General features: G+C 72.0%; 58 protein-coding genes and 1 pseudogene. 31 read left to right on the top strand and 28 right to left on the bottom strand.

Annotated features, from left to right (window positions below; translation table 11 throughout):
- Positions 1-283 precede the first annotated feature (283 nt).
- Positions 284-1,414 carry a cystathionine gamma-lyase gene (locus ACYVPE_RS25065; protein WP_461035964.1) on the top strand — a complete coding sequence of 377 codons (1,131 nt, stop codon included), beginning with the start codon at positions 284-286 and terminating at the stop codon, positions 1,412-1,414.
- 5 nt (positions 1,415-1,419) lie between these two features.
- Complete coding sequence (locus ACYVPE_RS25060) at positions 1,420-1,950, top strand: NUDIX domain-containing protein (RefSeq protein WP_461035963.1); 531 nt, start codon at positions 1,420-1,422, stop codon at positions 1,948-1,950.
- Positions 1,951-2,026: 76 nt separating this feature from the next.
- Here the strand turns inward: ACYVPE_RS25060 and ACYVPE_RS25055 are convergent, their stop codons facing one another.
- Both ACYVPE_RS25055 and ACYVPE_RS25050 read right to left on the bottom strand, forming a co-directional pair.
- The gene (locus ACYVPE_RS25055) at positions 2,027-2,860 is read right to left on the bottom strand and encodes a pyridoxamine 5'-phosphate oxidase family protein (protein ID WP_461035962.1); all 834 of its coding nucleotides are present in this window, start codon (positions 2,858-2,860) and stop codon (positions 2,027-2,029) included.
- 186 nt (positions 2,861-3,046) lie between these two features.
- Positions 3,047-4,411 (bottom strand): globin domain-containing protein, encoded by a 1,365-nt coding sequence (locus ACYVPE_RS25050; protein WP_461035961.1) that lies wholly within the window; start codon positions 4,409-4,411, stop codon positions 3,047-3,049.
- Between the two features lie 227 nt (positions 4,412-4,638).
- Here ACYVPE_RS25050 and ACYVPE_RS25045 point away from each other — a divergent pair, with 227 nt between their 5' ends.
- Positions 4,639-5,100, top strand: a complete 462-nt coding sequence (locus ACYVPE_RS25045; RefSeq protein WP_461035960.1) for a GNAT family N-acetyltransferase — start codon at positions 4,639-4,641, stop codon at positions 5,098-5,100.
- Positions 5,101-5,160: 60 nt separating this feature from the next.
- Here ACYVPE_RS25045 and ACYVPE_RS25040 read toward each other — a convergent pair whose 3' ends face one another.
- Entirely contained in the window at positions 5,161-6,531 is a 1,371-nt protein-coding gene (locus tag ACYVPE_RS25040; RefSeq protein ID WP_461035959.1) for a serine hydrolase domain-containing protein, read from the bottom strand.
- A 76-nt stretch (positions 6,532-6,607) separates the two neighbouring features.
- On the opposite strand from ACYVPE_RS25040, the gene ACYVPE_RS25035 reads away from it, so the two are divergent.
- Entirely contained in the window at positions 6,608-7,210 is a 603-nt protein-coding gene (locus ACYVPE_RS25035; RefSeq protein WP_461035958.1) for a CGNR zinc finger domain-containing protein, read from the top strand.
- On the opposite strand, the gene ACYVPE_RS25030 is transcribed toward ACYVPE_RS25035, so the two are convergent.
- On the bottom strand, positions 7,207-8,160 hold the full coding sequence (locus ACYVPE_RS25030) for a glycoside hydrolase family 26 protein (RefSeq protein ID WP_461035957.1): 954 nt from the start codon (positions 8,158-8,160) through the stop codon (positions 7,207-7,209). The two genes, ACYVPE_RS25035 and ACYVPE_RS25030, sit on opposite strands and share 4 nt — an antisense overlap.
- A 162-nt stretch (positions 8,161-8,322) precedes the next feature.
- Here ACYVPE_RS25030 and ACYVPE_RS25025 point away from each other — a divergent pair, with 162 nt between their 5' ends.
- Together ACYVPE_RS25025 and ACYVPE_RS25020 are read left to right on the top strand one after the other, a co-directional pair.
- On the top strand, positions 8,323-10,287 hold the full coding sequence (locus ACYVPE_RS25025) for a carboxylate--amine ligase (RefSeq protein WP_461035956.1): 1,965 nt from the start codon (positions 8,323-8,325) through the stop codon (positions 10,285-10,287).
- A pseudogene (locus ACYVPE_RS25020) lies at positions 10,272-11,501 on the top strand (NAD(P)-binding domain-containing protein); the annotation flags it as partial. The gene ACYVPE_RS25025 and the pseudogene ACYVPE_RS25020, both read left to right, overlap by 16 nt.
- Positions 11,502-11,571: 70 nt before the next feature.
- Here ACYVPE_RS25020 and ACYVPE_RS25015 read toward each other — a convergent pair.
- Positions 11,572-12,219 carry an FMN-dependent NADH-azoreductase gene (locus tag ACYVPE_RS25015; protein WP_461035955.1) on the bottom strand — a complete coding sequence of 216 codons (648 nt, stop codon included), beginning with the start codon at positions 12,217-12,219 and terminating at the stop codon, positions 11,572-11,574.
- Between the two features lie 133 nt (positions 12,220-12,352).
- On the opposite strand from ACYVPE_RS25015, the gene ACYVPE_RS25010 reads away from it, so the two are divergent.
- The 5 genes from ACYVPE_RS25010 to ACYVPE_RS24990 all read left to right on the top strand — a co-directional run bounded on the left by ACYVPE_RS25010 (position 12,353) and on the right by ACYVPE_RS24990 (position 16,070).
- Positions 12,353-12,784 (top strand): winged helix-turn-helix transcriptional regulator, encoded by a 432-nt coding sequence (locus tag ACYVPE_RS25010; protein WP_461035954.1) that lies wholly within the window; start codon positions 12,353-12,355, stop codon positions 12,782-12,784.
- A 9-nt stretch (positions 12,785-12,793) separates the two neighbouring features.
- On the top strand, positions 12,794-13,615 hold the full coding sequence (locus ACYVPE_RS25005) for a J domain-containing protein (protein ID WP_461035953.1): 822 nt from the start codon (positions 12,794-12,796) through the stop codon (positions 13,613-13,615).
- Between the two features lie 44 nt (positions 13,616-13,659).
- Positions 13,660-14,004 carry a rhodanese-like domain-containing protein gene (locus ACYVPE_RS25000; protein ID WP_461035952.1) on the top strand — a complete coding sequence of 115 codons (345 nt, stop codon included), beginning with the start codon at positions 13,660-13,662 and terminating at the stop codon, positions 14,002-14,004.
- A gap of 118 nt (positions 14,005-14,122) precedes the next feature.
- On the top strand, positions 14,123-15,499 hold the full coding sequence (locus ACYVPE_RS24995; protein WP_461035951.1) for an AAA family ATPase: 1,377 nt from the start codon (positions 14,123-14,125) through the stop codon (positions 15,497-15,499).
- Positions 15,435-16,070 (top strand): RloB family protein, encoded by a 636-nt coding sequence (locus ACYVPE_RS24990; RefSeq protein ID WP_461035950.1) that lies wholly within the window; start codon positions 15,435-15,437, stop codon positions 16,068-16,070. Before ACYVPE_RS24995 ends, ACYVPE_RS24990 begins: the two co-directional genes overlap by 65 nt.
- 8 nt (positions 16,071-16,078) lie before the next feature.
- Here ACYVPE_RS24990 and ACYVPE_RS24985 read toward each other — a convergent pair whose 3' ends face one another.
- Positions 16,079-17,047: a helix-turn-helix transcriptional regulator gene (locus tag ACYVPE_RS24985; RefSeq protein ID WP_461035949.1), complete on the bottom strand. Its 969-nt coding sequence runs from the start codon at positions 17,045-17,047 to the stop codon at positions 16,079-16,081.
- 61 nt (positions 17,048-17,108) lie between these two features.
- On the opposite strand from ACYVPE_RS24985, the gene ACYVPE_RS24980 reads away from it, so the two are divergent.
- Positions 17,109-17,705, top strand: coding sequence for a DinB family protein (locus ACYVPE_RS24980; protein WP_461035948.1), 597 nt, complete (start codon positions 17,109-17,111; stop codon positions 17,703-17,705).
- A gap of 5 nt (positions 17,706-17,710) precedes the next feature.
- Positions 17,711-18,148 (top strand): VOC family protein, encoded by a 438-nt coding sequence (locus ACYVPE_RS24975; RefSeq protein WP_461035947.1) that lies wholly within the window; start codon positions 17,711-17,713, stop codon positions 18,146-18,148.
- Positions 18,149-18,209: 61 nt separating this feature from the next.
- Here the strand turns inward: ACYVPE_RS24975 and ACYVPE_RS24970 are convergent, their stop codons facing one another.
- Complete coding sequence (locus ACYVPE_RS24970) at positions 18,210-19,346, bottom strand: serine hydrolase domain-containing protein (RefSeq protein ID WP_461035946.1); 1,137 nt, start codon at positions 19,344-19,346, stop codon at positions 18,210-18,212.
- Positions 19,347-19,463: 117 nt separating this feature from the next.
- Entirely contained in the window at positions 19,464-19,862 is a 399-nt protein-coding gene (locus ACYVPE_RS24965; protein ID WP_461035945.1) for a YunG family protein, read from the bottom strand.
- 189 nt (positions 19,863-20,051) lie between these two features.
- Here ACYVPE_RS24965 and ACYVPE_RS24960 point away from each other — a divergent pair, with 189 nt between their 5' ends.
- Complete coding sequence (locus ACYVPE_RS24960) at positions 20,052-20,987, top strand: alpha/beta fold hydrolase (RefSeq protein ID WP_461035944.1); 936 nt, start codon at positions 20,052-20,054, stop codon at positions 20,985-20,987.
- 73 nt (positions 20,988-21,060) lie between these two features.
- Here the strand turns inward: ACYVPE_RS24960 and ACYVPE_RS24955 are convergent, their stop codons facing one another.
- Positions 21,061-21,444 (bottom strand): hypothetical protein, encoded by a 384-nt coding sequence (locus ACYVPE_RS24955; protein WP_461035943.1) that lies wholly within the window; start codon positions 21,442-21,444, stop codon positions 21,061-21,063.
- A 97-nt stretch (positions 21,445-21,541) separates the two neighbouring features.
- On the opposite strand from ACYVPE_RS24955, the gene ACYVPE_RS24950 reads away from it, so the two are divergent.
- Positions 21,542-22,033 carry a MarR family transcriptional regulator gene (locus tag ACYVPE_RS24950; RefSeq protein WP_461035942.1) on the top strand — a complete coding sequence of 164 codons (492 nt, stop codon included), beginning with the start codon at positions 21,542-21,544 and terminating at the stop codon, positions 22,031-22,033.
- On the opposite strand, the gene ACYVPE_RS24945 is transcribed toward ACYVPE_RS24950, so the two are convergent.
- Positions 22,030-22,803, bottom strand: a complete 774-nt coding sequence (locus ACYVPE_RS24945; protein WP_461035941.1) for a DJ-1/PfpI family protein — start codon at positions 22,801-22,803, stop codon at positions 22,030-22,032. The genes ACYVPE_RS24950 and ACYVPE_RS24945 overlap by 4 nt on opposite strands.
- Positions 22,800-23,804 carry a GlxA family transcriptional regulator gene (locus ACYVPE_RS24940; protein WP_461035940.1) on the bottom strand — a complete coding sequence of 335 codons (1,005 nt, stop codon included), beginning with the start codon at positions 23,802-23,804 and terminating at the stop codon, positions 22,800-22,802. Before ACYVPE_RS24940 ends, ACYVPE_RS24945 begins: the two co-directional genes overlap by 4 nt.
- Positions 23,805-23,932: 128 nt before the next feature.
- On the opposite strand from ACYVPE_RS24940, the gene ACYVPE_RS24935 reads away from it, so the two are divergent.
- A complete protein-coding gene (locus ACYVPE_RS24935) occupies positions 23,933-24,373 on the top strand; it encodes a VOC family protein (RefSeq protein WP_461035939.1) in 441 nt (146 codons plus the stop codon).
- 19 nt (positions 24,374-24,392) lie between these two features.
- Here the strand turns inward: ACYVPE_RS24935 and ACYVPE_RS24930 are convergent, their stop codons facing one another.
- The 11 genes from ACYVPE_RS24930 to ACYVPE_RS24880 form a co-directional block, all read right to left on the bottom strand.
- Positions 24,393-24,959, bottom strand: coding sequence for an alpha/beta hydrolase (locus ACYVPE_RS24930; protein WP_461035938.1), 567 nt, complete (start codon positions 24,957-24,959; stop codon positions 24,393-24,395).
- Positions 24,960-24,969: 10 nt separating this feature from the next.
- On the bottom strand, positions 24,970-26,130 hold the full coding sequence (locus ACYVPE_RS24925; protein WP_461035937.1) for a methyltransferase domain-containing protein: 1,161 nt from the start codon (positions 26,128-26,130) through the stop codon (positions 24,970-24,972).
- The gene (locus ACYVPE_RS24920; RefSeq protein WP_461035936.1) at positions 26,123-26,272 is read right to left on the bottom strand and encodes a hypothetical protein; all 150 of its coding nucleotides are present in this window, start codon (positions 26,270-26,272) and stop codon (positions 26,123-26,125) included. Before ACYVPE_RS24920 ends, ACYVPE_RS24925 begins: the two co-directional genes overlap by 8 nt.
- A 150-nt stretch (positions 26,273-26,422) precedes the next feature.
- Positions 26,423-26,674 (bottom strand): hypothetical protein, encoded by a 252-nt coding sequence (locus ACYVPE_RS24915; RefSeq protein WP_461035935.1) that lies wholly within the window; start codon positions 26,672-26,674, stop codon positions 26,423-26,425.
- Positions 26,671-26,988 (bottom strand): hypothetical protein, encoded by a 318-nt coding sequence (locus tag ACYVPE_RS24910; protein WP_461035934.1) that lies wholly within the window; start codon positions 26,986-26,988, stop codon positions 26,671-26,673. Before ACYVPE_RS24910 ends, ACYVPE_RS24915 begins: the two co-directional genes overlap by 4 nt.
- A gap of 129 nt (positions 26,989-27,117) precedes the next feature.
- Complete coding sequence (locus tag ACYVPE_RS24905) at positions 27,118-27,537, bottom strand: PIN domain-containing protein (protein WP_461035933.1); 420 nt, start codon at positions 27,535-27,537, stop codon at positions 27,118-27,120.
- Positions 27,534-27,728, bottom strand: a complete 195-nt coding sequence (locus ACYVPE_RS24900; RefSeq protein ID WP_461035932.1) for a type II toxin-antitoxin system VapB family antitoxin — start codon at positions 27,726-27,728, stop codon at positions 27,534-27,536. The genes ACYVPE_RS24905 and ACYVPE_RS24900 overlap by 4 nt, the downstream gene beginning before the upstream one ends.
- 203 nt (positions 27,729-27,931) lie before the next feature.
- Positions 27,932-28,174 (bottom strand): type II toxin-antitoxin system RelE family toxin, encoded by a 243-nt coding sequence (locus ACYVPE_RS24895; protein ID WP_461035931.1) that lies wholly within the window; start codon positions 28,172-28,174, stop codon positions 27,932-27,934.
- Entirely contained in the window at positions 28,171-28,419 is a 249-nt protein-coding gene (locus ACYVPE_RS24890; protein ID WP_461035930.1) for a hypothetical protein, read from the bottom strand. Before ACYVPE_RS24890 ends, ACYVPE_RS24895 begins: the two co-directional genes overlap by 4 nt.
- A 169-nt stretch (positions 28,420-28,588) precedes the next feature.
- Positions 28,589-28,843 (bottom strand): DUF397 domain-containing protein, encoded by a 255-nt coding sequence (locus tag ACYVPE_RS24885; RefSeq protein ID WP_461035929.1) that lies wholly within the window; start codon positions 28,841-28,843, stop codon positions 28,589-28,591.
- Positions 28,840-29,703, bottom strand: coding sequence for a helix-turn-helix domain-containing protein (locus tag ACYVPE_RS24880; protein ID WP_461035928.1), 864 nt, complete (start codon positions 29,701-29,703; stop codon positions 28,840-28,842). The genes ACYVPE_RS24885 and ACYVPE_RS24880 overlap by 4 nt, the downstream gene beginning before the upstream one ends.
- A 124-nt stretch (positions 29,704-29,827) precedes the next feature.
- Here ACYVPE_RS24880 and ACYVPE_RS24875 point away from each other — a divergent pair, with 124 nt between their 5' ends.
- The 4 genes from ACYVPE_RS24875 to ACYVPE_RS24860 all read left to right on the top strand — a co-directional run bounded on the left by ACYVPE_RS24875 (position 29,828) and on the right by ACYVPE_RS24860 (position 32,422).
- On the top strand, positions 29,828-30,238 hold the full coding sequence (locus ACYVPE_RS24875) for an ATP-binding protein (RefSeq protein WP_461035927.1): 411 nt from the start codon (positions 29,828-29,830) through the stop codon (positions 30,236-30,238).
- 2 nt (positions 30,239-30,240) lie between these two features.
- Entirely contained in the window at positions 30,241-30,417 is a 177-nt protein-coding gene (locus tag ACYVPE_RS24870) for a hypothetical protein (protein WP_461035926.1), read from the top strand.
- Positions 30,418-30,606: 189 nt separating this feature from the next.
- Entirely contained in the window at positions 30,607-31,413 is an 807-nt protein-coding gene (locus tag ACYVPE_RS24865; protein ID WP_461035925.1) for a hypothetical protein, read from the top strand.
- Between the two features lie 82 nt (positions 31,414-31,495).
- Entirely contained in the window at positions 31,496-32,422 is a 927-nt protein-coding gene (locus tag ACYVPE_RS24860; protein WP_461035924.1) for a BRO-N domain-containing protein, read from the top strand.
- A gap of 46 nt (positions 32,423-32,468) precedes the next feature.
- On the opposite strand, the gene ACYVPE_RS24855 is transcribed toward ACYVPE_RS24860, so the two are convergent.
- Positions 32,469-33,125: a hypothetical protein gene (locus ACYVPE_RS24855; RefSeq protein ID WP_461035923.1), complete on the bottom strand. Its 657-nt coding sequence runs from the start codon at positions 33,123-33,125 to the stop codon at positions 32,469-32,471.
- A gap of 301 nt (positions 33,126-33,426) precedes the next feature.
- On the opposite strand from ACYVPE_RS24855, the gene ACYVPE_RS24850 reads away from it, so the two are divergent.
- A complete protein-coding gene (locus ACYVPE_RS24850) occupies positions 33,427-35,742 on the top strand; it encodes an AbfB domain-containing protein (protein WP_461035922.1) in 2,316 nt (771 codons plus the stop codon).
- Between the two features lie 46 nt (positions 35,743-35,788).
- On the opposite strand, the gene ACYVPE_RS24845 is transcribed toward ACYVPE_RS24850, so the two are convergent.
- Complete coding sequence (locus ACYVPE_RS24845) at positions 35,789-36,322, bottom strand: DinB family protein (RefSeq protein ID WP_461035921.1); 534 nt, start codon at positions 36,320-36,322, stop codon at positions 35,789-35,791.
- A gap of 186 nt (positions 36,323-36,508) precedes the next feature.
- Between ACYVPE_RS24845 and ACYVPE_RS24840 the strand changes: the two genes are divergently transcribed.
- Together ACYVPE_RS24840 and ACYVPE_RS24835 are read left to right on the top strand one after the other, a co-directional pair.
- Complete coding sequence (locus ACYVPE_RS24840; protein ID WP_461035920.1) at positions 36,509-36,886, top strand: DUF6247 family protein; 378 nt, start codon at positions 36,509-36,511, stop codon at positions 36,884-36,886.
- The gene (locus tag ACYVPE_RS24835) at positions 36,883-37,173 is read left to right on the top strand and encodes a hypothetical protein (protein ID WP_461035919.1); all 291 of its coding nucleotides are present in this window, start codon (positions 36,883-36,885) and stop codon (positions 37,171-37,173) included. Before ACYVPE_RS24840 ends, ACYVPE_RS24835 begins: the two co-directional genes overlap by 4 nt.
- A gap of 14 nt (positions 37,174-37,187) precedes the next feature.
- Here ACYVPE_RS24835 and ACYVPE_RS24830 read toward each other — a convergent pair whose 3' ends face one another.
- Positions 37,188-37,529 (bottom strand): DUF5713 family protein, encoded by a 342-nt coding sequence (locus tag ACYVPE_RS24830; RefSeq protein ID WP_461035918.1) that lies wholly within the window; start codon positions 37,527-37,529, stop codon positions 37,188-37,190.
- Between the two features lie 55 nt (positions 37,530-37,584).
- On the bottom strand, positions 37,585-38,175 hold the full coding sequence (locus tag ACYVPE_RS24825) for a TetR/AcrR family transcriptional regulator (protein ID WP_461035965.1): 591 nt from the start codon (positions 38,173-38,175) through the stop codon (positions 37,585-37,587).
- Between the two features lie 89 nt (positions 38,176-38,264).
- Here ACYVPE_RS24825 and ACYVPE_RS24820 point away from each other — a divergent pair, with 89 nt between their 5' ends.
- The 4 genes from ACYVPE_RS24820 to ACYVPE_RS24805 are packed head-to-tail and all read left to right on the top strand — an operon-like array spanning position 38,265 to position 41,123.
- Complete coding sequence (locus tag ACYVPE_RS24820) at positions 38,265-38,714, top strand: VOC family protein (protein WP_461035917.1); 450 nt, start codon at positions 38,265-38,267, stop codon at positions 38,712-38,714.
- 30 nt (positions 38,715-38,744) lie between these two features.
- Positions 38,745-39,845 carry an acyltransferase family protein gene (locus ACYVPE_RS24815; RefSeq protein WP_461035916.1) on the top strand — a complete coding sequence of 367 codons (1,101 nt, stop codon included), beginning with the start codon at positions 38,745-38,747 and terminating at the stop codon, positions 39,843-39,845.
- Positions 39,846-39,850: 5 nt separating this feature from the next.
- Positions 39,851-40,372 carry an RNA polymerase sigma factor gene (locus ACYVPE_RS24810; protein WP_461035915.1) on the top strand — a complete coding sequence of 174 codons (522 nt, stop codon included), beginning with the start codon at positions 39,851-39,853 and terminating at the stop codon, positions 40,370-40,372.
- Positions 40,359-41,123 (top strand): hypothetical protein, encoded by a 765-nt coding sequence (locus tag ACYVPE_RS24805; RefSeq protein WP_461035914.1) that lies wholly within the window; start codon positions 40,359-40,361, stop codon positions 41,121-41,123. Before ACYVPE_RS24810 ends, ACYVPE_RS24805 begins: the two co-directional genes overlap by 14 nt.
- A 40-nt stretch (positions 41,124-41,163) precedes the next feature.
- Here ACYVPE_RS24805 and ACYVPE_RS24800 read toward each other — a convergent pair whose 3' ends face one another.
- The gene (locus tag ACYVPE_RS24800; RefSeq protein ID WP_461035913.1) at positions 41,164-41,640 is read right to left on the bottom strand and encodes an SRPBCC domain-containing protein; all 477 of its coding nucleotides are present in this window, start codon (positions 41,638-41,640) and stop codon (positions 41,164-41,166) included.
- A 79-nt stretch (positions 41,641-41,719) separates the two neighbouring features.
- Between ACYVPE_RS24800 and ACYVPE_RS24795 the strand changes: the two genes are divergently transcribed.
- The gene (locus ACYVPE_RS24795; RefSeq protein WP_461035912.1) at positions 41,720-42,013 is read left to right on the top strand and encodes an ArsR/SmtB family transcription factor; all 294 of its coding nucleotides are present in this window, start codon (positions 41,720-41,722) and stop codon (positions 42,011-42,013) included.
- A 24-nt stretch (positions 42,014-42,037) separates the two neighbouring features.
- On the opposite strand, the gene ACYVPE_RS24790 is transcribed toward ACYVPE_RS24795, so the two are convergent.
- Positions 42,038-43,210, bottom strand: coding sequence for a pyridoxal phosphate-dependent aminotransferase (locus tag ACYVPE_RS24790; protein WP_461035911.1), 1,173 nt, complete (start codon positions 43,208-43,210; stop codon positions 42,038-42,040).
- Between the two features lie 139 nt (positions 43,211-43,349).
- Between ACYVPE_RS24790 and ACYVPE_RS24785 the strand changes: the two genes are divergently transcribed.
- From ACYVPE_RS24785 to ACYVPE_RS24775, 3 genes are read left to right on the top strand one after another with little or no spacing between them, the layout of a single operon-like run.
- On the top strand, positions 43,350-44,018 hold the full coding sequence (locus ACYVPE_RS24785; RefSeq protein ID WP_461035910.1) for a DUF5819 family protein: 669 nt from the start codon (positions 43,350-43,352) through the stop codon (positions 44,016-44,018).
- A 58-nt stretch (positions 44,019-44,076) separates the two neighbouring features.
- Positions 44,077-45,393 (top strand): HTTM domain-containing protein, encoded by a 1,317-nt coding sequence (locus ACYVPE_RS24780; RefSeq protein WP_461035909.1) that lies wholly within the window; start codon positions 44,077-44,079, stop codon positions 45,391-45,393.
- Positions 45,390-46,115 (top strand): TrmH family RNA methyltransferase, encoded by a 726-nt coding sequence (locus ACYVPE_RS24775; protein WP_461035908.1) that lies wholly within the window; start codon positions 45,390-45,392, stop codon positions 46,113-46,115. Before ACYVPE_RS24780 ends, ACYVPE_RS24775 begins: the two co-directional genes overlap by 4 nt.
- Positions 46,116-46,324: the final 209 nt, after the last annotated feature.

Here is a 46,324-nt window from a genome sequence, read left to right as displayed (position 1 = left end):
GGGGGGCCGCGGGGCCTGGGCGCTCCGCGCCGGGCCCCGGGCCCTGCCAGGCGCGCCGCGCGGAGCGCTGGCGCGCTCCCGGCGCGAAGCGCCGAAAGGGGTGGGCGGGTGGGGAAACTCCCGCCGCTCGGCGGCTTGGGGGGGCACCTCCCCCAGCGTTAGCTGGGGGAGGGTGGGGGAAACACGCGCAGCGCCCGCCGGCCCCCGCGGAGTGTGCCGGTGGGGGAGGGCCCGCCCGCGCGGCCGAGGTGGATTTACAGTCGTCCGCGGAGGTGGTCGAGAAATGACCGGAGACGGAACACGCGCCGTGCGCGCCGGCGTGCCGGAGGGTGAGGCTTATACCGCGCCCCTGCCAGGGCCCACGTTCGCGTCGCATTTTCATCTGCCGGGGGACCCGGCCGTCGCGACCTACGCCTACGGCCGGCAGGGCAATCCCAGCTGGACGGCGCTCGAGGCGGGGATCGCCGAGCTGGAGGAGGCCGTCGGGGCGGTCGTGTTCCCGTCGGGGATGGCGGCCACGACCGCCGTGCTGTTCGGCCTGCTGCGGCCCGGCGACACGGCCGTGCTGCCGTCGGACGGCTACCAGCTGCTGCCGCGGGTCCGCGAGCGGCTGCAACGGTTCGGGATCGCCGTGCGGACCGCCCCCACCGGGGACGACGCGCAGCTCGCGGCGATCGACGACGACACCCGCCTGGTGTGGGTGGAGACGCCGTCCAACCCGGGGCTCGACGTCTGTGACATCCGGCGTCTCGCCGAGGCCGCGCACGCCCGTGGCGCGCTGCTCGTCGTGGACAACACCCTGGCGACCCCGCTCGGCCAGCGGCCGCTCGCGCTCGGCGCCGATCTGTCGATCGCCAGCGGCACCAAGGCGCTGAACGGGCACGGCGACGTGCTGCTCGGCTATGTCGCGGCCCGCGATCCCGAGCTGCTGGACGCCGTCCGCGCCTGGCGTACCGAGAGCGGGGCGATCCTCGGGCCGATGGAGGCGTGGCTGGCGCACCGCGGGATCGCCACGCTCCAGCTGCGGGTCGAGCGGCAGGACGCCAACGCGCTGGCCGTGGCCCGCGCGCTGCGCGAGCGGCCCGAGGTGAGCGCGGTGCGGTACCCGGGGCTGCCCGACGATCCGGGGCACGCGGTCGCGGCCCGGCAGATGCGTTACTTCGGCTGTGTGGTCTCCTTCACGCTGCCCGACCGGGAGTTCGCCGACCGTTTCCTCGGCGCGCTGCGGCTGGTCTCCGACGCCACCAGCTTCGGTGGGGTCAGGTCGACGGCGGAGCGTCGCGCCAGGTGGGGCGGGGACGACGTGCCCGAGGGGTTCGTCCGGCTGTCCGTCGGCGTCGAGGACGCGGCCGATCTGGTCGCGGATCTGAACGCGGCGTTGGACGTTTCGTCCGCCGGCTCGCGGGCCACATGACTTTCATGACCCCAGCACGACCCGTGGTCAAACGCACCGCCCGCGCCATCCTGTTCGATGATCCCCCAGCTAACGCTGGGCGGTGCCCCCAGGTCGCCGCCCCCTCGCTGGTCGTGATCAAGCGCGTCAGACCGGGGCAGGAGCCCTACTGGATCACGCCGGGGGGCGGCGTGGAGCCCGAGGACGCGACGGTCGTCTCGGCCCTGCACCGCGAGGTGCTCGAGGAGTTGGGCGCCAAGGTCACCGACGTGGTGCCGGCGTTCGTCGACACCGTGCGGCACGTGCCCGAGCCCGGCGAGGACACCCCGCGGGGGCTCAAGGTGCAGCACTTCTTCGTCTGCCGGCTGGCGTCGATGGATCCGGCGCTGCGGCACGGCCCCGAGGTGGAGGAGCCGCGCGGCACCTACGAGATCGTGCGGCTGCCTTTCACCCCCGAGGGCCTGGCCTCGGTGAACCTGGTGCCGGCTTCGCTCAGGGCCTTCCTGCTCGGGAACATCGAGGGCGTCCGCGCGCTGCTCGCCCCCGATCTCGTCTGACCCGGTCTCGTCTGAGCAGATCCCGGCCGACCCGACCCCGACCGACCCGACCTCGACCGACCCGATCCCTGTCGGTTCAGCCTCGGTTGCCGAACCAGTTGCCGCCGACGAAGCCGCCCGCCTGCTCGGCCCGCTCCAGGGCGCGCCTGGCCTCCTCGCGCCAGGCCTCCGCGTCCGGCGGGGGCGGCGGCGCGGGGGGCAGGGCGAGCTGCCCCGAGGGCAGCGCCGGCGGGGTCGCCCGGCCGCTGAGCTCCTGGGCGCGGCGCACCTGGGCGTCCCTGGCGGCGCCGAAGAAGTCGCCGCCCTTGCGCTTGTGGTCGTCGGTGCCCCAGGCCCGCTCGGCGTCCTTGGGCGGCTTGACCAGCCGGGGGATGTGCTTGGCGCAGTGGATGTACGCCTCCTCGACGTCGATCCGCACCCACAGTTCGGTGCGGCGGCCAGGGGCGGTGTCGGTCGGCAGATCGGGGTGGCGGAGGCGGAGCTCGGCGTCCGGGACGATCCGGGCGCGGCCGTTGATGTGCAGGCCGATCCTGGCCTGCTCGAAGTCGAGGAGCAGCAGCCCGGCGTGGGGGTTCTCGGAGATGTTGCCGAGCGAGGCGTGCACCCCGTTCCCCCGGTACTCGGGGTAGACCAGGGACTTGGCGTCGAGCACCCGCAGGAAGCCGGGCGGGCCGGCGCGGAAGCTGTTGTCGCACTCGCCGTGGCGGTCCGCCGTGGCGAGGAAGAACATCTCCTGGCGGCCGACGAACTCCCGCATCCGGTCGTTGAGGTGGTCGAGCACCTGGTCCTCGTAGAACCGGTCGGCCCGTTCCTCGCTGCCGAGGCTGCGTTGCAGCGCGTGTTCGCCGTCGCTGCCGGGGCGCCCGGCGCGTGGCGGCAGGGCCGGGACGGTGGCCGCGGGGGCGGGCACCGGCACCGGGAGGGGGCGCCGCGCGGGGTACGCCGGTGCGGTCCCGCTGCCCAGTTCCCGTCGTGCGCGTCGTCCCTGTGCTTCCCCTGGCCCCCGGGTGCCCCGTGGTTCTTCCGGTCCCGCTGGTCCTGTCTGGTCTGACATGCCTGAATCCCGCTACGTCATTTTTGCGCGCTACTCAATCACTTACTTCCCGGAGGCGGCCAGAGTTCCCAGGAAGTCGTGTCTGATCCGTTCTGCCGGGATGCCGGAGGAGACCAGCGCGTCCATGCTCTTCCTGATCATCTGCGGCGGCCCCGAGAGATAGCCGTCGAAGTCGCCCCATGGGCCGAACTCCCGCACGGCTTCGGGGAGTTGCCCGGGAAAGCCGCGGGTCGCGTACTGGGCGACGACCGGTCGCACGGACAGCCAGGGCAGCCGGCGCTCCAACTCCAGGAAGGAGTCGAGGTCGTAGAGGTCCGAGTCGCGGTTGGCGCCGAAGAACACCTCGACCTGACGGCGCACCCCGTGCTGGGCGACGTCCTGGACGAGCGCCTTGATGGGCGCTATGCCGGTGCTGCCGCCGACGCACACCAGGCCGCGGCTGGAGTTGTGGTCCACCGTCATCGAGCCGGCGGGCGGCCCGAGCTTGATGACGTCGCCGCGCCTGGCGCGGTGCACGAGCGAGCGCGAGACCCAGCCGGCCGGCACCGCCTTGACGTGGAACGACAGCAGCCCGTCGGAGCGGGGCGAGGAGGCGAAGGAGTAGTAGCGCCAGACGCGCGGCCACCACGGCGTCTCGATGCTGGCGTACTGGCCGGCGCGGAACGGGTAGGGCTGGTCGGTCCTGACGGTGACGACCGCCACCTCGCTGGTGCGCCGCTCGTGGCTGACGATCTCGGCGAACCACCAGGGCGGCGCGCGCAGTTCGTCCTCCGCCGCGGCGTCTATCATGATCTGCGAGATCGCCGTGTAGGCCCGCACCCAGGCGGCCTCGGCCTCCGGGCCCCAGGTGGTCGTCGCATAGCGCTCCAGCGACGACATCAGGCATTCGCCGACGAGTGGGTAGTGGTCGGATCTGGTGCCGTATTTCCGGTGCCCGCGCCCCAGGTTGCACAGGTAGTCCGTCAAAGTGACGGTGTCGTCGATGTGTTCCGCGGCGATCAGCAACGCGCCGAAGAGCCGGTCGCGTTGGGCGTCCATCGCGGCGGGGAACATGTCGCGCAACTGCGGATTGTGCAGGAAGAGCAGGGCGTAGAAGTAGGCGGTGGCCTGGTCGGCCACCGGCTCGATCTCCGCGAGTGTGCGGCGAATCACAGCCGCGTCGGGTGAGGGTTGGCCATTTCCCGGCCGGAAGCGCTTCAGATCGGCCGCCGCCCCTATCTGCCCGGCGAACTGTTCCTCGGTCGGATGGCCCGCCGGATGTCCGCCTGATTGTCCGGGCCGATAGCCGCTCTGGTACGCACCCTGGCCGTGGCGCGCCGAAGCCGCCTGCCCGGCGGCGTGGCCCGGTCCGGGCTCACTGCCGTATCCGGCGGTGGTAGCGCCATCGTCGGCCGATATCGCGGTCATGACCTGCCTCGCCTCGATCAACTCCCGGTCGCACAGCGTGTCAGCCTGCTCACCCGGAGCGGGTGGTTAACCGGAAACCCGGCCATCGCGCCCCTGCATCTCATAAACTGGGCGGCTTCTGGCCGCCCCCTGATGCGGGACTGACCCTACCATTATACGGACGAGACACAACCCCCCGGCGGAAACGCGATGTTCGTGCCATTCCTCCGTTTCTTAGACTGGGGGTCATGAATATCACCATGCGGCAGGCCGCTTCCGCCGATGTGCCCGAGATCGTGGCGATGCTGGCGGACGACCCGCTTGGCGCGCGGCGTGAGAATCCCGCCGATCAGGCCCCCTATCTGGCGGCTTTCGAGCGGATAGCCGCCGACCCGAACCAGTTGCTTTTCGTCGCGGAGGACGTCGATGATCCGGCCGCCGGCATCGTGGGAACGCTCACCATCGCCGTCCTGCACACCCTCTCCCGGCAGGGCGCGTCGCGGGCGCTGATCGAGGCGGTCCGGGTCAGGTCGGACGCGCGCGGCGGCGGCCTCGGCACCGAGCTGATGAAGCTGGCGATCGAGGAGGCCCGGTCGCGCGGCTGCGCGCTGGTGCAGCTGACGTCCGACGTGACCCGGCTCGAGGCCCACCGCTTCTACGAGCGGCTCGGCTTCCAGGCGACCCACCTCGGGTTCAAGATGGAGCTCTGAGAGGCCGGGACCGGGGCCGGGGTCCTGGCGCTACCGCCGGCCTCCCCCGGCCCCCCGGACTCACTCCCAGGGGCGGGTGCCGCCCGGCACCGGCGCCGCCGGGTCGTAGGGCGTCCTGGTGAACACGAAGCTGCCGACGTCGAGGTGGTCGACCCGGCCGTCCGCCGTGTGCCCCACCCGCAGCGTCTCGCCCGCGTAGTAGCCGGCGAGGCCGGTCCAGGTGCCGTCCGCCTCGGGCCGGAACGCCGAGCCGCGCCCCGGGCCGCCGCCGGCGGGCGTCAGGGAGAGCACCCGCCCCGGCCGCAGCCGCAGTTCGAAGGGGGAGGTTCCCCAGTACCAGGGGCCGGTGAGCGCGACGAGCGCCGGGTCCGGCTCCGGGTCGGGCCGCCACGGCTCCGGCAGGGTGGGCTCGCGTTCCAGCACCTCGGCGATCAGCCCGGTGCAGAGGAGGCCGGTCGGCGCCCCGCTGGTGACGTTGGCGAACACCACCGCGGCGAGGCGCTCCTCGGGGCTGGCCCAGACGCTCGCCACGAAGCCGGGCATCGAGCCGCCGTGCCCGATCAGCAGCCGTCCTTCGTGCCGCAGCAACTGCACGCCGAGGCCGTAGCCGCCGTCGGGGGCCTCGGGCTCCGGGGGCGCGGCGGGCCGCCGCATCTCGGCCAGCGTCGCCTCGGCCAGCACGTCGTCCCGGCCGCCGAGTGACAGGAAGCTGGCGAACCGCGCCAGGTCGGCCGTGGTCGACCAGAGCTGCCCGGCCGGCGACATCCGCCCGATGTCCTCGGTCGGTTCCGGCTGCCGGACGTCGGCGTAGGGGTGCACGGCCCAGCCGCGCGCGTGCGGCTCCTCAGGGTCGGTTCCGGTGCGGGTCATGCCGAGCGGCCGCAGCACCTCGTCGCGCAGCGCCTCGGCCCACGGCCGGCCGCGCAGCCGCTCGACGAGGGCGCCGAGCAGCGCGTAGCCGGGGTTGGAGTAGTGGTGGCGGCGGCCCACCGGGTGCCTCTGCGGGCGTTCCCCGAAGACGTCGGCCAGCTCGGGGCGCAGTTCGCCGGGCGTGCGCTCCCACCAGGGGCCGCGCGCCTCGGCGGCGAGGCCGCCGGTGTGGGCGAGGAGCTGGGCGATCGTGGCGTCGCCGCCGTGCGGGGTGTCCACGTGGGCGCGGAGCAGGTCGCCCAGGTCGAGCAGTCCCTCGTCGCGGAGCCTGAGCACGAGGACGGCGGTCAGGGTCTTGGTGATCGAGCCGATCCGGTACTGGACGTCCTCCGGCGGTACTCCCGGGGGCAGTTCGCCGCGCGCGCCGCGCCACACCACCCGGTTCTCCCGCACCACGGCGGCCACCATGGAGGGGGCGCGCCCCGTGGCCTGCGCCGTGGCGAGCCGCCGGTCGAGCGCCCGTGCCGTCTGTGCCGACAATCCGTCTTCGTGTCCGGTCATGCGACCCACGGATACCCGTCGCACGCCCCGGGCGCCACCGCGTTTCCGGCGTGGCCGGCCGGTCTACCCTGGCCGGATGGAGCAGCGGTATCTCGCGCTCGAGCTCGCCTCCACCATCCGGCACGACGGCCGCGGCGGGGTCGCGGACGACCTGGCGGCGCCGGCCGGCCTCGCCGGCTGGCTGCGGGCGCAGGCCGAGCCGCTGGCCGGGTGGGGGGTGGCCGACGCGCCAGGTCTGGTCGCCGACGAGCGGCTGCGGGTCGAGGTGGTGGCGGTGCGCCGGGCCGTCCGCGCGCTGTTCGCGCGCGCCGTGCGCCCCGGGCCGGCGAGTCCGGACGTCGCCGGCCGGCTGCTGGCCGCCGGGGACGCCGTCGCGCTGCTCAACGACCGCGCGGCCCGCGCCCCAGGGGTGCCGTGGCTCGACTGGCCCGAGGGGGACGAGGCGCCGCGCGCCCGGTTCACGGCCGCCGAGCCCGAGCTCTGCGCCGCGCTGGCCCGCGCCGCCGTCGACTTCCTCGCCGGCCCGCAGCGCGCCAGGCTGCGGGCCTGCACCGCGCCGCGCTGCGTCCGGTACTTCGTCAAGGGCCATGGCCGCCAGGAGTGGTGCAAGCCGTCCTGCGGCAACCGGGCCAGGGCCGCCAGGCACTACCTGCGGCAGCGCGCCGCCACGACCGGCTAGCCGAACCACCAGTCGGCGCCGGCGCCGGTCAGCGCCGCCCTGAACACCTCGGCCGACCGCGGGTTGGTGCCGCACCGCCAGACGCCGTGCGGGCAGTAGTCGCTGATGGTGTGGTACATCGGCCGCTGTTCCGCGATCCACGCCAGCATGCGGCGCATGTATTCCGGATTGTCGCCGTTCCTGAAGAGGCCCCATTCCGGGAACGAGATCGGCTTTCCGTGCTCCTTCGCGAAATCGACGTGCGCCTGGAGCCCGTACGGCTGGCTGATCTGTTCGTCGAAATCCTCGCCCGGCGGCTGGTCGTAGGAGTCCATCCCGATGATGTCGACGACGTCGTCCCCCGGATAGCAGCGGTCCCAGCCGATGGCGTCCCGGCCGCGGCTCGGCGCGAAGTCGAAGCGGAATTCCTGACCCGGCACCTCCCGCATGACGGTGACGATCCGCCGCCAGTACGCGCGCCACGCCTCGGGATTCGGGGCGCACCGGTGGCGGTAGGTGCTGCCGTTCATCTCCCAGCCGAGCACCAGCACCGTGTCCCGCACCCCGAACTCCACCAGGCGCTCGGCCAGGGTGCGGAAGTGGTCGTCGAACCGGCCGCGCGCGCCGTCCCGCAGCAGCCGACTGACCTCGCGGTCCGACAGCCCCGCCTCGTCGCGCTCCACCATCGGCACGTTGAGCACGAACAGCCGGTCGTCGGCCGCGCGCCGCCATTCCGCCCACGGGCGGAGGAATTCCGGGCGGCCCTCGATATTCACCCATTCGTCGCCGGGGAGGTAGGTGTGGCCGACCCGTGCCTCGGTGCCGCCGAGCCAGTCCTGGAGATCGACGAGTCGTTGGATTCCCTCGGTGCCGGATCCGACGAAGGCGCCGAAGGAATCCTCGGGAACGGGTTGCGTCGGCCCGGCGGCCATCAGCAGTCCGGTGGCGGCGGCCGCCAGTCCGAGAAGCATCGCGCGGAATTCCTTTCGGCGGAACCGGTGAGGTGACCAGGGATCAGATTAAGCACACGATCTCTCGAATGGGCCGGGAGAAGGCTTTCGCCTAGGCCGATCGAGAGATGTTCACTGCCCGTCCGGGGTATTCGCGCGTGGGTGCGTGAAAGAACGGTTCCCATGTCTCCGCCCGTCGCGCTCGACACCCGGGTGCCCGCGCTGCTGCTGCGGCTCGACCGCAATCCGTTCCACCACGGTTCGCTGGGCGCGGTCAGGTCGCTTGGCCGGGCGGGTGTCGAGGCGCACGCCTTCGTCGAGTCGCCCACCGTGCCGTTGGCGCGGTCCCGCTACCTGGCCGCGGCGCACCGCTTCCGCGGCGACCCGCGCTCCGCCGAAGACGTCGCGGACGCGCTGCTGGCGGCGGCCGCCAGGATCGGCCGGCCCGCGGTGCTGATCCCGATGGACGACGCGGGCGCGCTGGCCATCGCCGGTCTCGCCGACCGGCTCGACGGACACTTCCTCTTTCCCCGGCTCCCGGCCGGCCTCGCCGAGCGGGCCGCCGACAAGGCCCGACTTGCCGAGCTCTGCGCCGCGTCGGACATCCCGCACCCGCCGACCATCGTCCCCGGCACCGGGGCGGAGGCCGCCGCCGCGGCCCGCGAACTCGGGCTGCCGGTCGTCGCCAAGTGGAGCCGCCCGTGGCTGCTGCCGCCGGGCGCCGGGCTGCGGAGCGTCACCGTGGTGACGAGCGCGGCGGAGGCCGCGCGGCTCCACCAGCTGAGCGGGTCGGCGGGCAGCGAACTGCTCCTGCAACGGCTGCTGCCGGCCGGCGGGGCCGGCACCGACTGGTTCTTCCACGGCTGCTTCGCCGCCGGCGGCCGCCCGCTGCTCACCGGCACCGGCCACAAGGAACTGTCCTGGCCGCCGAGGGCCGGCCTGACGGCGGTCGGCAGCTGGCTGCCGAACCCGGCGGTCGCCGAACCGTCCTGCCGACTGGCCGCGGCCGTCGGCTACCACGGCGTCCTCGACCTCGACTTCCGGCGGGACCCGCACACCGGCGCGCACCACCTGCTCGACTTCAACCCGCGCCCCGGCGCGCAGTTCCGGCTCTTCACCGACCGCGCCACGGGCCTGGACGTGATCCGCGCCCTGCACCTCGACCTCACCGGCCGCTCCCCCACCGCGCTCTCCCGGCCGCGGGCGGGGCGGATGTTCGTGGTCGAGCAGTACGGCCTGCTGGCCTCCCTCGCCACCCGCCGCGCCCACTGGCCGGGCTCCGGCGGCCGCGAAACCGAATGGGCCTGGTCCGCCCCCGACGACCCGGCCCCACTCCTGGCCCTCCCCCGCCAGTGGCTGCGGCGCGACGTGCTGCGTCGCGGCATGACCCGCCTTGCCGGGGCATCCCGGCACGGAAGCCGTGCCGCCGCCGGCGCGGCCGGCGTTTCCGCCGATACGGGTCCCGCCTCCGGGGGCGTCCGCACCGGCTCGCCAGCCGGAGCCGACGCCGTGCCGGTCGGCGCGGAGTCCCGCGTGTGCGGTTTCTTCGGCGCAGCCGACTCGGCTGTTCGGGCCGGCGCCGCCGGCCCGACACGGCCGGCCGGCAAGGCCGGACCGGCTGGTCCGGCGGACGGCGCGGCAGGTGCCGGTGCGGCTCCGGCTTCCGGCGGTGCCGGGACCGGCCCGCCGGCCAGCGACGGCGTCGTGCCGGCTGACCGGGAGTCGGTCGGGGGTGGCGCCGACCCGTCGTTGCGGGCCGTCGCCGGGGGCCCGGCACGGCCGGTTGGCCCTGCCGGCCCGAGGGGCCGCGCGACAAGCGCCGCCGAGGCCGGCGGTTGCGCCGGTTCGACGTTGCCCGTCGAGGTGTGTGCCGACGATGTCGGCAGGGGCGGTGGCGGGGCGGCTCCCGCGACGAGCACCGCCTGCGGCACCGGAGTCCTCGACGGTTCGGCTGGCGCCGGCTCCGCCGGCTCCGCCGGATCGGCTGGCCTCGGGGGCCGGAGGCCCCTTGCCACCAAGCCCGCCGGCGCAGCCGGCATCGCGCCGGCCGGGGGCGCGAGCCACGGCCCGATGGGCCGGGATGGCGATCAGACGACATGTACCGAACTGCCCGTGGAGAAGGAGAACGCACGATGCACGACCTGGTAGTGGTGGGTGCCGGTCCTTACGGGCTGTCGGTGGCGGCGCATGCCGCGGCGGCCGGGCTTGATCTGCGGGTGCTCGGGCGCCCGATGGCGTCCTGGCGGGACCACATGCCCGACGGCATGTACCTGAAGTCCGAGCCGTGGGCCTCCGACCTCTCGGAGCCGGTCGGCAGCGACACGCTCGCCGCCTACTGCGCCGACCGCGGGCTCCGGGCCGAGCACGGCGATCCGCTGCCGATCGGCACGTTCACCCGCTACGGCCTCTGGTTCGCCGACCGGCTGCCGGTGCCCGTCGAGGACCGCACCGTGACGTCCGTCGCGGGCGGCCCCGACGGGTTCCGCGTCGAGACGGCGGACGGCGCGGCGCTGCTGGCCAGGACCGTGGTGCTGGCGGTCGGCGTGATGCCGTTCGCCCATCTCCCCGAGCCGCTGCGCGAGTTGCCCGTCGGGCTGGCCTCGCACAGCAGCGACCACCGCGATCTGACGCGGTTCAAGGACACCGACGTGACCGTCGTCGGCGCCGGCCAAGCCGCGTTGGAGACGGCGGCGCTGCTGGCCGAGCAGGGCGCCAGGCCCACCGTCGTGGCCCGGGCGGGCGGCGTCCGCTGGAACACCCTGCCGCAGCCGCTGCGCCGCGGCCCGTTGGCCCGGTTGCGCGCCCCGCACAGCGGGCTCGGCACCGGCTGGTCGACGTGGGTGTGGTCGGAACTGCCCGGCGCGGTGCGCCGGTTGCCGGCCGGTGCCCGGGCGCACATCGCGGCCACCGCGCTCGGCCCGGCCGGCGCCTGGTGGCTGCGGGACCGGCTGGAGGGCGCGGTGTCGGTGCGGCTCGGCCGCGAACTGCTGCGGGCCGAGGCCACGGACGCCGGCACCGTCCGGGTCGAGCTCAGCGCCGAGGGGGCCGGGACCGAGGTGCTGGAGTCCGGGCACGTCATCGCCGCCACCGGCTTCGTCCCCGATCTCCGGAGGCTCGGCATCCTCGACCCGGCGCTGCGCGAGGGGCTGCGCACCGTACGCGGCACGGGGGCGCCCGAGTTGAGCGGCGGCTTCGAGTCCTCGCGTCCTGGACTGTTCTTCGCCGGCCTGCTGTCGGCGCCGTCGTTCGGTCCCTCGATGCGGTTCGTGCACGGCGCGTCGTTCACCGCGCCCCGCCTGGTGCGCGGCGTCCAGCAGCGGCTCGGCGGCCGGCGCCGCCCGGTCCGCGTGCCGCGTCCGGCGGCGCGGGCGGCCGCCGGCACTGAGCCGGTCGCCGCCCTCGCCGCCCGCGCCGCGCCGGCAGACGGGTCGCTCAGGCCGCCAGCTGGGTGGCGAGGTCCTTGGCCTTGGCGCGCGCGTCGCCGTGCGCCTTGGCCACCGACTCCTCGTACAGCTCGACCAGCGACGCCATCGCCGGCACCACGGGCGCCAGGGTCAGCTCGGGCACGATGAAGGTCGCCTCCAGCTTGAGCGCGCCGGTCAACAGCCACTCCAGGTAGGACTGGGCGAAGTCGTTGCCCTCCATCGGCGTGCCGGGGCGGTAGGAGCCGCCGCGGCTGGTGACCACGGTGACGGGCCGGCCGGCGATGCTGGTGTTCTCGCCGGCGGTGCGCTCCATGATGATCACGTGGTCGATCCACGCCTTGAGGGTGGACGGGATCGTGTAGTTGTACAGCGGCGCGCCGAGCAGTACGGCGTCCGCGGACTCCAGCTCGGTGGCGAGCTCGTCGCGCAGCGCGAACGCGGCGACCTGCTCGGGGGTGCGCTCGGGGATCGGCACGTACTGGGTGTGGTAGGCGAGGCCGTCCAGGTGGGGCAGCGGGTTGGCCGCGAGATCCCGGTAGATCACGGAGCCCTCTGGGTGCTGTTCCTCCCACGCCTCGCGGAAGGACTTGGTGACGGCTCGCGAGACCGAGTTGTCGCCGTTGATCGACGAGTCGATGTGCAGGAGCGTGGCCATGGGATTCCTCCGGTGATGAGTGGGGACGAGCGGGGACGAGCTTGGTTAGGAACTGCGAGGCAGTACGTAACTACTCATACCACAGTCACTTACTTTTCCGCAGTAGCTACCGATGTTCGGGTAGGCTGGACACATGCTGGAGTCGCGGGGCGAAGTGGACGAACGGACCGGGCTGGACGGCGGCGAATCGATCTGCACCGAGCCGGATTCGGCGGTGCAGCGGGTCTTCAACCTGTTGGGCAAGCGCTGGACGGGGGTGCTGATCGCCTCACTGATGAGTGGCCCAGGTCACTTCGCCGAACTCAGGCGCGCCGTCCCCGGCATCAGCGAGCGGATGCTCTCCGACCGCCTCAGCGAGCTCGTCGGCATGGGCCTGCTGAACCGCGAGGTCAAGGAGGGTCCGCCGCTGCGGGTCACCTACCGGCTCACCAGGGCCGGCCGGGAGCTGCGGCCGGCGCTGCTCGAACTGACCACGTGGGCCGAGACGTACCTGGGCCCCGAGGAGTCGAGGAACTGCCCCACCGAGGAGCAACTCGATCCCGGGGCAGCGCGCGGTAGGGCCTAGGCTGTCCGTGTGGCGGATGACACGACGACCGAAGCGGAAGAAGAGGCGGCGGCGACCGCACGACTCGAGGTGGCCGTCCGGGCCGCCGAGACCGCGCTCATCGAGTTCGAGATCGCGGTGGAGACCTTCCGGATCGAGGTGGAGAACTTCTCCCGCCTGCACGAGCAGCGCCTCGGCCCCTACTACGCCCGGCTCGAGGAGCTGGACGCGCTGATCGCCGAGGCCGTCGCGGCCCGTACCGGCGATCCGGAGGACGAGCGCCGCGCCCGCGAGGCGCGCGCCGCCGTCGCGCCGATGCCGGGCATCGCGGAGCTCTTCCACGGCTGGCTCGACAGCGACGGCTTCAGCCCCGAGGCGTACGCGATGCTCACCCAGCAGTCGGTCCAACAGCCGCCCCGGGTCCGCCCGTCGGACGAGGCCCGCAAGCTCTACCGCGAGCTGGTCCGCAAGTGCCACCCCGACCTGGCCGTCGACCAGAACGAGCGCGACCGGCGCGACGTCTTCGTCTCCCGCGTCAACCAGGCGTACGCCAGGGGTGACGAGGACGCGCTGCGTTCCCTCGCCGACGAGTGGGACCGCGGCCCGCGCGGCGAGGAGCCGGCGTGGGAGCGGCAGGACGAGCTGTACGCCCGCCTGGAGTGGCTGGCCGAGCGCAAGGACCTGCTGGCCGACGCGGCGGCGGCGCTGGAGGACAGCGCGGTCGGCTCCATGCTGCGGATGGCGGGCGACGACCCGGACGGCATGCTGGAGGAGATCGCCGAGGGCCTGCGGCGGCGGGTCGCCGAGCGCGAGGCCGAGCTGGCCGGGCTGGGCGCCGAGGACGCCGGCTAGGACAGGGCCGAGGGCCTGTCGGGCCGGCGAGTAACCTCGGGGCCATGAGCTTTCCAGCCGTGCCGAACGTGTCCCCCGACGCCGTGCCCCAGGGTGCGCCGCTGCTCGACGTCCGGGAGCCCGAGGAGTGGCTCGCCGGCCACGCCCCGGGGGCCGTGCACATCCCGATCGGCCAGGTGATCGAGCGCCTTCCCGAGATCAGGGACGCCGCCGCCGAGGAGACCCTCTACGTGGTCTGCAAGGTCGGCGGCCGCTCCGCCCAGGTCGCCGCCTACCTCGCCCAGCAGGGCCTGGCCGTGGCCAACGTCGACGGTGGCCTGCACGCCTGGCAGCACGCCGGCCGCCCGCTCGTCGCCGAGCGCGACGACGCGGAGCCGTTCGTCCTCTGACGAACGAAGCACCCCTGAGAGTGAACGACGGTGGTCGATGCGTCACAGGGCTTGTATCGTCAAAGTCTGACGGGAACGCTATGCAAACAGCATGATCGCGTGCAGGAGAGGGGCTGCCATGCTGCTGCGGTTCCACGTGACCAACCACGCGTCACTGCGCGACGAACAGGAACTGTCCCTTGTCGCTGAGGACCGGCACCCCGAGCGAGCCGAGCACGGGGTTTCGGGCGGAGACCATCGGGCCGTACCGGTGGCCGCCATCTACGGAACGAACGCCTCGGGCAAGTCGAACGTGATCGACGCGATGGTGTGGATGCGTATGGCCGTTCTCTCCTCCTTCCGCCGCTGGGACCCGACGGGCGGCGTGCCCCGACGTCCGTTCGCGCTGCGCCGTGACGCGTCGACGTTTCCCAGCGAGTTCTCCATCGAGTTCGTGATGGACGGGGTTCGGTTCGAGTTCGGCTTCACCGTCGATGACCGGCGGGTGCTCGACGAATGGCTGTACTACTACCCCGAGGGGAAGCCTCGCCGCCTCTATGAGCGTAGTGCGGGTGAGCCGGAGATCAAGTTCAGCCGATGGCTCACTGGCCGCAAGAAGATGATTTCCGAGTTGGTGCGGCCGAACTGTCTTTACCTCTCCGTCGCGGCGGCGCAGGGGCACCCTCAACTGGGCGAGGTCTTCCGCTGGTTCCAGTGGGGGCTACGGGTCGCGACCGACGGAGACTTCACCGGGCGCCTCAACCACACCATTCATCTCTACACGGAGCATTCAGACGATCCGAAGGCAGAACTCATCACGCGTCTACTCCGCTTCGCGGATCTGGGGGTCTCAGATCTGAAGGTCCCAGAGCCTGACGAATCCGTCGAGGAAGAACACCGGCGGGTCACGCAGGCCGTGCACCAGGCGTTGGGGTACGAGGTTGTGGTGGAGCGCGGTTCTCCACCTGACCTCCAGGTCGAGCATCGAACAGGCGAGGGGCTCTTCACGCTCGATCTCGCGGAGGAGTCCAGCGGGACGAGCACCTGGATCGGGCTGGCCGGCCCGATCGTGACCACGCTGGCCAGTGGGGCTGTGCTCGTCGTCGACGAGCTCGACGCACGGCTCCACCCCTACCTGACGGACGCGCTGGTCGGTTTGTTCCAGTCGCCCAAGGTCAACACGAACGGCGCCCAGTTGATCTTCAGTACCCATGAGGCGGGTCTGTTGGGCAGGAACGCGCGAACCGAGCTCTTCCGAGACCAGGTCTGGTTCACGGAGAAGGATCCGGAAAGCCTTTCGACTCGGCTGTTTCCGCTGACCGAGTTCCATGTTCGTGATTCCGTCGAGAATCTGGAGAAGCGCTACCTGGCCGGGCGTTACGGGGCGGTTCCCTTCCTGGACGACGACGTGCTCAGCGATATCGCGGCGTACAGCCCAAGTGGGAGTGGGGATGGGGCGGGGCAAGAGGGGCAGAAGCCTGGATCGGCGGAGGAGTTCTCGCCCGGAGCAGCGTAGGTTCCTGCTCTACTGCGAGGGTGAGTGCACGGAGACCCAGTACTTCAAGGGGCTGAGGCGTCAACTCAGGGCATTGCCGGTCGCCGTGGAGATCGGGCCGGAACACGGGGAGCCCAAGTCCCTGGTGCGCGCGGCGATCGACCACAAGGAGCGGGCCCACCGATCCGCGGCCGATCGGTACACCGCCTACGACGAGGTCTGGTGCGTCATGGACGTGGAGGCTCCGGTTCCCCATCCGACGCTTGGGCCGGCCATCAGCCTCGCTCGTGCGAACGACGTCGGCGTTGTCCTCTCCAATCCCTGCTTCGAACTGTGGCTGGCGCTTCACTTCACCGCCGTGGGCCGCAATCACACCTCCGGCGCGATGCAGCAGGCGTTGGAGAAGCTGGCCGTGTGCGGTTACTCGGCCGGCCGCAAGCATCTCGACTACGACGCCCTGCGCGGCCGGTACGAGCAGGCGCGGGAACGTGCCCAGGAGTCGCGGCGTGGGGCGGCGAGCGTTTGGGACGTCAATCCGGCGACGGATGTGGACCGGCTGGTGGATCTACTGCTGTCCTCCCGGTACGGATGACCCGTTCGTCAGCCTGAGGAGTCCGGCGTCGCCATCGCCGTGAGGCGGGCGGCGAGGCGGCGGGCGGCGGTGCGGAGTTCCGGGGGGTCCACCAGCTCGGCTTCCAGGCCCAGCATGGCCACCCGCCCGACGACCCACTCCAGGTCGTCGCCGCCGGCGGTCAGCAGGCACCATCCGTCGCCTTCGTCCTCGACCCGCCCCACGCCTGGCGGCACCATGTCCCGCACCCGCTCGGCGGGGGCGTGGAGCCGCACCCTGACCACGTGGCGGTAGGGCGCCTCCGTCACGGCGCGCCGCACGTAGGCGACCGGGTCGGGGTGTTCCCGGGGCCTGAAGCGCCAGGTCGTCGCCGTCACCTCGCCCATCCGGTCGAGCCGGAAGGTGCGCCAGTCGGCGCGGTCGACGTCCCACGCCATCAGGTACCAGCGGCGGCCCGTGGTGACCATCCGCACCGGTTCGACCGTGCGTTCCCGCTGTCCGCCGCGCCGGTCGGCGTAGCCGAACCGCACCCGGACGGCGTCGCGGCAGGCCCTGGCGAGCGTGACCAGCACCTCGGCGTCGATCTCGATGCCGGCGCCGACCATGGTGTCGGTGGCGGCGTGCACCGCCCGCACCTCGGCGCGCAGCCGGGGCGGCATCACCTGGTCGAGCTTGGCCAGCGCCCGCAGCGCCGCCTCGGCCGCGCCGGCGACCGTGCCGCCCGACGCGAGCCGCAGCGAAACGGCCGTCGCGATCGCCTCCTCGTCGTCGAGGAGCAGCGGCGGCAGCCGGGTGCCGGCGCCGAGCTGGTAGCCGCCGCCGACGCCGGGCGCCGCGCGCACCGGGTAGCCGAGCGCCCGCAGCCGTTCCACGTCGCGGCGCACCGAGCGGTCGGTGACCCCCAGTTCGGCGGCGAGCTCGGTGGCGGTCCAGGACGCCCGGCGTTGCAGCAGCGCCAGCAGCCTGAGCACTCGTTCGGTCGTCGTCTCGACGGTCATGCGGTCATCGTTCCACGAATAGCGGAACGATCCTGTCCGGGATATGGGAGAGGCTGGCGCCATGACCGAACAGACCCTGGACCGGACGGCGCAGCTGACCTGGAATCCGCTGCTCCGCGATCAGCTCGACTGGCACTGGACGCACCAGCTGCGCGCGCGCCTCGACGGGCTCACCGACGACGAGTACTTCTGGGAGCCGGTGCCCGACTGCTGGAACGTGCGCCCGCGCGGCACCGGAACCGCTCCCGTACAGGCCGGATCCGGCGCGATGACCATCGACTTCGCGATGCCCGAGCCGAGCCCGCCGCCCTTCACCACCATCTCATGGCGGCTCGCCCACGTGATCGTCGGCGTTCTCGCGATGCGCAACGCCTCCCACTTCGGCCGGCCGCCGACCGACTACCAGTCGTTCGCCTACGCCCCGACGGCCGCCGAGGCGCTGGCCCAGCTGGACGCCGAGTTCGCCGCGTGGCAGGCCGGCGTCGAGGCCCTCGGCGAGGCGGGACTGGCCCGCCCGTGCGGCGCGGCGGAGGGCCCCTTCGCCGAACGACCGCTGGCGGAGCTGGTGTTGCACATCAACCGGGAGGTCGTCCACCACCTCTCCGAGGTGTGCCTGCTCCGCGACCTCTCCCTGCACACCCCACGGAAGGCGAGCTGAGCACGATGGCTCACGACGTTCAGATCACGTTCGACTGCGCCGACCCGGCCGCGCTCGCCGCCTTCTGGGCCGAGGTACTCGGCTACCGGCTACAGGATCCGCCCCCCGGCTTCGCCTCCTGGGACGCGGCCCTGGACGCGCTCGGCGTGCCGCCCGAGCGCCGCAACGACCGCTCGGCGGTGGTCGATCCGGAGGGGGCGGGGCCGCGGCTGTTCTTCCAGCGGGTGCCGGAGGGCAAGGCGGCCAAGAACCGGGTGCACCTCGACGTGCGCGCCGCCCCCGGGCTCGCCGGCGAGGAGCGGATGGCGGCCCTGGAGGCGGAGGCCGAACGGCTGGTGGCCCGCGGCGCCACCCGACTCGAACGGCACGAGCCGGCGCCGCCGCTCGGGAGCGGGCACCTCGTGCTGGCCGATCCCGAGGGCAACGAGTTCTGCCTCGACTGACGGCCGCCGGCCGGGCGGAGCGGCCGACGCCCCCGGTGGTCACCGGGGGCGGTCTTGACGGTCAGCGGCCGTCGGCGCAGAGGGCGGTGTCGACGGTCTCCTGGAGGTGGGTGCGGGTGTCGCCCGGCATGGCCATGGTGGTCGTGTAGGCCGTCACCGTCCGGGAGTCGCGTCCCGGCACGTGGCCGCCGAGCACCGTGTCGCCCGGCAGGTCGCCGCCGTGGCCGTAGTAGCGGCCGCCGCAGCTGAGCGGGAAGCTCGCGATGCCGTACCCGTAGCGGGTCGCCTCCGGGTACACCCCGTCGCCGCCGACGGTGGACGCGTCGTGCGTCATCAGCCAGACCGCCCAGCGCGGCAGCAGCTCGCCGTCGAACAGCGCCTCCCAGAAGGCGTTCAGGTCCTCGGGGGTCGACACCAGGCCGCCGGCGGCGCCGAAGAGGTGCGCCGGCAGCTCCGTCAGGTCGGTGGGGCCGGCCGCCGGGTCGAGGGGGCTCACGCCGTAGTTGTTGGCGTGCGGACCGCGCAGGCCCGTCTCGCCTGGCGCCGGCCAGTAGGTGGCGTCGAGCCCCAGCGGCTCGATGATGGTGTCCTCGACGTAGGTGCGGAAGTCGCCGCCCGTCACGCTCTCGATGATCATGCCGAGGACCAGGTAGTTGGTGTTGGAGTAGGCCCAGTCGGCGCCGGGCTCGAACAGCGGCTCCTGGGACAGCGCCAGCGCCAGGTGGTCCTCGGGCGTGGCGTCGAGGGCCGTCCAGTCCATCAGGCCGACGTACTCCGGCAGGCCGCTGCGCTGCGCCAGCAACTCCCGCACGGTGACCTCGCTTTCGGCGAGCTGCGGCACATACGCGCCGGCCCGGTCGCCGAGGCCCACCCGGCCGTCGAGGATCAGCCGCATGACCGCCACCGACGTGAACGACTTGCTGTTGCTGGCGATCCGCACCCGGCCGTCGGCGCCGACCATCGGCCGGTCGGTGCCGGTCTGGGCGGTGCCCGCGGTGTACGTCGCGTCGCCGGTGAACGCGAGCGCGCCCGGCACGCCGTCCTGCTCCACCAGCCGATCCACCTGCTCCTGCACCTGCTCCCGCACCCGCTCCCGCGCCGGGTCGGTGTCCCGACCGCCAGCTGCGGCGACCGGGGCCGTGACCCCCACCAGGGTGGCGGCGAACAGGGCGGCGGCGGTGAGACGACGGCGAATCATCGTGAGCTCCTTGGGCGTTGGGCCGGTGTCCGATCGACTGCCTCAAGCCTCTCGGCCGACCGGCCGCCGGGCACTGGCCGCAGACACCCGAAGCGACGGTGTACCCAGCACCACCCGTCAGCTGGGCTCGGGTAGACCATCGAGCCGCGCGCCGACCCGCTCGCGCAACAGCAGGTACTCGGCCCAGCGCCGCGGCAGCGGACCAGGCGGACGCACCACGACGCGCGCCGCGGTGACGTCCTGCCCGCGCTGGAACTGCTCGCGCGTCAGGTCGAGTTCGACCCCGCTGGGCAGCCGGTTCCACCAGTGGTAGCCGTGTTGGACCCCGTCGAGATACACCTCGCCCACCACGAGGTCGCCCCCGAACACGTCGTTGACGACCAGCGCCGTGACATCGCAGTGCCCCCAGGCCGGGTTGTCAGGACCCCACTCGGCCTGGTTGTCGGGCGAACACGTGTCGTGGGCCCAACTCGCGCGCAACGCCCGGTCGAGATCCACCAGATTCCAAGGAGCCATGCCCCCAGCATCACAGCCACCACTGACACCGCCGCCGCCGCCGGCCGGCGAAGGCGGATGGTGTCGCTAGCCCCCCTGTGAACACGGGTCGCAGGGCCATGGGACGCCGCGTTGATCGTTTCTAACGTTTACCTCGTCGTCGGGAACACGGCGACCGAAGTCGAAAGCAACTCGCTGGAGGAAAGTCCCATGGCCCGCAAGAAGTTCGGAACGGCCGCCGCGATCGCGCTCTGCACCGCCCTGGCCGGTGTGACGCTCGTCGGCTGCTCCGACTCGGAGACGGACTCGGAGACGGACGCGGAGTCGGCCCCGGAGACGGAAGCGACCACCGAGGCCCCCGCCGGGGACACCGACGAGGAGCAGGCCACCGGCCCCCGGACGATCACCGTCGGCGACTACTCGGTCAACGTCTCCTGCTCGGGCGACCTGGTCGACGGCCGGCCGGTCGTCGTGCTGCTGCACGGCGGTGGCGACGACCTGACGACGATGGCCGACTTCCAGGAGGCGCTGAGCGCGGAGGGCCGGGTCTGCTCCTACGACCGTCTTGGCGCGGGCGGCAGTGACCAGCCGGCCGGCCCGCAGGACTACGACGACACCAGCGAGGTGCTGGACGGCGTGCTCGCCGAGGTCGCGGGGGAGGAGGGCGCGGTGCTCGCCGGCCACTCGATGGGTGGGCTGATCGCCGCCCGCTACGCCCCTGAGCACCAGGAGCGGGTGGCCGGCGTGGTGCTGCTCGACGCCACCCCGCCCAACCAGGTCGACAGCCTCAGCAACCGGATCCCGGAGTCCGCCACCGGCCCGGCCGCCGACCTGCGCGCCCAGACCCTCGCCGTCTTCGAGGGCCAGAACCCGGAACAACTCGTCATGGCCGATGCCGAGGTCGGCTCCGCCGGCGACATCCCGGTCCAGGTCGTCCGGCGGGGCCAGCCGCAGTTCGCCGAGGTCCCGGAGTACGGCGCGGGGCTTGACGAGGACTGGGCCGCCGGCCAGGAGCGGTGGCTGGAGCTGTCCAGCGCCAGCGAGCTCGTCACGGCCGAGAACAGCGGCCACTACGTCTACGTCGACGAGCCCGACGTCGCCGCCGAGGCCGTCAACGAGGTCGCGAGCCTGGCCACCGCCGGCTGAGAACCGATCGACCGAGCGCGCCGCCGGCCCGGCAGCCCCCCGGCTGCCGGGCCGGCGGCGTTCACGCCGCGCCTCAGGCCAGCGCGCCGGCGACGCCGGTGCGGCCGGCGGGGACGCCGGCGATCGTCACGATGACCTGTTCGCGGACGGCCTCGCCGAGCACGCCGACCACCGCCTCGGTGATGGTCGCGACCAGGCGGGCGGGGGCGTCCGGGATCTCCGGCAGGTGGTAGGCGGCCTCGCGCATGCTGAGCGTGACGAGCGGCGCGGCGTCGTCGGTCGGCTTGCCGCCGACGCCCCGGCGGCGCCCGGGGACGCCGATCAGGTCCACGCCGACGAGGCGGCGGAACTCCTCGCCGTAGACGGCGCCCACCGCGTCGGTCAGGGCGCTGATCAGCTTCGGTTCTACCGTTCCGTCGAGGGTCTCCTCGCGGATGTGCACGCTGAAGTGCGGCATGGTGGGACTCCGTTCAGGCCGGTACGTAGGATGGAGAGCAGCTTGCTTTGCCAGCAAAGCATCTTTGATGTCAAAGATAAATGCGGGAGGGGGCGCGATGTCAAGGCCCGAGGCGCGCGACGCCGCTGACGGTGGCGGGAACGGGGTCGACGACGCCGTCCGCGACCTGCTGTTGCTCATGCCCCGGATGGTGGGCCGGGTCAAGAAGATCCCGGTGCCCGAGGCACTGCGCTCCCTCGCGCTGGCCCCGCGGCACCTCTCGCTGCTCTCCTATCTGCTCTTCGACGGGCCGATGACCGTCAACGAACTGGCGGCCCGGCTGCGGATCGCGCCGACGACGGTGAGCCTGCTCGTCGGCGACCTGCACCGGAAGGGGATCCTGGAGCGCCGCGAGGACGAGGCGGACCGGCGTCGGCGGATCATCGCCATCGCGCCCGACCAGCAACCCGCGATCGCCGCCTGGCTCGCGCCCGGCGCGGCCGCGTGGCGCACGGCGTTGGCGCCCCTGACGCCGGAGCAACGGCGGCTGTTCGTCGACACGTTGCTCGCCTACGAGGCCGCGGTCGGCGGCCAGGAGCAGGGCACCTAGATCTGCGACTCCTCCAGCAACCGCAGGGCCAGCGCCTTGAGTTCGGGGGTCGCCCGGGAGGCGTCGCCGGCGTCGAACGGGGGCCGCGGGTCGTACTCGACGGCCAGCTGGATGCCCTGCGCGATGGTGTCGTCGGCGAGCTGGGACGCCAGGTAGAGGGCCATGTCGAGGCCGGCCGAGACGCCGGCCGCGGTGACCAACTTGCCGGACCGCACCCAGCGTTCCGGCACGTAGACCACGCCGAACTCGGACTCCAGATAGCCGGCGGACGCCCAGTAGGTGGTGGCCCGCTGGCCCGCCGTGAGCAGGCCGGCGGCGGCCAGGACCAGTGAGCCGGTGCAGACGGACGTCGTCCACCTGGTGTGGCGGTCGACGCGGCGCACGAAGTCGAGCAGGGCCCGGTTCCCCATCGCGCCGATCGTGCCCCGGTTGCCGGCGCCGGGCACCAACAGCACGTCGAGCCGGTCGACTTCGGCGTAGGAGCGGTCGGCGAGCACCGCCACGTCGCCGGTGTCCGTGCGGACCGGGCCGCGGTGTTCGGCGATCATCGTGACGGTGGCGTCCGGCAGCCGGGACAGGATCTCGGCGGGCCCGGTCGGGTCGAGCAGGCTGTAGCCGTCGTAGAGCAGGATCCCGATCCGCGGGCCGCGTGCGGAACTCGAACTGTCGGTGTGGGTGGCGGCGTTGGCGATGCCGGGGGCGGCGGCCAGCGAGGCGGCCGCCGCCGCGGTGCCGGCCAGCACGGTCCGGCGTGTGGTGTTGGTCCTCATGGCGTCGGAGTCTGCTGTTCGGCGGCCGGCCGCGGCCTCGGCATGTCCGGCATCCTGCGGATCGTGTCCCCGGTGATGCCGTAGTGGTCGAGGAACGCCTGCCGCAGCGTGGTGGCGGAGCGGAACCCGCAGCGGCGCGCGATGGCTTCGAGTGGCAGCCGGCTGGAGCGCACCAGGTGCGCGGCCGCCTCCGTGCGCGCGGCGCGCACGGCGCGCGCCGGGGTGGTGCCGAGGTGTTCGGCGAACAGGCGGGTGAGGTGCCGGGTGCTGACGCCGGTCCTGGCGGCGAGCGCGGCCGGCGACAGGTCGCCGGCCAGGTGCGCGGCGATGTGTCCCGTGAGGTCCCGCACGAGGCGGTCCCCGGGTGGCGGCGCGGCGAGGAACATGCTGATCTGCGCCTGGTCGGCCGGCCGGTGCAGGTAGGTGACCAGCTCCCTGGCCACGTGCCGGGCGAGGCTGGGGCCGTGGTCGTCCTCGATCAGCGCCAGCGTCAGGTCGAGCGCGCTGGTGACGCCACCGGACGTGTAGAGATCGCCGTCCCTGATGTAGAGCGGCGTCGGGTCCACGGCCACCTCGGGGTAGCGGTCGGCGAGCGCGTCGGCGTAACGCCAGTGCGTGGTGACCCGCCGCCCGGTCACCAGGCCGGCGGCGGCCAGCAGGAAGGTGCCGGTGCAGACGGCGGCCACCCGGCGGCTCAGCTCCGCAAGCCGCCGGAGCTGCGCGATCAGCGCGGGGTTCGTCGCGGCGGCCTCGTGCCCGAAGCCACCGACCACCAGCAGCGTGTCCAACGCGCCCCGCACCTCGGCCAGCCGCCTGGCTGCCCCCAGCCCGATCCCCACCGAACTCCGCACCGGCCCGCCGCCGACCGTCCCCAACTCGACGACGTAGCGCGGCGTCGCGCCGTGGTGGTTGGCGATGTCCAGCGCCCCACAGGGCGACGCGATGTCGAGGATCTGGGCGTCGTCGTAGGCGACGACCACCACCCGACGCGGTTCGACCATGCGGCGATCCCATCACGGCACGCGGTGGGCGGCCAGCGAGCCGGGCGTTGTCGGTCCGCTCCGCGAGGATGTGCCGAACGCTCGTTGTCGCAGCCGTCCGGATGCGCGGGGAAGAAAGAGAGGCCAGCATGGCGATTCAACGGATGGACAACGTCGGCATCGTCGTCGAGGACCTGGACGCCGCCGTCGCGTTCTTCGTGGAGCTCGGTATGGAACTGGAGGGCAGGGCGGAGGTCTCGGGCCGCTTCGCCGACCAGTGCACCGGACTCGAAGGCGTCCACTGCGACATCGCGATGGTCCGCACCCCGGACGGTCACAGCCGGCTCGAACTGGCCAAGTACCGCAGCCCCGCACCGATCGACGACGGGCCGCGCGACCGGCCGCACAACGTGCTGGGCACACACCGCGTCATGTTCGCCGTCGACGACATCGAGGACACCGTCGCCCGCCTGCGCCCGCACGGCGCCGAACTCGTCGGCGAGATCGCCCGGTTCGAGGACAGCTATCTGCTCTGCTACCTCCGCGGCCCGGAGGGCATCATCGTCGGACTGGCCGAGCAACTGCGCTGACGCGACGCCGGCGGGCTCCCTAGAGTGAGCCGACGAAGCGGTCAAGCCGGGCGACGACCCGCCGCAGCGCCTCGACCGAACCCGCCGCGTCGTCCGGCAGTTCCAGGGCGTGGTCCGCGGCGGGCAGTTCCAGGACCTCGTGCCCCGACGACGCGGCGATCCCCGCGTCCCACCACCGGTCGGCGCTTCCGCCGACCAGCAACGTCGACGCCTCGGCCCTGCGCAGCGCACCCGCCACGAACGCGTCGGTGAGCAACGGCGTCAGCCAGGCCGCCGCGATCCGCCGATCGGCCGCGATCCCGGCGGCGAGCGTGCCGAGCGACTTGCCGACGAGGAGCCGGCACGCCCCTCCCTCGGCGTCGACGGCCTCGTTCACCTGCCGCTCGACCCAGGCGATCCGCTCGTCCCCGGGCCACCCGGCGAGGTCGTCCGGGACCTGCCACCACAACTCCCGCACGGTCCACCCGTGTTGGACGAGCACGGCGCGGGCGAAGTGCAGCAGGGGCCTCGCCGGCGAATACCCCATGCCGGGAACGAGGAGCGCGACGCGGTCACGGTCGCCGTCGAAACGGGTGGGATCAGGCATGGTCGCCAGGCTACGACGCGGGCCTCGCGGGGCGTGGCGCCGGACGGACGACCGCGACCCGGTGGGTCTCCTCCCGCAGCCACACGGTCTGTGTGTCCGCCGTGACGGTGATGCCGAAGTCGTACACGCTCGGCTCGCCATGCTCACCCCACCAGGCAAGCGCGGCACGGGCCTCGGCGATCAGGTCACGAGGGCCGAAGCGGTGTGCCGTCCGCCCGGTGACCCCGGCCCAGGACGTCTCGTCCTCGGTGGCGAAGAACCAACCGGCGGGCTGTCGATAGCAGGCCACCCCGGGAAGCAGGACGCGGAACGCGAAGGCGGCGTTGGCCGACTCCAAGCCGTCCAGGCCGGAGTCCTCCACCGTCTCCACCGCCCGCCCGCCGGTCGCTTCCCAGAGCGCTCCGGCGCTGGGGTGCGTGCTGCGGTGGCCGCGCAACGGCATGAACGACTCCGTACCGTGGAACCGGCCGCGGGCCGTTCCGTCGTCGCGGACTCTCAGCCAGATCAGCCCCATGGCGTTGGGCCCCGAGAACCAGGGGGCGACGATCTCGCCGCCGGGCCGCATCTGGTCCAGCCAGCCGACCGGTACCGTCCGCACCGAAGCCGTGCAGATCAGCCGGTCGTATGGTGCGGCGGCCGGGTAGCCGTGCTCACCGTCCGCGCGGACGACCTGTGGGTGATAGCCGGCCGCCGCAAGCCGTTTCGCGGCCTCGTCGGACAGCATGCCGTCCACCTCGACGGTGACGACGTGGCTCTCGCCCACGCGCTCGCACAGCAGCGCCGCGTTGTACCCCGTCCCCGTGCCGACCTCCAGCACCCGCTGACCAGGCTGTGGATCGAGCGAGGCCAGCATGTTCAGCACCGCGCCGGCCGCACTGATCGAACTGGTCGGCTCCCGACCGTTGCTGTCCGAAGTGGGATCACCGTCATCGACCTGGGTGATCAGCGGCTCGGTGGGGTGGTACACCAACTCGGCCCAGAGCGCCGGGTTCTGCCCGCGTTGGAGGGGAACCCACCCGTTCTCCGTCCAGCGCCAGACCGTCTCAGGCACGAACGCGTGGCGGGGAACGCGATCGAAGACCTCCCTCAACCACGGCTCCCGGAAGGCACCGCGCTCGGCCAGCGCTGCGGTGAGGCGCTGACGGAGCGCGCTGAGCTGGGCCTCAGTCATCGTCCTTCGGCTTCTTGTGCTTCCCGTCGCCGTCGTCAAGGACGCCCTTGGGTACTTGGCCGTCGCCTTGCTGCTCGGGCGAGGAGTAGGGACTTGGGGGCGTGTCGCTGCCACCCTTGCCGTCGCTGTGCTGCCCTGCCATGTTCCCTCCCGGTCTTACCGCTGCGCACGTTCCGCTATCGCAATGTAGCGCTCGGTGTGCGCGGCTCGCTAGTGCGCCCGAGGTGATCGGAGAGCTCGTACCGGGCCGGTCGGTACGGGTCGAGGCCCGCGCTGTACGCGCGGTGTTTCCCTAGGGCGCGGGGACCAGGCGGAGCACCGTGACGATCAGCACGGCCGCGCTGACTTCGTAGCGCACGAGCGCCACCCCGCCGACCGCGGCCTCGCGGCGGTCACGGTCGCCTCTGACCGCGGTGGATCCGCAGTCGTAGGGGCGGGCCGCGATGGCTCGCATGCCGTCCTCGAACGGCTTCCGGTGTTCCGGCGCGAGAGCAAGTCTGCTGGCCGCCGCCTCGTCCGTGTACGCGACGCGGTAGGCCCTCACCCGGCGCTCCGCCAAGCGTCGTCGGTCTCGTCGGCGAAGGTGACGGATGAGAAGTCGCCGTCCTTCAGCCGCGCGACCAACTCCTCCTCGGAGGCGTCGAGTTCGGTGGGGATGTGCATGGCCCAACGTGCCAGGACCATCAGCAGGTTCCGGGCGTCCGTCGTGGACACCTCCCGGTTGAAGGCCTCCCGTTCACCCTCCGGCAGCGCGGCCCGGATGCCGGCGATGGTGCTCGGCACCTCCACCGTCCCTCCAGGACCGGACATCCGGAACGGCTTCGGTTCGACGGGACGAGTGTGGTTCTCTTCGGACATGTCGGTCAGACTCCCAGGAGCGAGGGCGTCGGACAAGCGGCGCGTTGTCACCATGCCCCACCAACGGAGCGCGGAAGAGTCGAGGCACGGCCGTAGGCCCGTACCGGGCTGGTCGGTACGAGTCGAGAGTCAGTCCGCTGTGCCGGGCTCGGCAACCCATTGGGTCGCTTGTCCGGTCACGGCGGCGATCATGTCGAAGTCGCCGTCGTAGTGCAGGACCGTCGCGCCATGCCGCTCCGCCGTGGCGGCGACGATGAGGTCGCCCATCGAGACGGCACGCCAGTTGCCTTTGCCGACCAGGAGACTCTGGACCTCCGCCGCGCGGTCCCAGACCTCGTCCGGCGTTGGCAGCCAGTCGAAACCATGGCGCATCACGCCTTGAATGCGGACCGCGTCGTCCTTGCTCTTGGCGGAGTGCAGAACCTCGATCTCGACCGCGCCGCACACCGCGAGGAGGCCCCGATGGGAGAGGGCGTCGAGGATCGGACGAACGGCTGGCTTCCTGCGGCGCGCGAGGGCCGACTTGTCGATCAGAAAGCGATGGCTCACGCCGCCTCGCTCTGCTCCTCCGCAGGGCCCGTCAGGTCGGGCAGCCCGCCGGCGTCGAGCCAAGCGAAGAACTCCTGCCGCTTGCGACGCTTGACCACGTCTGCCAGGGCGGCGTTCACCGTCGCCACCTTCTTCTCCGTACCGAGGATCTTCGCCGCCTCGGCCAGAAGCTGGTCATCGATGTCGATCACGGTTCTTGCCATCCTGTATCCGCTCCCGCCTTCGATATCGCTTTTCATCGGAAAGGATATCAAGCGGGCTCTGTGGTGAGCTCCCTGTCGCGCCATGATTACCGAGGGCGGTGACGGTCGGGTGCGGTCGCGGGCTCGTACCGGGCCGGTCAGTACGAGTCGAGGCCCGCGCCGTACGGCGCGGGCCTCGTGGCGGTGTCGCCTCAGGGGCGGGCGACCAACCGCACCACGGTGACGGTCAGGATGCTGCCTGACACGTAGTACTCGACGATCGCGACGCCGCCAACGGCGGCGCGGCGCCGATCGCCGGGACCGGCCTGGGTCGAACCGCTCCCGTACGGGTCTTCCAGCAGGCGGGCCATTCCGGCGTCGAAGCGAGCCTTGAGGCCGCCGAGTTTCTTGTAGGAGTCATCCGCAGGAGGCGCGTAGCTGAGGCGATAGGTCATGCGGAGCCCTTCCTCTCGGCCTCCTCGCGGGCGAGACGTTCCACGATGGCGTCGGCCTGACGATCGGGGAACGCGTCCAGCAGCCAATTGCCGAGGACGGTCGGCAGATCGAGGATGTTGGTCTCGTCGACGGCCTTGTCGAACGCCGGGCGCCGCTCTTCGGGGAGGGCGGCGCGGATGCCGGGAATCGTGCTGGGCAACTCGACTTCGCGACCGCCGACGAACGTGCGGAACGGCTCTGTCATGGCGTTCTCCTCTCCTGGTGCCGCCACGGTAGCGGGGGATTGCATGCCTTCGTCCGTCCTTCCAGAGATCGACGTGACTTCTTGCGTTGGCATGACTACCGAAGGTGGGCGAGAGGAGACACGTCGCCGAACCCGTACCGGTCGAACCGGTACGGGTCCCGTGCGGTGTTCAGCGGACGGTGGCGGCGTAGGTGAGGAACGCGGACCAGGTGGTGGGGGAGGTGCTGAACCGGGGGCCGTCCGCGAGCTTGGAGTCGCGGACGTGCACGGCGTCGGCGCACGTCGCCACCTCGACGCACTCACCGCCTTCGTTGCCGCTGTAGCTGGACGTGCGCCACGCGACGGCGACCTCGACGCACTGACCGCCCTCGTTGGTGCTGTAGCTGGACCTGAACCAGGCGAGCTTGGGCGTCTCGTTGCTCATAGTTCTCCCAGTAGCTTCTCGATCAGCTCCGTGGACTCCCGGAAGTTGAGAGCCTGCGCTCGGATACTTCCATATCGGGCCGCCATCTGACGCACCTGTTCCGCGTCGGAGATCAGCCGATTGTGCCTGTTGGCTTCCGTGTAGGCGAGCTGGGGCTTGCCCTTGGGAGTGAGAAGGGCGAAAGGGCCGTCCAGACCGGGATGGTGTTGCTGGGCGATCGGCATGATCTGGAGCTCGGTGCCAGGGAGTTCGGCGGCGCGGAGCAGATTGAGGAGCTGACCGCGATGGACTTCGGGGCCGCCGATCTGTCGGCGGAGGGCCATCTCCTCGATGACGAAACTCGTCTTCGGCGGCGGCCAGTTGTGCAGGATCTTCTGGCGCTCGATCCGGTCAGCGACGAGTACGTCGATGTCCTCTTTGGCGTACGGCGGCTGCCGGACCCCGTACAACGCCCGTGCGTACGGCTCGGTCTGGAGTAGTCCGGGAATCACCATCGTGCTGTACTCGTGAATCTCGACCGCGCCGCCCTCAAGCTTCGCGAACCTGCGGAACCAGGACGGGTGGCGGGCCCTGGCCTTGCTGCGGGCCTTTTCCAGGTCGTCGCTGACGGCGACCAGCATGCCCTCCGCGCGGAACAGCTTGTCGGCGGCGAGGAGCATTTCGGGGGAGGCGACGCGGCGGCCGTTCTCGACCGAAGAGAGCATGTCCACACCGTAGTTGAGGGCTGCGGCCGCCTCCGGCTGGCTCAGGCCGGCCCGTTCTCGGGCGCGCTTGAACATCTTGCCGACCGCCCGGATGAAATCGCGCGCGCCGTCGTTGTCCTCGGGGAGTTCCGCCTCGGCTTCTGGTTCGTCGGCCATGCCCACCACATTTCCCTGCTTCGTCGCTGTGACCACGCACATGTGACAAGCCGTGGTCGTACCCGGACGGTGAGTACCGGATGTTGTGGGGGTCAGCCTAGGTGGGTATGACGACCCTAGGGGCATGACAGCTGAATTTTCCGCTCAACCGCGCGTTTTCGTGCAGCACTTTGCTCCCACGCGCCGGTCTGTGCGCCTCGCACATCGCCTCGCAATTCATCAACTTGGTATGTGGGGTCATTCGCCCGAGAGCCCGCTTTGTGCGTTGGCCGGGGCGATGGTCGATGAGCTGGCCGCCTTTGCCGTTTTCTCCGGCCCGGGGGTGGGCCGCGGATTCCAGCTTCGGCTTCGGCAGCCGGGTCTAGCGGGGGCACTACGCATCGAAGTACGCGACGCACGCGGCGATTTCCGTCAACCGCCGTGGACGCGTGGTCGCGGTCTGCAGCTCGTTGTGGCGCGGGCCAAGGTCTGGGGGTTCACGGATCAGCGCGGCGTCGGCCGGACGTTTTGGGCCGAGTTGGAAGAGATCGAATAGACATGAGTGCGCAGCAGCACAGTGGCGAGGAGCCCAGAGGGCAACAGCAGAACGAGGAGTCGAGCCAGTCGGGCTCGACGCAGGAACAGGACAGCCCGACGCTGCAACGACTGCGGCAGCGGGTGCGCGAGATCAACGCGCAGAGCGAGGCCAACGCGCTGGCGAAGGGCGGGTGGTGAGCGACGCCTCACGCTTCGCGATACGCGTGGTACGGTCGGTGACCGATCAGCGGAAAAACTGAACCCCGGCGACGCGCCAACGTCCCGGGGGATGGCACCAGGAGAAGACACCTCCCAATGCGGGTTCATCGTAGCGCCCACGCGCGCGGCTTCACCGTACTTCCCAACACCCTGCTCCAGGACCGGCGGTTGTCCTACACCGCCCGAGGGCTGTTGGTCGACCTGCTCTCCCGGCCCGATGGCTGGTCGGAGGACGGTCGGCGGATGGCCGACACCAGTCCGCAGGGCCGGCTCGCGGTCGCCAGAGCACTCCGTGAGCTAACCGCCTTCGGGTACTACCGAGTTGACCGGGTCCGTCAGGACGACGGCACCCTCGTCAGCGAGTCGCACGTCTTCGACACTCCGCAGCCAGAACCGGGTAGCACCCGTCCGAGCTCCGGTGCACTGAGCGCCGCTGCGCCGGGCGGTAAACCCATAAAGAACTCAGAGACAGAACCCACCCTCCCCGAGCCGTTGGTCGAGGCCGAGGTCGAGGTGGGAGCGGAGCACGTCGAAGCGGTCGACACGCTGTTCCGGGTGGTGCGCGCCGAACCGCGGCTGCGGCTCGGGACGGCCGAGGCGAAGGCCCTCGCGCCGCTGGTGGGCGCGTGGTTGGCACGCGGGTTCGGCGAGCGGGAGCTCACGGTCGTGTTGCTCAGCGGGTTGCCCCAACACGTGCACTCCGCGCCGGCGTTACTGCGCGACCGACTGGTGCGAAAGCTGCCGCCCGCGCCGCCTCCCGAACGTCCGACACGGCGTTGGGTGGAGTGCGACGAGTGCGGCCGGCCGACGCCGCAGGCGGGCATCTGCCGCGCCTGTGCGGGCCTTGGTGACCGGAGTGCGGAGTACGAGCGACGAGCCGATGCCGCAATACGCGGTCTGGCGAAGGTGCGTGCCGCGCTGCGCGGAACTGAAACCGGCATCAGACGGCTGGCCGTCGGTGCGCAACGAAGTTGAGCTGGGAGCCTCGATCGCTCGAATGGGCGAACTTGATCCGAATGCTTGTCTTTGGGTGCGATTGAGTGCTTACCGTCCGTCTGTGAGTGAACAACACACCCAACGGTCCGGCTCGGCTGACGCGATCGACGTCAACGACTTCGTGTACGCGGCGACGGGCATCCGAGTGCGCCGCCTGACGATGCCGGACGGCGAGCACTGGTTCCCGGCTGTGGACGTGGCCAAGGAGTTGGGCTACGCGAATACGCGCCAGGCGATCACGCTGCATGTCGCGCCAGGGCACACTGCCCGCCTCGGCGATATTGCACGAAGCGTCTATCTGGCAGACGCAGCGTGCAATATCGCAGGTCACGGGCTCAGGAAGTCGATGCGGATGGTGAATCTCAACGGCCTCGTGGCGCTCGTCAACGGATGCACCAAACCAGAGGCGCAAGCCTTCAAGGCGTGGGTCACGGAGGTGGTCGTCACGGTCCAGCGCGAGGGGTCCTACTCCCTGCGGAAGGCCGAGGTCCAGCCGACCGCGCCCGGGGCACCCGCCGTCTACGCGATGCCGCAGCAGGTCGCCGACGTCATCGTGCGGCTGGAGGAGCAGAACCTGCGCATCGATCAGCGGTTGGTGGCTTCCGAGGAGGAGGCCAACCGGGCGCGAAGGGAGGGGGTCGCCGCGATCCAGTCCATTGCGCGGAGTGTGTCCCGCCTGGCGGACTCATGGGGGCAGCTGCCACGACAGTCGGTCGGCTCCCAAGTCTCCAGCAGTGCAAGCGAGTTGCTTGCCTCCTGGCGAGCTCGGCTCACCATCACGGACGACGTGTGGGCGGTCGCCGTTGTGTTGGCGCCCGCGCTGGCCGAGCACGGTGAGGCCCGGTACAGCGTCGAGGACATCGCCGCCAGCACCGGCCTCACGACGGCGCGCGTGCACGACTGTCTCCGTTTCCTGATGAAGAGGCAGTGCATTCGTCAGATCGGCTCGGTTCGCAATACGCCCGTGTACGGGGTGCACCACGCATAGGGGCGTCAGCCCAGGGGCGAGCAACGCGTGGCGCGACTGCGCGACGTCACGCGCGCAGGTAGGGGGCGAACTGCTCGGCCACCGTCGACGCCACCTCCGTCGCGTCGAGCGTGCCGTCGACCTCGATGACGCGGATGCCGAGTCGGCGGGCGTGCCGCGCCGCGTCCTCGGCGATCAGGCGGTCGCGGGCGACGCGGTTGGCCTGGGCGCGGGCCGGGTCGCTGACCGGGACGTTCAGGGCGCCGGCGCGCGGGTGGGTCTGGAGTTGGTGTCGCCGGAACTCCTCGGTGGGCACGAGGACGACCATGCGGCGCGGCGAGTCGATCAGCGGCGCGACGAGTTCGGGGCGCAGTCCCCATCCCTCGGCGATCGCCGGGCGGCCGGTGAACAGCGCGCGCAGGTCGTCCAACGTCCACTCGAAACGGACCGGGAAGCCGGCCAGTGCCTCGGCGGCCATCTCCTCAGGACTCCGGTCCACCCAGACCTGGTCGGGGGTCGGATCCGCGACCGGCTCCCCGCGAGCGACCCGGAGCGCGATCCGCCGGTCCTGGTGGCCGCGGGCGTCGTGGTAGTCGTAGTGGTACACCGTCAACCCGTGTTCGCGGGCGACGAGTTCGGACACCGTGGTCTTGCCGGCCCACTGCGCGCCGCCGATCCACAGCATGCGGCTCAGGCTGCCATGCGGGTCCCACATCTCGGGCATCGACATCCCCCCTCGGCGACGAGTCTCCCGGCTTCACCGCGGAAATCACAGTCTTGTTCTCGCGAGGCGGCTGGCAGAGAGTAGGAACGAGGGGGCGCGCCGGAGGCGCGGACGACCGCGCGGGCGGTGGAGGGGCGTGGTGGCCGAGCGGTAGCCGGCTGCCTGGCGCCCGGAGGTTCGTGCGGCGGGTATGGACAGGCGTCACGACCGGTGCTGTCATGCGCACGTCTACATCGATGTAACGGAACCGGACCAGCTCACGTCACCGGCACCTCGTTTCCCCCCGATCCGAAAGGCCAACGTGCGCACGAAACCGATCCCCTTACGGCCCGGCACCGCGGGTCTCGTCCTGGCCGCGCTGCTCGCCAGCCTGCTGCCGCTCTTCGCCGCCGTCCCGGCGGCGGGCGCGGCGGGCGCGGCGGGCGCGGCGCAGTGGGAGCCAGGCACGCCCCCGCTCACCACCCCCTGGACCGACCAGGTCTCCCCCGACAACGCCCTGCCCGAGTACCCGAGGCCGCAGCTGACCAGGCCCGACTGGCGCAACCTCAACGGCCTCTGGGAGTGGGAACCGGCGGCCGCCGGCGAAGCCCCGCCCACCGGCCGCACGTTGGAGCGCGAGATCCTCGTGCCCTACCCCGTGGAGTCGGCGCTCTCCGGCGTCCAGGAGGCGCACGACCGCATGTGGTACCGGCGGGACTTCACCGTTCCCCGGGACTGGTCGAACCGTCGCGTCCTGCTCAACTTCGACGCCGTCGACTGGCGCGCCGAAGTATGGGTCAACGGCCGCGAGATCGGCGTCCACGAGGGCGGCTACGACCGGTTCTCCCTCGACATCACCGACGCCCTGCGCGGCGGCCGGAACGAACTCGTCGTCGGCGTGTACGACCCGACCGACACCGGTGGCCAGGCCCTCGGCAAGCAGCGCGACGACCCCTCGGGGATCTTCTACACCTCCGCCTCCGGCATCTGGCAGACGGTCTGGCTCGAACCCGTGGCCAGGGCGCACGTCACCCGCCTGGACATCACCCCCGACCTCCCCGGTGAGCGCGCCCTGGTGCGGGTGAACGCGGCGGGCGCGGCCGGCGCCACCGTCCGGGTCACCGCCAGGGACGGGAACCGGGTGGTGGGCACCGCGACGGGCGCGCCGGGCGCCGAGATCGCCGTACCGGTGCCCGACGCGCGGCTCTGGTCGCCTGACGACCCGTTCCTCTACGACCTCGACGTGCGGCTCACCGCGCCGAACGGGGCAAGGGACGCCGTGCGCGGCTACTTCGGGATGCGCTCGATCGGCAAGGCCATGGTCGACGGGGTGCTGCGACCGGTGCTCAACGGCGAGCCGGTCTTCCAGATGGGCACCCTCGACCAGGGCTACTGGCCCGACGGCATCTACACCGCGCCGACGGACGAGGCGCTGCGGTTCGACCTCCAGGCGCACGTCGACCTCGGCTTCAACACCGTCCGCAAGCACGTCAAGGTCGAGCCCGACCGCTGGTACTACTGGGCTGACCGGCTCGGCCTGATGGTGCTCCAGGACATGCCTGCCATGTCCCGGGATCCCTCGGCCGCCGACCGCGTCCAGTACGAGCACGAACTGCGCGAGATGGTCGACCAACACCGCGGTTTCCCCTCGGTGGTGGAGTGGATCCCGTTCAACGAGGGCTGGGGCCAGTACGACGCGGGGCGCATCGCCGACGAGGTGAAGAGCTGGGACCCGTCCCGCCTGGTGACCGCCGCCTCCGGCTGGCACGACCCGGGCAACGGCGACGTGGTCGACTCGCATATCTACGTCGGCCCCGGCCATCCCACCGGGCCGAGCGACACCCGCATCTCCGCGCTCGGCGAGTACGGCGGGCTCGGCCTGCGGGTGGCCGAGCACGAGTGGAGCCCGGGCGACGGCTTCGGCTACGAGATGGTCGCCGACGCGCAGGAGTTGACCGACCGCTACCTCGGCCTGCTGGCGGGCGTGCAGCAACTCCAGCGCAACAACGGCCTGTCCCGCGCCATCTACACCGAGATCACCGATGTGGAGAACGAGGTCAACGGGCTGTGGACGTACGACCGCCGGGTGCGGAAGGTCGACGGCACGCGGGTCGCCGCCGCCCACGCCGACCTGCTCGCCGGCCGGCCGATCGGCGGCCGGGCCGAGCCGCCCGCCGGGACCTGGCAGTCGCTGCGCGTCACCACGCCCGGATACACCGACCGCTACCTGCGGCACCAGGACGGCCTGGCGTTCACCGCCCAGGTCGACGCCGACAGCCCCGAACCGCTCAGGCAGGACGCCACCTGGCGCCTCGTGCCGGGCCTCGCGGACCCGAGCTGCTACTCGATCGAGTCCCGCAACTACCCGGGCGAGTACCTGCGGCACCGCGCGTCGCGCGTGGAACGCGGCGGCGGTGACGGGTCCCTGCTGTTCCGCGAGGACGCCACCTGGTGCGCCGTGCCGGGACTGAGCGGCACCGGCGTGTCGTTCCGCTCGTACAACTACCCGCACCGGTACCTGCGGCACTACGACTCGGAGCTCTGGCTCGCCGCCAACGGCGGGCCGCAGCCGTTCGACGACCGGCAGCTCTTCCGCGAGGACGCGAGCTGGACCATCGCACCGCCCTGGGCCGGCTGACCGACCAACTCGCCGCGACGGCCGGCCTCCCGCCGGCCGTCGCGCACTAGGGAGTCGTGGCCGCGGCGTGCAGCCGGAGCACGTAGCCGATCTCGCTGACGTTCTTGGCGAGTTCGAAGTTCACCCAGGCCGCGATGTCGACCAGGCGCATGCCCTCGCCCCACGGCAGGGTGCCGGTGCGCTCGGTGGAGTCGAGGTCGGCGTCGGTGAGGGTCTCGAGCCTCGCGCGCCAGTCGTCCTTGAGGTCGCGCAGCCACGCGGCGGCGGAGGCGGCGTCGCCTGGCCAGCGGATGTCCTCGCGCTCGGGGGCGCCGTCGCCGAAACAGTGGCCGAGGGTGGTGGTCCACCAGTAGCCGATGTGCCAGGTCAGCCACCCGATCGAGGTGGCGGGCGCCGGCTCGGGCTCGGGCACCTGCCAGTCGGCGACCCAGTGCCCGGCGTCGTCCTGGCGGACGGTCCAGGAGCCGGGAGCGGGCTCGAAGCGGCAGGCCGCGTCGTCGAGCTGTGGCAGGTGGTAGTCGAGGAGGGCCCAGACCATGTCGAGTTGGCTGGTCAGCAGGGCCACGCGGGGTGTCGTCACGAGCCGCGAGCCTGGCAGCGTGCCCCGGCGCCCCGCAAACGAATTCGGCCCATCACCCTGGACGGCCGGACGGGCGGTGCACCCAGGGTGGTCCGCGTTAGGCTGCTTGGCACGGGCGAAGCGCCCGGGCCGGGGCGAGGCCGCTCTCGTGCCGTGCTGATCAGGGCGCAGGGAAGGGAAGCTCGCATGACGACCGCATCGGGATTTTCAGCTGATGTGCCCCCGATCCCGCAGCCGGCCAGCACCCCCGAGGACCTGAGGGCGGCCCTTGCTGTGCTCGCACCCGAGGCCCTCGGCACGTTCGACGCCGAGCGGGCCGTCGCGCTGCGGCAGGCACGGGAGCAGGTCAGCGCCGCTCCCATGCGGCGTTTCGTCGGGCAGTGGGCCGTCCATGTCGCGATCGAGCGCCACCCCGAGCGCGCGGCCCGGCTGCGGTCCCTGGAGGCCCGCGCCGCGCAGCTCGACGACCTCGACGAGGCCCGCGCCGTGGCGGCTGAGATCGGCGCCATCATCGATATCGCCAGAATCGAGGCGGGCATCGAACACGAGCGGGGCCCTCGGTGAGTGACAAGGCTCGGTGGCGATGGGAGTACGACCCCGACGCGGAGCACGTCCTCTCCGGTCTTCCCCACCACGTGATCACGGAAGTCGAACGCCTCGCGGACGAGTTGGTGGCCCTGGCCGAGGTGGGTGTCGATGTCACCGATATCGGAGCCGGTCCTTCTCATGGCGGCCCCGGTGGGCTTCGCCGTATTCCTCTTCTCGCCGACGGCTGGTTCTACGCGCTACCGGTGCCCCGGATGAAGTTGATCGCCGTCGTTCGGGTCATCCCGCCCTTCGCGGACATCTGACACCGGGATCCGGCTCACCAGTCGCGCGGGGCGATCAGCTCCTCGGCGTCCGCGTCGGCGAAGCCGTACGCCGTGGCGACGAACCAGATGTCGCCGCCTATCTCCTCGCGCGCCACCGTCTCGATCTCGCTGCCCGCCGCCTCCAACTCGGCGCTTAGCGCGTTGAACTCCTCGGTGGCGGCGTGGGTCAGCGCGTAGAGCGCGGGGAGGCCGGCCGGCCGCTCGGACTCGACGCGCTCGCAGAGGCGGAGCAGGATCGCCCGGCCCTTGTCGAGCAGGTGGTCGGGGAAGTAGTCGTCCGCGTAGAGGACTTCGAGGAAGGAGCGGGCGGCGGCCCGCTCGTTGGTGAGAGCCATGAGTTCATGGTGACGCCTGCCACTGACAGTCACCTGGACGTCAGGACCACTGCGCCTAACGGCGGCCCGGCAGGCCGGCGAGCAGCCGGTCGAGGGCCTGTTCTGTGTGGGCCAGGGCGTGCCGGTCCTGGGTCTCGGCCAGCCAGAGGGCGGCCTCGTTGAGCGCCCCGGACAGCAGCCTGGCCAGCGGTTCCACGGGCTGTTCCGCGATGATCCCGGCGTCCACCAGGTCGTCGAGCGCGTCGACCAGGTGCCGGGCGGAGGACGCGTCGTCCATCGCCCGCCACTCCTGCCAGCCGAGCACGGTCGGGGCGTCCACCAGGAGGATCCTCCGCACCGCCGGGTCGGCGGCGGCCGCGAGGAAGGCGCGGCAGCCGGCGCGCAGCCGCTCCCAGGGGTCGTCGAGGCGGTCGGCCGTGGCCGCGACGCGCTCGCCCAACTCCTGCTGCACCTCGGCGACGACGGCCCGGAAGAGCCCCGCCTTGCTGTCGAAGTGGTGGTAGGCGGCGCCCTTGGTGACGCCGACCGCGTGGGCCACCTCGGCGAAGACGACGCCGTGGTAGCCGTCCTCGGCGAACCGCCGCCGGCCCTCGGCCAACAGCGCGCGCCGGGTCGCGGCCCGTTGTTCGGCGCGGGTCACCGTCATCCGCGGTCCGTCCTCTCGCTCGTTCACATACCGAAGGTATGTTAGCGTCCCGTTTCACATACCAAAGGTATGTGAAAGGAGACTGAGGTATGCCGACGACGCTGCACGGCTTCTATCCGGTGATCGCCACTCGCGACGTGGCGGCCGCGCACCGCTTCTACGCCGACCACTTCGGGTTCGTGGCGACCTTCGAGGCCGACTGGTACGTGAGCCTCCACCGCCCGGACGCGCCCCGGTACGAGCTGGCGCTGCTCGACCACGCCCACCCGACGATCCCCGAGGGGCACCGCGCCGCGCTCCGCGGCGGCCTGCTGCTGAACTTCGAGGTCGACGACGTCGACGCCGAACACCGCAGGCTCGTCGGCGAGGCCGGCCTGACCGAGCTGCTGCCGCTCCGCACCGAGGCGTTCGGCCAGCGCCACTTCATCGTCGCGGCGCCGGACGGCGTGCTGATCGACGTCATCACCACCGTGGCGCCGACCGGCGAGTACGCCGAGCAGTACACCCCGGGCCACGCGCCGCGTGACGAGCGGCGGTAAGTTTTCCGCGTCTGCCGGACATCTTGGTGGGTGACGACACCGAAGGACCGCAGCGCACCCACCCCGACCGGCCGACGCCGGCGGGTCCGCGATCCGTACTGGGACAACATCCGGTACGTCTCCGGAACCCTCGTCCTGTTCGGCCACCTCACCGACACCATCGGGGAACGGGCCGGGGTGCACTGGTTCTTCCTGGCGACCTGGGCACTGCGGGTCCCGGTGTTCGTCATCGTCGCCGGGTACTTCAGCACCGCCGACGCGCTGAACGCCCGCGAGGCACGGCGGTTGGCCGAGGCGGTGCTCGTGCCGTACCTGGCCGTCGGGCTGCTGCACTCGGCCGAGCTGTGGCTGATGTACGGCGACCGGCGGCTGTTCACCACCCAGCCGGCCTGGGGCATGTGGTTCCTGCTGTCGTTGCTTTTCTGGCGGGCCGCCCTGCCGTACCTCGCGCAGCTGCGGCACCCGCTCACCGTCTCCGTCGTCGCGGCACTGGTGGTCGGCTACCTCCCGGAGTTCGGCGAGTACCTCTCCCTCTCGCGCACGGTCTGCTTCCTGCCGTTCTTCCTGCTCGGCTGGAAGCTGCGGCAGGGACTGTTCGCCGACGCGCTCCGGGCCAGGTGGAGCCGCGACGCGGCGCTCGCCGTGCTGACCGTCACGTTCACCGCGGCCTGGTGGCTGCGCGGCGAGGTGCACTTCCGCTGGCTGCGGATGAGGTCCGGCTACGACGAGACGTATCCGCTGGCCGCCTCGCTGGACTGGACGATACGCGGCGGCGTGCTGCTGTTCGGGACGGTGATCGCGCTCAGCTTCGTCCGGCTCATACCGCGCCGCCGACTTCCGCTGGTCACCTACCTGGGGGCGGGAGGCATGTACATCTACCTGCTGCACCCGCTGGTGCTCCGCCCACCGCTGCGCTGGATCGGCGTGGACTGGGCCGACAGCTGGGCGGAGCAGGCCGTCATCCTGGTCGTCGCCGTGGCGCTCTCCGCCGTGCTTGGCTCGCCGCCCGTGCGGCGGCTGGCCAGGCCCGTCGTACAACCGCGACTCGACTGGCTGTTCGGCCCACGTCCCCTCGACAAACTCGACAAGAACGGCGGCCCTGGTCAGGTTTCACGCCCTGCCGGACATTAGTGAGCATGGGATCGGAAGAGCGGGCCGATGAGGCCGACAGGTTCGACCAGCTCTACCGGGCGACCTACCGCCGGGTGTTGGCCTATGTGCTGCGCCAGGCCGGTGACGCGACCGCGCAGGACGTGGTGTCCGAGGTGTACGCGGTGGCGTGGCGGAAACGCCGGCACCTGCCCGACGACGAGCACGAGGCGGCGCTGTGGCTGCTTGGCGTGGCCCGCAGGGTGCTCGCCAACCAGGCCCGCGGCCAACGGCGCTGGATACGGCTGCTGCTCCGCGTCGCCGAGCAGCCCCCGCCCCCGGTCGTCGAGGACCGGCACGGCATCGGGCGGGCGCTGACCACCCTGTCGGCCGCCGACCAGGAGGTGCTGCGGCTGGCGTACTGGGACGACCTACCCCACCGCGACATCGCCGTGGTCCTCGGCATCTCGCCCGCGGCTGTCGCCACCCGACTGTCGCGCGCCCGGCAGCGGTTGCGGGTCGCCCTGAACACTCAGCGAAACGAGGCGGGATCACATGTCGATGTCTGACGAGGAGTTCGAATCCATGGTGCGCGACGCGGATCCGGTCGCCGGTCGGGAACTCCCTGACGCCCCGCCCTTCCGCCGGCCGACCCGGTCGCGGCGCGGCCTCCTGGTTCCCGTGGTGGCCGCGCTGGCCACCGTCGGGGTGACGGCCTCCGGGACGATCTGGCTCGTCGCCCCCGTGGCGGCCCCGCCGGCCACCGACGGGGCGACGGCCACCGGGACGCCCTGGCGCGTCGGTGACGGCGAGGGGCACGCCCTCATCACGACCGCCATCGACTGCATGGCCGCCCACGGCATGGGCGACTTCATCACCGGCTACAACCCGGTGACGGACGACCCGATCGAGAACTGTGCCGAGGCGTGGGAAGAGGGGCAGCTGGACGAACCGCTCCCGGCCGAACTCACCGCCTGCGTGGGCTGGCGAGGGGAAGGCGGAATGATCTACGTGTTTCCGGGTGGTGGCCCGGACGTCTGTGCCGAACGGCAGTCCGACCCGTGGCGTGGGCCCACCCCGGAACAGCTGGACTTCGGGCGGTTCCGGCTGGACCTGGAGCGCGAGCTGCCGGTGGGCGAGTGCCTGCCACGTGCCGAGGCGGAGTCCCTGGTCGTCGACCTGCTGGCCCGTAACCACCTCGACGGCTGGACGGTTGACCCCACCGACCCCGACGCGCCAGGTCAGGAGTGCCTGGAGGTCGACTACTTCGAGGAAGTCGACCGGCGGGTGTGGCTCCAGGAGCTGCCGGCGGACGGCTGACCCGTGGCCCTGGTGACGTCCCGCACGGTCGGGTCTCGGGTCACCGGTAGAAGCCCTCGCGGAGGTTGATGCCGTGCTCGACCCAGGCCTTGAGCGCGGCGAGCATCCCCGTCCAGCCCTCGCAGTTCCCGAAGGCGGCCTTGGCCCCCTCGGCGGTGGGCTGCCACGAGGTCTCGGTGATCGTCACCAGGGTGCGCTGCCCCGAGTCGATCGACTCGAACTCGAAGACGGTGCGGGTGGTGCCCTTCTCGCCGGTGGTGGCCTGGCCCTCCCACTCGATGACCAGCCGCCGGGGAGGGTCCGCCTCGGTCACGGTGACGGGAAAGGCGCCGGGGAAGTCGGCGAAGTCCCACGTCACGTCCGCGCCGGGGGTCAGGCGGCCCTTGGCGCCGCCGGTGGTGAAGTAGCGCGACAGCTGCTCGGGGTCGGCGACGGCCTCGTAGACCTGCGCGGCGGGCCGCGCGATCCGGCCGGAGACGGTGAAGGACAGTTCGGTGAGTGCGGCGCTTGGTGTCATGTTGTAATTTTACAACATGACTGCTTCCGCTGACGAGCACGCTGACGGTGACGCTGACGGTGATGGTGACAGTGATCGCGTGTTCAAGGCCCTCGCCTCGCCGGTGCGGCGCCGCATGCTCGACGCCCTCAAGATGGCCACCCGCACCACCGGGGAACTGTGCGCGCTCTTCCCCGGGCTGGACCGCACCACCGTGCTCCAGCACCTGCGCGTGCTGGAGCAGGCGGAACTGGTCACGGGCCGACGCCTGGGACGGGAGCGGCACCTGTCGTTGGCGCCGCTGCCCATCAAGCGCATCCACGACCGCTGGATCAGCGGCTACATGACCGCCGCCGTCGATCTGCTCGACGAACTCGACCGAGAGGAGGAGTAGGAGGAGCAGGAGGAGCAGGCGGCGTCAGCCGCCGAGGGTGCGCAGCCGGTCGGCGGCCTCCGCGAGGACGTCGTCCCGCTTGCAGAAGGCGAAGCGGACCTGGCTGCGGCCGGCCTCCGGGTCGTCGTAGAACACGGAGTTCGGCACGGCGACGACTCCGCAGCGCTCCGGGAGCGCGCGGCAGAAGGCGTAGGCGTCCCGTTCGCCGAAGGGCGCGATGTCGGTGGTGACGAAGTAGGTGCCGGCCGGCCGGTAGACCTGGAAGCCGGCGGCCTCCAGGCCGTCGGCCAACAGGTCGCGCCGGCGTCGCAGATCGGCGGCGAGGGTGTCGAAGTACGCGTCCGGCAGCCGCAGCGCCTCGGCGACCGCGTACTGGAAGGGCCCGGAGCTCACATAGGTCAGGAACTGCTTGGCCGTGCGGACGGCGGCGATCAGCGAGGCTTCGCCCATGGCCCAGCCGACCTTCCAGCCGGTGAACGAGAACGTCTTGCCGGCGGAGGAGATCGCGACCGTGCGCTCCCGCATGCCGGGCAGCGTCGCCAGCGGGACGTGGTCGCCGTCGAAGACGACGTGCTCGTAGACCTCGTCGGTGACCACCAGCAGGTCGTGCTCGACGGCGAGCGCGGCGATGGCGGTCCGCTCCTCGGCGGTGAGCACCATGCCGGTCGGGTTGTGCGGGGAGTTGAGCAGCAGCAGGCGGGTGCGGGGGGTGACCAGGTCGCGGAGCCGGTCGAGATCCGGCCGGAACGACGGGGCGCGGAGCGTGAGCGGCACCCGCCGGGCGCCGGCCATCGCGACGCAGGCGGCGTAGGAGTCGTAGAACGGCTCGAAGGCGATCACCTCGTCGCCCGGTTCGAGGAACGCCAGCATGCTGGCGGCGATGGCCTCGGTCGCGCCCGCGGTGACGAGGACGTCCGTGTCGGGGTCGAGGTCCGCGCCCGGGCCGTAGAAGCGGCGCTGGTGGTCGGCGATGGCGGCGCGCAGCTCCGGGACGCCGGGGCCCGGCGGGTACTGGTTGCCGCGGCCGTCCCGGAGCGCGCGCACGGCGGCCTCCCGGACGGACTCGGGGCCGTCGGTGTCCGGAAAACCCTGGCCCAGGTTGATCGCGCCGGTGGCGGTCGCGAGCGCCGACATCTCGGCGAAGATCGTCGTCCCCAGTCCGTCCAGCCTGCGGTTCAGCAGCGGCCTGCCACTCATGCTCTCCACCCGTTCGTGCTCGGGGCCCTACGCGGTTGGTCACCATCCTGCCCCGAGGCGCGGGTGGGTGTGCCAAGGCCGCCGGGGGACGGGTACGGTGCTGCGGTCAAGCAGTGCAGTCTGGGGGAACGGGGCGAGCATGCGGTCGACGGACGACACCAGGGGCGACCCGCCCACCGAGACCATCGAGCTGAGTGGTCTTTCGCTCTGGTCCCGGGGGATCATCGCCCTCTCGCTGGCGGGCCTCGCCACCTTCGCCGCCTGGCACCTGGCCATGGTCTTCTTCTTCGTCGCCCCGTCGAACACGGTGAGCGAGGAGAACCGCGAGCGGTTCCGCGACTACATGCTTCCGGAGTTCGAGCAGAACTGGAAGCTGTTCGCGCCCAACCCGCTGCAACGCGACGTCGCCGTGCACGCGCGCGTCGAGATAGACGGCCAGGTCACCGACTGGGTCGATCTCACCGGGATGGACATCGACGCCATCGACCACAACCTCGCCCCCAGCCACGCGGACCAGAACCTACTGCGCCGCGCCTGGGACTTCTACGGCGGCGCGCACAACGAGGACGGCGAGCCGATCGGCCTGCGCGGCGAGCTCTCCGAGTCGTACATCCGGCGGATCGCGCTGCTCCGGCTGGACGAGAGCGGCGTGGACGTGGCGGAGGTCTCCCGCCTCCAGCTGCGGGAGTCGCTGACCCGGGTGCCGGCGCCGAGCTGGCGCCCCGAGGAATTCGACACCGCCACCACCTTCGAGGAGCTGGCGTGGTGGGACGTGACGCGGGACGACCTGCCGGGCGGGGGCGAGTGACGTGACAGATCCGATGACTCCGGCTGGTCAGGCCGGTCCGGCCGATGCGGCGGTTCCGGTGGTTCCGGCGGTTCCGGCGCAGCGGGGGGCGGCGGCGTCCGGGCCGAGGGAGCCGAAGGAGCGGCCCCGGCAGAGCCTCGGCAACCGCTTCGACGCCTGGCTGGCCCGCGGCATCCGCAACATCACCACCCGCGCCCTCGGCCCGTACCAGACGGCGATCGTGCGGATCGGCTTCGCCGCCACGATGCTGCTCTTCCTGCTGCGCGAGTGGCCGAACCGGCACGAGCTCTACGGGCCCGACAGCCCCTGGGGCTTCGACCTGGCCACCCGCTTCGTCGCGGACAACAACGCGTTCACCGTGCTGCTGTGGTCCGACTCGACGCTCTGGTTCGAGTTCGTCTACCACCTGGCGCTGCTGGCCTGCGTCGGCCTGCTGCTCGGCTGGCGAACCCGGACGATGTCGCTGCTGTTCATGATCGGCGTCCTCTCGATCCAGAACCGCAGCATCTTCATGGGCGACGGCGGCGACAACGTCATCCACCTGATGGCCATGTACCTGGTGCTGGTGCGGTGCGGCCAGGTGTGGTCGCTGGACGCGCGCCGGCGCGCGAGCGGGCGCGAGCACCCGGCGGACCCGGTGGGCATCGTGCTGTGGGTGGTGCTGGGCCTCACGCTGGTCGGCGTGGTGCTCGGCGGCCAGCTGGAGAGCCCGGTCTGGTCCATGTTCTTCGCCGGCATGTGGATGGTGCACGGCTTCTGGTGGCTGGTGCGGCGCCACGCCCCAGGCGAGCCGCGGATCGTCTCCGACGTCATCGGCAACCTGGTGCACAACGCGGCCCTGATGGTGATCATGGTCGAGGTCTGCGTCATCTACGGCACGGCCGGCTGGTACAAGATCCAGGGCTCGCGCTGGCAGGACGGCACGGCCGCCTACTACCCGATGCACCTCGACTACTTCAGCCCCTGGCCCGAGATCACCGACCGGCTCTCCGGCAGCGGGATGCTGGTCCTCGCGATGACCTACGGCACGGTGTTCGTGCAGGTCGCCTTCGTGTTCGCGCTGCTGAACCGGCGGGCCAAGAACGTGCTGCTGGTGATCATGATGATCGAGCACGCCGGCATCGCGGTGCTGATGGGGCTGCCGTTCTTCTCGCTGGCGATGATCGCCATGGACAGCGTCTTCCTGCCGACGGCCTTCCTGCTGTGGACCGAGGGGCGGGCGAGGGGGCTGACCCGACGGTTCTTCAGGCGACGGGACGGGGGCGCGGACGGGGAGGCTGATCCTGTCGTGGTCGACGCGGTGGTGGCGGACGTGACCGACGTGGCGGCGGACCGGGAGCAGCGGCAGCAGCCGGAGTGGGCCAGGAAACCATGAGCGACGAGACCGCGGGGCGGTGGCGCCGGCTCGCCGACGAGACGGTGCTGCTCGACGGCTTCCACGCGCTGAAGCACGCCCTGCGGTTCGGGGCCGACGTGCGGTCCGCGGCCGCCGCGGACCGCGCCGCGGCGCTCGCGCTGGCCGAGGAACTGGCGCCCGACCTGGTCGAGACGCTCGACGCCCTGCTGGTCGAGGTCGGCGCGGCGGGCCTCGCGGCGCTGGTGCCGCGGCCGCACCCCACGGGCGTCGCGGCGCTCGCCACCCCAGCCCCACGGGCGCCCGTGCCGGGCGCGCCGGTGGTGGTGCTCGACCAGCCGCGGCACCACGGCAACGTCGGCGCCGTCATCCGGCTGGCCGCCGGAATGGGCGCCGGCGGCGTGCTCACCGTCGGCACCGTCGACCCCTGGCACCCGAACGTGCTGCGCGCGGCCGCCGGCCTGCACTACGCGACGGCGGTCGCCCGCCGCGACGCGGTCGCGTCGCTGCCGGCCGACCGGCCGCTGTACGGGCTCGACCCGGCGGGCGTGGACATCCGCCGGCTGCGGATCCCCGACGACGCGATGCTCGCCTTCGGCTCGGAGCGGGTCGGCCTGTCGGCCGAGGTTCGGGAGCGGGCCGAGGTCCTGGTCTCGTTGCCGATGCGGGCTGGGGTGTCCAGCTACAACCTCGCGACGAGTGTGGGGATGGTGCTCTTCCACGGGCTGCCTCCGGCGGTTTGACAGGGGTTTTCCCCCCACCCACCCGCCCTTTTCCGGCGCTTCGCGCGGTGCGGCCCTGCGGGCCGGCGCGTCCCGCGCGGGCGCCGCCGTGGGCGGTGGTTTTGCCCACCCACCCGCCCTTTTCCGGCGCTTCGCGCGGGGTCCCCTGGGGCTTGGGCGGCTGGTCCGCCGCGGGGGGTTGGTTTTTCCCCCCCCCCCCCCCCCCCCCT

This window comes from Streptomyces mayteni, from assembly GCF_054783955.1.
Note: the sequence above shows the minus strand (reverse complement) of the source record. Positions and strands in the feature narration are given on the sequence as shown.

What these genes read in the sequence shown, in the direction of transcription:
- ACYVPE_RS25065 (WP_461035964.1), top strand. Translation starts at nt 284, where the DNA reads ATGACCGGAGACGGAACACGCGCCGTGCGCGCCGGCGTGCCGGAGGGT.
- ACYVPE_RS25060 (WP_461035963.1), top strand. Translation starts at nt 1,420, where the DNA reads ATGACCCCAGCACGACCCGTGGTCAAACGCACCGCCCGCGCCATCCTG.
- ACYVPE_RS25050 (WP_461035961.1), bottom strand. Translation starts at nt 4,411, where the DNA reads ATGACCGCGATATCGGCCGACGATGGCGCTACCACCGCCGGATACGGC.
- ACYVPE_RS25045 (WP_461035960.1), top strand. Translation starts at nt 4,639, where the DNA reads ATGAATATCACCATGCGGCAGGCCGCTTCCGCCGATGTGCCCGAGATC.
- ACYVPE_RS25040 (WP_461035959.1), bottom strand. Translation starts at nt 6,531, where the DNA reads ATGACCGGACACGAAGACGGATTGTCGGCACAGACGGCACGGGCGCTC.
- ACYVPE_RS25035 (WP_461035958.1), top strand. Translation starts at nt 6,608, where the DNA reads ATGGAGCAGCGGTATCTCGCGCTCGAGCTCGCCTCCACCATCCGGCAC.
- ACYVPE_RS25030 (WP_461035957.1), bottom strand. Translation starts at nt 8,160, where the DNA reads ATGCTTCTCGGACTGGCGGCCGCCGCCACCGGACTGCTGATGGCCGCC.
- ACYVPE_RS25025 (WP_461035956.1), top strand. Translation starts at nt 8,323, where the DNA reads ATGTCTCCGCCCGTCGCGCTCGACACCCGGGTGCCCGCGCTGCTGCTG.
- ACYVPE_RS25015 (WP_461035955.1), bottom strand. Translation starts at nt 12,219, where the DNA reads ATGGCCACGCTCCTGCACATCGACTCGTCGATCAACGGCGACAACTCG.
- ACYVPE_RS25010 (WP_461035954.1), top strand. Translation starts at nt 12,353, where the DNA reads ATGCTGGAGTCGCGGGGCGAAGTGGACGAACGGACCGGGCTGGACGGC.
- ACYVPE_RS25000 (WP_461035952.1), top strand. Translation starts at nt 13,660, where the DNA reads ATGAGCTTTCCAGCCGTGCCGAACGTGTCCCCCGACGCCGTGCCCCAG.
- ACYVPE_RS24995 (WP_461035951.1), top strand. Translation starts at nt 14,123, where the DNA reads ATGCTGCTGCGGTTCCACGTGACCAACCACGCGTCACTGCGCGACGAA.
- ACYVPE_RS24990 (WP_461035950.1), top strand. Translation starts at nt 15,435, where the DNA reads ATGGGGCGGGGCAAGAGGGGCAGAAGCCTGGATCGGCGGAGGAGTTCT.
- ACYVPE_RS24985 (WP_461035949.1), bottom strand. Translation starts at nt 17,047, where the DNA reads ATGACCGTCGAGACGACGACCGAACGAGTGCTCAGGCTGCTGGCGCTG.
- ACYVPE_RS24980 (WP_461035948.1), top strand. Translation starts at nt 17,109, where the DNA reads ATGACCGAACAGACCCTGGACCGGACGGCGCAGCTGACCTGGAATCCG.
- ACYVPE_RS24975 (WP_461035947.1), top strand. Translation starts at nt 17,711, where the DNA reads ATGGCTCACGACGTTCAGATCACGTTCGACTGCGCCGACCCGGCCGCG.
- ACYVPE_RS24970 (WP_461035946.1), bottom strand. Translation starts at nt 19,346, where the DNA reads ATGATTCGCCGTCGTCTCACCGCCGCCGCCCTGTTCGCCGCCACCCTG.
- ACYVPE_RS24965 (WP_461035945.1), bottom strand. Translation starts at nt 19,862, where the DNA reads ATGGCTCCTTGGAATCTGGTGGATCTCGACCGGGCGTTGCGCGCGAGT.
- ACYVPE_RS24960 (WP_461035944.1), top strand. Translation starts at nt 20,052, where the DNA reads ATGGCCCGCAAGAAGTTCGGAACGGCCGCCGCGATCGCGCTCTGCACC.
- ACYVPE_RS24955 (WP_461035943.1), bottom strand. Translation starts at nt 21,444, where the DNA reads ATGCCGCACTTCAGCGTGCACATCCGCGAGGAGACCCTCGACGGAACG.
- ACYVPE_RS24950 (WP_461035942.1), top strand. Translation starts at nt 21,542, where the DNA reads ATGTCAAGGCCCGAGGCGCGCGACGCCGCTGACGGTGGCGGGAACGGG.
- ACYVPE_RS24945 (WP_461035941.1), bottom strand. Translation starts at nt 22,803, where the DNA reads ATGAGGACCAACACCACACGCCGGACCGTGCTGGCCGGCACCGCGGCG.
- ACYVPE_RS24940 (WP_461035940.1), bottom strand. Translation starts at nt 23,804, where the DNA reads ATGGTCGAACCGCGTCGGGTGGTGGTCGTCGCCTACGACGACGCCCAG.
- ACYVPE_RS24935 (WP_461035939.1), top strand. Translation starts at nt 23,933, where the DNA reads ATGGCGATTCAACGGATGGACAACGTCGGCATCGTCGTCGAGGACCTG.
- ACYVPE_RS24930 (WP_461035938.1), bottom strand. Translation starts at nt 24,959, where the DNA reads ATGCCTGATCCCACCCGTTTCGACGGCGACCGTGACCGCGTCGCGCTC.
- ACYVPE_RS24925 (WP_461035937.1), bottom strand. Translation starts at nt 26,130, where the DNA reads ATGACTGAGGCCCAGCTCAGCGCGCTCCGTCAGCGCCTCACCGCAGCG.
- ACYVPE_RS24920 (WP_461035936.1), bottom strand. Translation starts at nt 26,272, where the DNA reads ATGGCAGGGCAGCACAGCGACGGCAAGGGTGGCAGCGACACGCCCCCA.
- ACYVPE_RS24910 (WP_461035934.1), bottom strand. Translation starts at nt 26,988, where the DNA reads ATGTCCGAAGAGAACCACACTCGTCCCGTCGAACCGAAGCCGTTCCGG.
- ACYVPE_RS24895 (WP_461035931.1), bottom strand. Translation starts at nt 28,174, where the DNA reads ATGACCTATCGCCTCAGCTACGCGCCTCCTGCGGATGACTCCTACAAG.
- ACYVPE_RS24890 (WP_461035930.1), bottom strand. Translation starts at nt 28,419, where the DNA reads ATGACAGAGCCGTTCCGCACGTTCGTCGGCGGTCGCGAAGTCGAGTTG.
- ACYVPE_RS24885 (WP_461035929.1), bottom strand. Translation starts at nt 28,843, where the DNA reads ATGAGCAACGAGACGCCCAAGCTCGCCTGGTTCAGGTCCAGCTACAGC.
- ACYVPE_RS24880 (WP_461035928.1), bottom strand. Translation starts at nt 29,703, where the DNA reads ATGGCCGACGAACCAGAAGCCGAGGCGGAACTCCCCGAGGACAACGAC.
- ACYVPE_RS24875 (WP_461035927.1), top strand. Translation starts at nt 29,828, where the DNA reads ATGACAGCTGAATTTTCCGCTCAACCGCGCGTTTTCGTGCAGCACTTT.
- ACYVPE_RS24870 (WP_461035926.1), top strand. Translation starts at nt 30,241, where the DNA reads ATGAGTGCGCAGCAGCACAGTGGCGAGGAGCCCAGAGGGCAACAGCAG.
- ACYVPE_RS24855 (WP_461035923.1), bottom strand. Translation starts at nt 33,125, where the DNA reads ATGCCCGAGATGTGGGACCCGCATGGCAGCCTGAGCCGCATGCTGTGG.
- ACYVPE_RS24840 (WP_461035920.1), top strand. Translation starts at nt 36,509, where the DNA reads ATGACGACCGCATCGGGATTTTCAGCTGATGTGCCCCCGATCCCGCAG.
- ACYVPE_RS24830 (WP_461035918.1), bottom strand. Translation starts at nt 37,529, where the DNA reads ATGGCTCTCACCAACGAGCGGGCCGCCGCCCGCTCCTTCCTCGAAGTC.
- ACYVPE_RS24825 (WP_461035965.1), bottom strand. Translation starts at nt 38,175, where the DNA reads ATGACGGTGACCCGCGCCGAACAACGGGCCGCGACCCGGCGCGCGCTG.
- ACYVPE_RS24820 (WP_461035917.1), top strand. Translation starts at nt 38,265, where the DNA reads ATGCCGACGACGCTGCACGGCTTCTATCCGGTGATCGCCACTCGCGAC.
- ACYVPE_RS24810 (WP_461035915.1), top strand. Translation starts at nt 39,851, where the DNA reads ATGGGATCGGAAGAGCGGGCCGATGAGGCCGACAGGTTCGACCAGCTC.
- ACYVPE_RS24805 (WP_461035914.1), top strand. Translation starts at nt 40,359, where the DNA reads ATGTCGATGTCTGACGAGGAGTTCGAATCCATGGTGCGCGACGCGGAT.
- ACYVPE_RS24800 (WP_461035913.1), bottom strand. Translation starts at nt 41,640, where the DNA reads ATGACACCAAGCGCCGCACTCACCGAACTGTCCTTCACCGTCTCCGGC.
- ACYVPE_RS24790 (WP_461035911.1), bottom strand. Translation starts at nt 43,210, where the DNA reads ATGAGTGGCAGGCCGCTGCTGAACCGCAGGCTGGACGGACTGGGGACG.
- ACYVPE_RS24785 (WP_461035910.1), top strand. Translation starts at nt 43,350, where the DNA reads ATGCGGTCGACGGACGACACCAGGGGCGACCCGCCCACCGAGACCATC.
- ACYVPE_RS24775 (WP_461035908.1), top strand. Translation starts at nt 45,390, where the DNA reads ATGAGCGACGAGACCGCGGGGCGGTGGCGCCGGCTCGCCGACGAGACG.